The organism is Marinimicrobium koreense (genome assembly GCF_003762925.1).
Classification (GTDB): domain Bacteria; phylum Pseudomonadota; class Gammaproteobacteria; order Pseudomonadales; family Cellvibrionaceae; genus Marinimicrobium; species Marinimicrobium koreense.
The window spans coordinates 2,129,493-2,187,017 of record NZ_RJUK01000001.1; the positions used below are offsets into that span (position 1 = coordinate 2,129,493).

The 57,525-nt window shown below is 60.4% G+C and carries 53 protein-coding genes and 1 riboswitch (1 of these 54 cut by a window edge); of the genes, 26 read left to right on the plus strand and 27 right to left on the minus strand.

Translation table 11 applies throughout. The features are described 5' to 3' along the window. Positions 1-15: 15 nt before the first annotated feature. Both EDC38_RS09285 and ubiU read right to left on the minus strand, forming a co-directional pair. The gene (locus EDC38_RS09285; protein ID WP_123638261.1) at positions 16-891 is read right to left on the minus strand and encodes a U32 family peptidase; all 876 of its coding nucleotides are present in this window, start codon (positions 889-891) and stop codon (positions 16-18) included. Continuing rightward, positions 891-1,886, minus strand: a complete 996-nt coding sequence (gene ubiU, locus EDC38_RS09290; RefSeq protein ID WP_123638262.1) for a ubiquinone anaerobic biosynthesis protein UbiU — start codon at positions 1,884-1,886, stop codon at positions 891-893. Before ubiU ends, EDC38_RS09285 begins: the two co-directional genes overlap by 1 nt. Positions 1,887-1,980: 94 nt before the next feature. Here ubiU and ubiT point away from each other — a divergent pair, with 94 nt between their 5' ends. The 5 genes from ubiT to cysI all read left to right on the plus strand — a co-directional run bounded on the left by ubiT (position 1,981) and on the right by cysI (position 7,534). Beyond that, the gene (ubiT, locus tag EDC38_RS09295) at positions 1,981-2,463 is read left to right on the plus strand and encodes a ubiquinone anaerobic biosynthesis accessory factor UbiT (RefSeq protein ID WP_123638263.1); all 483 of its coding nucleotides are present in this window, start codon (positions 1,981-1,983) and stop codon (positions 2,461-2,463) included. A gap of 111 nt (positions 2,464-2,574) precedes the next feature. Continuing rightward, positions 2,575-2,994 (plus strand): ribonucleotide reductase subunit alpha, encoded by a 420-nt coding sequence (locus EDC38_RS09300; protein WP_123638264.1) that lies wholly within the window; start codon positions 2,575-2,577, stop codon positions 2,992-2,994. Between the two features lie 109 nt (positions 2,995-3,103). Beyond that, positions 3,104-3,877: a class II glutamine amidotransferase gene (locus tag EDC38_RS09305; protein WP_123638265.1), complete on the plus strand. Its 774-nt coding sequence runs from the start codon at positions 3,104-3,106 to the stop codon at positions 3,875-3,877. A gap of 163 nt (positions 3,878-4,040) precedes the next feature. Further along, entirely contained in the window at positions 4,041-5,825 is a 1,785-nt protein-coding gene (locus EDC38_RS09310) for an assimilatory sulfite reductase (NADPH) flavoprotein subunit (RefSeq protein ID WP_123638266.1), read from the plus strand. Then, positions 5,825-7,534, plus strand: a complete 1,710-nt coding sequence (cysI, locus tag EDC38_RS09315) for an assimilatory sulfite reductase (NADPH) hemoprotein subunit (protein WP_123638267.1) — start codon at positions 5,825-5,827, stop codon at positions 7,532-7,534. The genes EDC38_RS09310 and cysI overlap by 1 nt, the downstream gene beginning before the upstream one ends. Before the next feature lie 8 nt (positions 7,535-7,542). On the opposite strand, the gene EDC38_RS09320 is transcribed toward cysI, so the two are convergent. Beyond that, positions 7,543-7,767 (minus strand): DUF3565 domain-containing protein, encoded by a 225-nt coding sequence (locus EDC38_RS09320; RefSeq protein WP_123638268.1) that lies wholly within the window; start codon positions 7,765-7,767, stop codon positions 7,543-7,545. Positions 7,768-7,775: 8 nt separating this feature from the next. Next, positions 7,776-9,371, minus strand: coding sequence for a BCCT family transporter (locus tag EDC38_RS09325; RefSeq protein WP_123638269.1), 1,596 nt, complete (start codon positions 9,369-9,371; stop codon positions 7,776-7,778). 294 nt (positions 9,372-9,665) lie between these two features. Between EDC38_RS09325 and EDC38_RS09330 the strand changes: the two genes are divergently transcribed. Next, on the plus strand, positions 9,666-9,872 hold the full coding sequence (locus EDC38_RS09330) for a cold-shock protein (RefSeq protein ID WP_024461242.1): 207 nt from the start codon (positions 9,666-9,668) through the stop codon (positions 9,870-9,872). A 114-nt stretch (positions 9,873-9,986) separates the two neighbouring features. Here the strand turns inward: EDC38_RS09330 and EDC38_RS09335 are convergent, their stop codons facing one another. From EDC38_RS09335 to EDC38_RS09355, 5 genes are all read right to left on the minus strand, one after another. Then, the gene (locus EDC38_RS09335; protein ID WP_123638270.1) at positions 9,987-11,627 is read right to left on the minus strand and encodes an FG-GAP repeat domain-containing protein; all 1,641 of its coding nucleotides are present in this window, start codon (positions 11,625-11,627) and stop codon (positions 9,987-9,989) included. A gap of 128 nt (positions 11,628-11,755) precedes the next feature. Next, on the minus strand, positions 11,756-12,391 hold the full coding sequence (locus EDC38_RS09340; protein ID WP_170162882.1) for an SCO family protein: 636 nt from the start codon (positions 12,389-12,391) through the stop codon (positions 11,756-11,758). A gap of 20 nt (positions 12,392-12,411) precedes the next feature. Next, on the minus strand, positions 12,412-13,152 hold the full coding sequence (locus EDC38_RS09345) for an SUMF1/EgtB/PvdO family nonheme iron enzyme (RefSeq protein ID WP_123638272.1): 741 nt from the start codon (positions 13,150-13,152) through the stop codon (positions 12,412-12,414). Positions 13,153-13,164: 12 nt separating this feature from the next. Continuing rightward, a complete protein-coding gene (locus EDC38_RS09350) occupies positions 13,165-14,301 on the minus strand; it encodes a multicopper oxidase domain-containing protein (RefSeq protein WP_211331064.1) in 1,137 nt (378 codons plus the stop codon). A gap of 38 nt (positions 14,302-14,339) precedes the next feature. Continuing rightward, positions 14,340-14,756 (minus strand): c-type cytochrome, encoded by a 417-nt coding sequence (locus EDC38_RS09355; protein WP_123638273.1) that lies wholly within the window; start codon positions 14,754-14,756, stop codon positions 14,340-14,342. A gap of 255 nt (positions 14,757-15,011) precedes the next feature. Here EDC38_RS09355 and EDC38_RS09360 point away from each other — a divergent pair, with 255 nt between their 5' ends. Continuing rightward, positions 15,012-16,175, plus strand: coding sequence for a cytochrome P450 (locus tag EDC38_RS09360; RefSeq protein ID WP_123638274.1), 1,164 nt, complete (start codon positions 15,012-15,014; stop codon positions 16,173-16,175). A gap of 182 nt (positions 16,176-16,357) precedes the next feature. Continuing rightward, positions 16,358-17,017, plus strand: a complete 660-nt coding sequence (locus EDC38_RS09365) for a peroxiredoxin (RefSeq protein WP_123638275.1) — start codon at positions 16,358-16,360, stop codon at positions 17,015-17,017. Positions 17,018-17,062: 45 nt separating this feature from the next. Here EDC38_RS09365 and EDC38_RS09370 read toward each other — a convergent pair whose 3' ends face one another. Beyond that, the gene (locus EDC38_RS09370) at positions 17,063-18,421 is read right to left on the minus strand and encodes an OmpP1/FadL family transporter (protein WP_123638276.1); all 1,359 of its coding nucleotides are present in this window, start codon (positions 18,419-18,421) and stop codon (positions 17,063-17,065) included. A gap of 100 nt (positions 18,422-18,521) precedes the next feature. On the opposite strand from EDC38_RS09370, the gene yghU reads away from it, so the two are divergent. Continuing rightward, on the plus strand, positions 18,522-19,364 hold the full coding sequence (yghU, locus tag EDC38_RS09375; RefSeq protein ID WP_123638277.1) for a glutathione-dependent disulfide-bond oxidoreductase: 843 nt from the start codon (positions 18,522-18,524) through the stop codon (positions 19,362-19,364). 12 nt (positions 19,365-19,376) lie between these two features. On the opposite strand, the gene sufT is transcribed toward yghU, so the two are convergent. Then, entirely contained in the window at positions 19,377-19,895 is a 519-nt protein-coding gene (sufT, locus tag EDC38_RS16525; protein ID WP_281273534.1) for a putative Fe-S cluster assembly protein SufT, read from the minus strand. 751 nt (positions 19,896-20,646) lie between these two features. On the opposite strand from sufT, the gene rnk reads away from it, so the two are divergent. Continuing rightward, on the plus strand, positions 20,647-21,030 hold the full coding sequence (gene rnk / locus EDC38_RS09385) for a nucleoside diphosphate kinase regulator (protein ID WP_123638279.1): 384 nt from the start codon (positions 20,647-20,649) through the stop codon (positions 21,028-21,030). Between the two features lie 42 nt (positions 21,031-21,072). On the opposite strand, the gene gdhA is transcribed toward rnk, so the two are convergent. Together gdhA and EDC38_RS09395 are read right to left on the minus strand one after the other, a co-directional pair. Further along, positions 21,073-22,419, minus strand: coding sequence for an NADP-specific glutamate dehydrogenase (gene gdhA, locus EDC38_RS09390; RefSeq protein ID WP_123638280.1), 1,347 nt, complete (start codon positions 22,417-22,419; stop codon positions 21,073-21,075). A gap of 83 nt (positions 22,420-22,502) precedes the next feature. Next, positions 22,503-24,869: a nitric-oxide reductase large subunit gene (locus EDC38_RS09395; RefSeq protein WP_123638281.1), complete on the minus strand. Its 2,367-nt coding sequence runs from the start codon at positions 24,867-24,869 to the stop codon at positions 22,503-22,505. Between the two features lie 389 nt (positions 24,870-25,258). On the opposite strand from EDC38_RS09395, the gene EDC38_RS09400 reads away from it, so the two are divergent. The 9 genes from EDC38_RS09400 to EDC38_RS09440 all read left to right on the plus strand — a co-directional run bounded on the left by EDC38_RS09400 (position 25,259) and on the right by EDC38_RS09440 (position 32,579). After that, positions 25,259-25,642: a YbaN family protein gene (locus EDC38_RS09400; protein WP_123638282.1), complete on the plus strand. Its 384-nt coding sequence runs from the start codon at positions 25,259-25,261 to the stop codon at positions 25,640-25,642. A gap of 32 nt (positions 25,643-25,674) precedes the next feature. Beyond that, positions 25,675-26,853 (plus strand): NnrS family protein, encoded by a 1,179-nt coding sequence (locus EDC38_RS09405; RefSeq protein ID WP_123638283.1) that lies wholly within the window; start codon positions 25,675-25,677, stop codon positions 26,851-26,853. 11 nt (positions 26,854-26,864) lie between these two features. Beyond that, positions 26,865-27,302, plus strand: a complete 438-nt coding sequence (locus tag EDC38_RS09410) for an RrF2 family transcriptional regulator (protein ID WP_123638284.1) — start codon at positions 26,865-26,867, stop codon at positions 27,300-27,302. Beyond that, positions 27,299-27,757, plus strand: coding sequence for a DUF488 domain-containing protein (locus EDC38_RS09415; RefSeq protein WP_246004374.1), 459 nt, complete (start codon positions 27,299-27,301; stop codon positions 27,755-27,757). Before EDC38_RS09410 ends, EDC38_RS09415 begins: the two co-directional genes overlap by 4 nt. A 32-nt stretch (positions 27,758-27,789) precedes the next feature. Continuing rightward, positions 27,790-28,509 (plus strand): 3-deoxy-D-manno-octulosonic acid kinase, encoded by a 720-nt coding sequence (locus EDC38_RS09420; protein WP_123638285.1) that lies wholly within the window; start codon positions 27,790-27,792, stop codon positions 28,507-28,509. A 93-nt stretch (positions 28,510-28,602) separates the two neighbouring features. After that, positions 28,603-29,487 carry a glycosyltransferase family A protein gene (locus tag EDC38_RS09425; protein ID WP_123638286.1) on the plus strand — a complete coding sequence of 295 codons (885 nt, stop codon included), beginning with the start codon at positions 28,603-28,605 and terminating at the stop codon, positions 29,485-29,487. After that, entirely contained in the window at positions 29,484-30,443 is a 960-nt protein-coding gene (locus EDC38_RS09430) for a DUF6492 family protein (protein WP_123638287.1), read from the plus strand. The genes EDC38_RS09425 and EDC38_RS09430 overlap by 4 nt, the downstream gene beginning before the upstream one ends. Continuing rightward, positions 30,440-31,672, plus strand: coding sequence for an O-antigen ligase family protein (locus tag EDC38_RS09435; RefSeq protein WP_170162883.1), 1,233 nt, complete (start codon positions 30,440-30,442; stop codon positions 31,670-31,672). Before EDC38_RS09430 ends, EDC38_RS09435 begins: the two co-directional genes overlap by 4 nt. A 4-nt stretch (positions 31,673-31,676) precedes the next feature. Then, positions 31,677-32,579 (plus strand): glycosyltransferase family 2 protein, encoded by a 903-nt coding sequence (locus EDC38_RS09440; protein WP_123638289.1) that lies wholly within the window; start codon positions 31,677-31,679, stop codon positions 32,577-32,579. Positions 32,580-32,617: 38 nt separating this feature from the next. Here the strand turns inward: EDC38_RS09440 and EDC38_RS09445 are convergent, their stop codons facing one another. From EDC38_RS09445 to EDC38_RS09455, 3 genes are all read right to left on the minus strand, one after another. Further along, entirely contained in the window at positions 32,618-33,442 is an 825-nt protein-coding gene (locus EDC38_RS09445) for a glycosyltransferase family 2 protein (protein ID WP_123638290.1), read from the minus strand. A 78-nt stretch (positions 33,443-33,520) separates the two neighbouring features. Next, positions 33,521-35,629, minus strand: coding sequence for a diguanylate cyclase (locus tag EDC38_RS09450; RefSeq protein WP_123638291.1), 2,109 nt, complete (start codon positions 35,627-35,629; stop codon positions 33,521-33,523). Then, on the minus strand, positions 35,619-36,233 hold the full coding sequence (locus EDC38_RS09455; RefSeq protein WP_170162884.1) for a biliverdin-producing heme oxygenase: 615 nt from the start codon (positions 36,231-36,233) through the stop codon (positions 35,619-35,621). Before EDC38_RS09455 ends, EDC38_RS09450 begins: the two co-directional genes overlap by 11 nt. A gap of 127 nt (positions 36,234-36,360) precedes the next feature. Here EDC38_RS09455 and lpxL point away from each other — a divergent pair, with 127 nt between their 5' ends. Further along, positions 36,361-37,278: an LpxL/LpxP family Kdo(2)-lipid IV(A) lauroyl/palmitoleoyl acyltransferase gene (lpxL, locus tag EDC38_RS09460; protein WP_123638293.1), complete on the plus strand. Its 918-nt coding sequence runs from the start codon at positions 36,361-36,363 to the stop codon at positions 37,276-37,278. A gap of 94 nt (positions 37,279-37,372) precedes the next feature. Here lpxL and parE read toward each other — a convergent pair whose 3' ends face one another. From parE to thiD, 7 genes are all read right to left on the minus strand, one after another. After that, entirely contained in the window at positions 37,373-39,262 is a 1,890-nt protein-coding gene (parE, locus tag EDC38_RS09465; protein ID WP_024461272.1) for a DNA topoisomerase IV subunit B, read from the minus strand. A 171-nt stretch (positions 39,263-39,433) separates the two neighbouring features. After that, positions 39,434-40,012, minus strand: a complete 579-nt coding sequence (locus EDC38_RS09470; protein ID WP_123638294.1) for a YqiA/YcfP family alpha/beta fold hydrolase — start codon at positions 40,010-40,012, stop codon at positions 39,434-39,436. 16 nt (positions 40,013-40,028) lie between these two features. Then, on the minus strand, positions 40,029-40,811 hold the full coding sequence (gene cpdA / locus EDC38_RS09475; RefSeq protein ID WP_123638295.1) for a 3',5'-cyclic-AMP phosphodiesterase: 783 nt from the start codon (positions 40,809-40,811) through the stop codon (positions 40,029-40,031). A gap of 162 nt (positions 40,812-40,973) precedes the next feature. Then, positions 40,974-41,426, minus strand: coding sequence for a DUF1249 domain-containing protein (locus tag EDC38_RS09480; protein ID WP_123638296.1), 453 nt, complete (start codon positions 41,424-41,426; stop codon positions 40,974-40,976). A 204-nt stretch (positions 41,427-41,630) separates the two neighbouring features. Then, positions 41,631-42,248 carry an NUDIX domain-containing protein gene (locus EDC38_RS09485; protein WP_123638297.1) on the minus strand — a complete coding sequence of 206 codons (618 nt, stop codon included), beginning with the start codon at positions 42,246-42,248 and terminating at the stop codon, positions 41,631-41,633. A 343-nt stretch (positions 42,249-42,591) separates the two neighbouring features. After that, the gene (gene thiC, locus EDC38_RS09490; RefSeq protein ID WP_123638298.1) at positions 42,592-44,487 is read right to left on the minus strand and encodes a phosphomethylpyrimidine synthase ThiC; all 1,896 of its coding nucleotides are present in this window, start codon (positions 44,485-44,487) and stop codon (positions 42,592-42,594) included. Then, entirely contained in the window at positions 44,484-45,392 is a 909-nt protein-coding gene (gene thiD / locus EDC38_RS09495) for a bifunctional hydroxymethylpyrimidine kinase/phosphomethylpyrimidine kinase (protein WP_246004375.1), read from the minus strand. The genes thiC and thiD overlap by 4 nt, the downstream gene beginning before the upstream one ends. A gap of 84 nt (positions 45,393-45,476) precedes the next feature. After that, positions 45,477-45,576, minus strand: a riboswitch (TPP riboswitch). Between the two features lie 200 nt (positions 45,577-45,776). Between thiD and EDC38_RS09500 the strand changes: the two genes are divergently transcribed. Genes EDC38_RS09500 through EDC38_RS09510 form a run of 3 tightly spaced genes read left to right on the plus strand, consistent with a single transcriptional unit; the run spans position 45,777 to position 48,426 of the window. Then, on the plus strand, positions 45,777-47,162 hold the full coding sequence (locus EDC38_RS09500; RefSeq protein ID WP_123638299.1) for a TolC family outer membrane protein: 1,386 nt from the start codon (positions 45,777-45,779) through the stop codon (positions 47,160-47,162). 3 nt (positions 47,163-47,165) lie between these two features. Then, positions 47,166-48,086 (plus strand): hydroxymethylglutaryl-CoA lyase, encoded by a 921-nt coding sequence (locus tag EDC38_RS09505; protein WP_123638300.1) that lies wholly within the window; start codon positions 47,166-47,168, stop codon positions 48,084-48,086. A gap of 40 nt (positions 48,087-48,126) precedes the next feature. Next, complete coding sequence (locus tag EDC38_RS09510) at positions 48,127-48,426, plus strand: DUF2288 domain-containing protein (protein WP_123638301.1); 300 nt, start codon at positions 48,127-48,129, stop codon at positions 48,424-48,426. 130 nt (positions 48,427-48,556) lie between these two features. Here EDC38_RS09510 and smrA read toward each other — a convergent pair whose 3' ends face one another. Then, complete coding sequence (gene smrA / locus EDC38_RS09515; RefSeq protein ID WP_123638302.1) at positions 48,557-49,150, minus strand: DNA endonuclease SmrA; 594 nt, start codon at positions 49,148-49,150, stop codon at positions 48,557-48,559. Positions 49,151-49,248: 98 nt separating this feature from the next. Between smrA and EDC38_RS09520 the strand changes: the two genes are divergently transcribed. Continuing rightward, a complete protein-coding gene (locus tag EDC38_RS09520; RefSeq protein ID WP_123638303.1) occupies positions 49,249-50,157 on the plus strand; it encodes a GGDEF domain-containing protein in 909 nt (302 codons plus the stop codon). Between the two features lie 124 nt (positions 50,158-50,281). On the opposite strand, the gene ppc is transcribed toward EDC38_RS09520, so the two are convergent. Then, a complete protein-coding gene (ppc, locus tag EDC38_RS09525) occupies positions 50,282-52,897 on the minus strand; it encodes a phosphoenolpyruvate carboxylase (protein ID WP_123638304.1) in 2,616 nt (871 codons plus the stop codon). A 389-nt stretch (positions 52,898-53,286) separates the two neighbouring features. Here ppc and EDC38_RS09530 point away from each other — a divergent pair, with 389 nt between their 5' ends. Together EDC38_RS09530 and EDC38_RS09535 are read left to right on the plus strand one after the other, a co-directional pair. Then, the gene (locus EDC38_RS09530) at positions 53,287-55,335 is read left to right on the plus strand and encodes a diguanylate cyclase (RefSeq protein WP_246004433.1); all 2,049 of its coding nucleotides are present in this window, start codon (positions 53,287-53,289) and stop codon (positions 55,333-55,335) included. A gap of 102 nt (positions 55,336-55,437) precedes the next feature. Beyond that, positions 55,438-56,502: a CNNM domain-containing protein gene (locus tag EDC38_RS09535; RefSeq protein WP_123638306.1), complete on the plus strand. Its 1,065-nt coding sequence runs from the start codon at positions 55,438-55,440 to the stop codon at positions 56,500-56,502. A gap of 6 nt (positions 56,503-56,508) precedes the next feature. Here EDC38_RS09535 and EDC38_RS09540 read toward each other — a convergent pair whose 3' ends face one another. Continuing rightward, complete coding sequence (locus EDC38_RS09540; RefSeq protein WP_123638307.1) at positions 56,509-56,883, minus strand: PA4575 family protein; 375 nt, start codon at positions 56,881-56,883, stop codon at positions 56,509-56,511. A 179-nt stretch (positions 56,884-57,062) separates the two neighbouring features. After that, positions 57,063-57,525, minus strand: the 3' portion of a protein-coding gene (gene epmA, locus EDC38_RS09545) for an EF-P lysine aminoacylase EpmA (protein WP_123638308.1). The gene runs 485 nt beyond the window's last position; only the last 463 of its 948 coding nucleotides appear in the window; the start codon falls outside the window, past its right edge — the gene reads right to left on this strand; the stop codon is at positions 57,063-57,065.

Genomic DNA, 57,525 nt, shown 5'->3' on the forward strand with positions numbered 1-57,525 from the left:
TTTGGGGGGCCGCGCTCAGGCGACCTGCACGATACCGGCCATCTTGTGCCAATAGCCGTTGACGTCCTGCGCGGCGCGCGCCTGGGCTTCGCCCCGGCTGGCGGCCCGGAACCGGGCGAGCCACTCCAGGGTGCCCTCGGGCTCCGGGCTGAGGCGCACCGCGTCCACCAGCCCGGCCATTTGCGGCACCTCGGTCACCAGATTGTACCGATCTCCGGACTGGGTCTGAATACCATTGAGCACGAACAGCCGCTCGCCTTCCTGATTGTAAACGGGACGACCCGACGGGTATTTGATGCAGCACAAGTCACATTGATCTTTGGGCCGATTTTCCGAGCGGGCGGTAAAGCAGCGCGCCGACCAGGCCAGGGGCAAGTGCCCAAAGCCAAACACCTCGACCTCAAAGCTGCTGCGGATATCCTCAATATCCGGTTGACTCAGTATCTCCGACAACCACTCCCGGGACAGTTCCACCGGCATCAACCAGCGCTGCATGCCGAACTGCACCAGTTGGCGCAGGGTCTGGGGGTTGTAACAATTGATCGCGGCCCCGGCGACGAAGGGCAGCCCCGCCTCGCGCAGCAGACCCACCGCGCCGATGTCGTTGGCCTCCAGCGCGAATTCACCGTTGTCGCAGTAGCGGCGCAGCTCGCGCAGGTCGGCAGGAGACTCCAGCAAGGTCATGGTGGATAACACCACTTCTTTGCCGGCCTCACGCAGCTGGTGCGCCTGGGCCATATAGTCCTCCAACTTCAGCTCCCGCCGCTTGGGACACACGGTTTCGCCCAGGTAGACGGCATCGGCGTCCGATTCGGCCACCGACGTGTAAAAACGCTGCACCTGCTCCCTGGGCCAGTAATACAGAATGGGTCCAATCGTCAGTTTTAACATTAACGCCAACTCCTGTGATAGGCCCCGATGGTGGTCTGATGCCCTTCGGACAGTCCCGCCAGGGTCTGGTCCCAATCCTGGTGCACCTGATACTGGGCCGGGTCTTCCAGCAACCGGTCGATGGCCTTACGCCACACCCGGGTAACCTGGCCGACATAGGCGGGACTACGCTGACGCCCCTCGATCTTCACCGCCTTGATGCCATCGCGGTACAGCTCGGGCAACAGGCTCAGGGTGTTGAGGCTGGTCGGTTCCTCCAGGGCGTGGTAGCGCTCACCGTCCACCTCGAAGCGACCTTTGCACAGGGTGGGATAACCGGCGTTCTCACCGCCAGCAAAGCGGTCAATCAGGTAGCCATTCAGGCGGGATTCCAGCACGCCGCGTTTCTCTTCCCAGCGGACGAACTTGGCGGGCGAGCAGGCGCCGGAGTTGTTGGGGGACTCGCCGGTCATGTAGGAGCTGAGATAACAGCGCCCCTCAGCCATTATGCACAGGCTGCCGAAGGCAAACACCTCCAGCTCGGTACTCACGGTGTGCGCCAGTGCCGATACCTGTTTCATGGACAGCACCCGCGGCAACACCACGCGACTGACGCCATAGGCCTGTTGGTAAAAATCAATGGCCGCCGCATTGGTGGCCGAGGCCTGCACCGACAGGTGCCGCTCCACCTCGGGGTAGCGTTCCGCCGCGTAGGCCAACACCGCCATATCGGCGATGATCAACACGTCCGCTCCGGCCTTGACGGCCTCATCCACTGCCTGTTGCCAACTGTCCCATTGTGTCGGGTGGGCAAAGGTGTTGATCGCCACGTGCAACCGCCGCCCCTGCCGATGGGTTTCCCGGGCGGCATCGCGCAGCCCCAGGGTGTCGAGATTGAGGCCGGCAAAGTGCCGGGCATTGGTATCACCGCGCAAGCCCACATAGACGGCATCGGCCCCCTCTTTCAGGGCGGTTTTCAGCGCGGGCAGGCTTCCTGCGGGACAAAGTAATTCCATCGGCGTTTACCTCTGTTTAAAGACTGTACCTATTTTGGGCGAGTGGCGACGCCACCCGGGTTTGCTAGCATGCCCGCTCAGGAGGTGCCCCACTATGACTACCATGCAATCCCATTCAGCATCATTTCGCCCATCGCTCCCCCGGCTCACTCAATGCGCCAAAGTGGCCCAGCCACTCATCCCCGAGACAATTCGCCGACACACTTTAGGCGTCGGCCTGAACCACACTTTTTCAAAGGCGCTGCGCCGGGGCGAGCTGGATTTTCTGCACGGCCGCCAGGCGCGGATCACCGTGCCGGACATCAACCTGGACTTCGCGGTGACGCTACTCGGCCAACGGCTGCAGGTTTCGCTCAAGCCTGTGGCATCCGACGTGACCTTTCGGGCCGATACCCGATCACTGCTGCAGATCATGGCCGGCCAGGTTGATCCCGACACCCTGTTCTTTCGCCGCAAGCTGGCCATTGAAGGCGATACCGAGCTGGGGCTGGAACTGAAAAATTTCCTCGACAGTCAGGACCCCGAAGGACTGATCCCCCCGCCCGCTTACCGGCTGATCACTAGCCTACTGCTATGACCGACCCCGCGATATTCCCCCATGGGTCTACCCCTTTAGAGGAATCACAGTTCACCCCGAAAGTGTGCACAATGGGCAGAACTCTCGTTTTACAACAATGGCCACATTGCTATGAGCACCTTTGAGCTGAACCACTTCGATGACTTTCTCACTATTGCCCGCTCTCAACCGGAACCACAAAAGCTGATTCTGGTTCTGGCGCGCCGAGAATTACCCACCGGCTATACCGAGCAGCAGGCGCGGGATTTTGAGGAGGGACACGGGGGCCACCTGGCGCCGCTGGCCGGTATCGACAAGCGCCCCGACGAACTGGCAGACTTCTCCAGCCTGGTCGAAGAAGCCAAGCAGGCGAGCGATACGTGGGATGCGGTTTTTGTTGCCGCCCTGCCCGGCACGGACAACAAACTACCCACCCCGAAAGCGGTGGACGACGCCATCGAAAAAGTCATTCACGCCATTCGCAACGGGATGATCAATAACTTGCTGGCATTCGACCGTTCCGGCGTCCCGATGCAGATCACCCACGGATAGCGCTCAACGAGTCGCGCCCCAGAAATCGAAAGGCGCGCCCAAGACCTGCGAAAGACGCCTCGATGCGTATAATGGTGATAGACCTCCGAAACCCGAGAGCCTCATCACTATGTGCGAACTCCTGGCCATGAGCGCCAACACCCCCACCGACCTGTGTTTCAGCTTTACCGGCCTGACCCGCCGTGGCGGCGAGACCGGGCCTCACAAAGATGGCTGGGGCGTGGCGTTTTACGAAGGCAAAGGGGTGCGCAATTTCCACGACGCCGATGCCAGCGCCTCCTCCCGTATCGCCGAAGTGGTGCAGACCCACCCGATCAAAAGCGAAGTGGCCATCTGCCATATCCGTCAGGCCAATGTGGGGGACATTTGCCTCGCCAATACCCACCCGTTCACCCGCGAGCTATGGGGCCGGTACTGGGTGTTTGCCCACAACGGCCAAATATCGGATTTCGCGCCCGAACCCGGTTTCTACGAACCGGTGGGCACGACGGACAGCGAGGCGCTGTTCTGCGATATGCTCAACCACTTGCGCCGACATTGCGATCGGCACACGCCGACCGCCGAGGTGGTGCAGCGGCTGGTGAGTCTGTCTGAAGACTACGCCCGTCAGGGGGTATTCAACCTGCTGTTGAGCAACGGCGACTGGTTGTTCACCTACTGCTCCACCAAAATGGCGAGCATCACCCGCCGGGCGCCCTTCGGCCCGGCCCGCCTGAAAGACGCCGACATGATGGTGGATTTCGAATCCGAAACCACGCCCGATGACATCGTCAGTGTGATCGTCACCGAGCCGCTCACCAGCGATGAGACCTGGGATATCTACCAACCCGGAGAGTGGCGCTTGTGGCGCAAGGGCGAAATTGCAATGCAAAAAACCGAATAGAACGCTCGCCTAAGCGAAGTCTAACGACATCTGTTTATCGCCAGGGGCACTTTGCTTAGGACACATCCGTCTAAGCAAAACGGCGGCGATACCTTGAGTTTTTGTTAGCCTGAGTCACTATCAAAGTCACAGGATCACGGAACCCGTGGGAGCCCGACTTCGCATGAACGCACCCTTGCCACCCTCACCGTTGAACGACGCTCAGCGCCAGCAAATCGACGCCCTACTCCGGGAATTGAACGAGCAGCAACTGGACTGGGTCCAGGGCTATCTGGCCGGCTACCGGGCCGCGCTGCAAGCCGGCGGCGAACCGTCCAGCGCAAGTTGTTCCGCCGTCACACTGACCATACTGTACGGTTCTCAGACCGGCAACGCGGAAACCCTGGCCGAACAGTTGGCGGAGCAGGCCCGCGCCCAGGGCTTAGACGTCGAGAGCCTGGATATGGACGAATTCCCCGTCCGGCAACTGAAAAAGACCGAGCGGCTCGCCCTCATCACCTCCACCCACGGCGAAGGCGATCCTCCGGATAATGCCCTTGGGTTGCACGAGTACCTGCACGGGCGCAAGGCACCGAAACTCGGTCAGCTGCGTTACGCCGTACTGTCGCTGGGGGATTCCAGCTACGAATACTTTTGCCAGACCGGGGTGGATTTTGATCAACGCCTGGCGGCGTTGGGCGCCGAGCGGATGATCGATCGCGCGGACTGCGATGTGGACTATGAGGAGGCGGCCGATCAGTGGATGACGCAACTGCTGTCGACACTCAAATCCGAGACCAAGAGCACGGCTGCCGTCGCTCCGACACCCACAGCATCTCCCTCCGCCACTGCGGGCCATGATCGAAAACACCCGTTTTCCGCCCCTCTGTTGGACAGGGTAACGCTGAACGGCCGGGGCTCCAGCAAGGCGGTGCACCACCTGGAGCTTTCCCTGGAAGATTCCGGGCTGCGCTACCAACCCGGCGACTCCCTGGGCGTTTACGTGCAGAACGATCCAACGCTGGTGGCCCGGATTCTCGAGCAGACCCAATTGGACGGCGAGCAACCCGTGACGCTCAAGGACGATTCCCTGACACTTCATCAGGCGTTGCAGCATCACCTTGAGTTGACGCGATTGACACCACCGACGGTGCAACAGTGGGCCAAACTGAGTGAGGCCAGCGAGCTTCAACAATTGACCAACGATAAACGGGGGCTGATCGACTGGCTGCACGGGCGCGATCTGTTGGATCTGCTCCAGGAATATCCCATTGGCGGACTGAGTGCCCAGACGCTGGTCGACCACATCCGTCGCCTGCCGCCCCGTCTCTACTCCATCGCCTCCAGCCAGGCGGCCGTGGATGACGAAGTGCACCTGACCGTGGCAGCGGTGCGCTACCAACAACGCGAGCGCCTGCGTGAAGGGGTGGGCTCAACCTGGCTGGCGGATCGCCTGGCGCTGGATGACACGGCACCGGTGTTTATCGACACCAATAAGAACTTCCGCCTCCCGAATGACCCCAACGCGCCGATTGTGATGATCGGCCCCGGCACCGGGGTAGCGCCGTTTCGTGCCTTCATGCAGGAGCGCGAGGCCGAAGCGCACTCAGGCAAGAACTGGCTGTTTTTTGGCGACCGGAATTTTCGCACCGATTTTCTCTACCAGCGCGAATGGCTCCAGTGGCGCAAGCAGGGGCTGCTCAGCCGACTGGATGTGGCCTTTTCCCGGGACGGGCCGGACAAAGTGTATGTGCAACACCGAATTCGTGAGGCGGGGGCAGAGCTCTGGCGCTGGATCGAGGACGGCGCGCACCTGTACGTGTGCGGCGATGCCAATGCCATGGCGCCGGACGTGCACGAAGCCCTGATCGACGTGGTCAGCACCCACGGACACAAAAGCCGCGACAGCGCCGAGCAATACCTGCGCGAGCTGACCCGAAGCAAACGCTACCAGAGAGATGTGTACTGATGAGCCATGACGATTTGCCTTTAGCCGAACAGATCAAGCGCGAGAGCCGGTATCTGCGGGGTACCCTGCGCGACTCCCTGGCGGATCATGCCACTGGCGCGCTGCGCGATGAAGACACGCACCTGAGCAAGTTTCACGGCCTCTACCAGCAGGACGACCGGGAGCTGCGCGAAGAGCGCCGTCAGCAGAAACTTGAACCGCACTTCCAGTTTATGCTGCGCTTGCGGCTACCCGGCGGGGTACTGACCCCGGACCAGTGGCTGGGACTTGATGAAGTCGCCGACCGCTTTGCCGACGGCAGCCTGCGCCTGACCACCCGACAGACGTTTCAGTTTCATCGGGTGTTCAAGGAAAACCTGCAACCGCTGATTCAAGATCTGGATTCGCTGGGGCTGGACAGCCGGGGCGCCTGCGGGGATGTCAACCGCAACGTGGTGACGAACGTCAACCCGCACCTTTCTGCCAATCACGCACGGGTCTATGACCATGCAGTGCAGATCAGCGAACGACTGATGTGGCGATCGCGGGCCTATGAAGAAACCTGGCTGAACGAAGCACCAAAAACGCGCGAAGGCGAAGAGGAAGAACCCTTCTACACCTACCGCTACCTGCCCCGAAAATTCAAGGTCGCCATCGCCTTGCCACCCCACAATGATTGCGATGTATTGGCCAACGACATCGGCCTGATCGCCATCGAAGCACACGGCGACATCATCGGCTACAACATCGCCGTGGGCGGCGGCATGGGTATGACCTACGGGGAAACCGGTACCTACCCGCGCCTTGCCAGCCCGGTCGGCTTTGTGCCGGCCGATCAGGTGGTGGATGCCTGCGAGGCCATTGCCGCCATTCAGCGCGATCACGGTTGCCGCACCGACCGGGCTCACGCCCGATTCAAATACACGCTCGATGATTACGGGCTGGACTGGTTCAAGGATCGGTTTGCCGAGGTGCACGGCACGCCGCTGGAACCATTGCGGGACTACACCCTAAAGGACAGTGGCGATCAGTTCGGCTGGACCGAGGACGACCTGGGTCGGCACCACCTGACGCTGTTTATCCCCAGCGGCCGCATTCGCGATTTCGAGCAACTGAAGTTGCGTACCGCGTTGCGCAGCATCGCCCAAATTCATTCAGGCGAATTTCGCATCACCTGCAACCAGAACCTGATCATCGCTGGCGTCAGCGAACAGGAGAAGTCAGCCATCCAGAAGCTGGTGGAGCACTACGGCCTGGATGATGGCAGCAACAGCTCACCGCTGGCACGCAACGCCATTTCCTGCGTGGCCTTCCCCACCTGCGGACTGGCCATGGCCGAATCCGAACGCTACCTGCCGGAGTTAAGTCAGAAAGTTCACCAGTTGATGAGTGAGGCGGGCATCGGTGACGAGGTGATTCAATTGCGCGTATCCGGCTGCCCCAACGGCTGCGCCCGCCCCTACCTGGGGGAGATTGCACTCACCGGAAAGGCCCCCGGAAAATACAACCTGTACCTGGGCGCCGATACCGGTGGCAATCGGTTGAACCGCCTATACCGGGAGAATATCGACGAGGCACAGATACTCGCCGATCTGAAACCGCTGTTCGAGCGTTTTGCCCGGGAGCGCGATGCCGATGAAGGGTTTGGAGATTTTCTCTACCGCAGCGGCATTATCCGTCCCTACAGCGGCCCCGAAGACTTTCATCAGCCATTGATCGCCCGCGGGTGAGGCCATCACTATACCGATGGGGTTTGCTCTGCGTGGTCCGCCGGCTCGCGGCGATCGCACTTTACGCAATTGAGCAGGGTTCCGAGCATGGAGGCTCGTCCCATTGCGGTGGTAACCCAAGGGCGCTCAACCCAGGGTGGGTTGTGACGCACATGCTGATTGTGGCCGCAGGCCAGGCGCGCTACCCAGTGGTCTTCTTCATCTTTGTGGTAGCCGATGATCGGTTGCTCCATATTTGTGTTTACGACCTCTCATCTGCGGCGCCATCGTCCGCATCAACGAGGGAGGACTTACGTTCATTGTCATCGAGCAACCGCTGAATGCGCTCTCGCATCAATGCTTCGTGCAACTCCATCTGGCGCTGCTCGTTCCGCAACGATTTGAGCAATGACGCGGCCATAAACACCATCAGCACCATAAACGGGAAGGCCGCAACAATGGAAATGGTCTGCAGTGCGGTCAGGCCACCGCTCAGCAGTAGTACGCCGGCCACCAATACCTGAATGACGCCCCAGGTCAGTCGCATGGGCCGGCTTGGAGAGAGCACCCCCCGGCTGGTGAACATGCCCAGCACAAAGGTGGCCGAGTTGGCCGAGGTGATGACAAACAGCACAATCAGGACCAATACCAAGGCACTGATCCAACCCACCGCGGGGAGGAATTCAAGCATCTGAAACAGCGCCGAACTCATCTCCCGGGTCACCGCGTCGCCCAGCGCTGCACCTTCAAACAGTTCGAAGTACAGCGATGAGCCGCCAAAGGTGGCAAACCAGAGGGTGCTCAGTAGCACCGGCATACCAATGACGCCAACCACGAACTCCCGAATCGTCCGACCTCTGGAAATACGGGCGATAAAGCTTCCCACGAAGGGCGCCCAGGACAGGCCCCAGGCCCAGTAAAAAATCGTCCAACGGGCTACCCAGTCCTCACCCGTGTAGGGCGACATCACCAGGCTCATACCGATCATGTTGGAAAAGTAATCACCAATGGCATTGGTCATGGCGGCGGTGATGAAGTCAGTGGGCCCGGCAAAGAAAACAAACACCAGAACGGCCGCAGCCAGCAGCATGTTGGCATCGCTAACATAACGCACGCCACTTTCCAGAGGCGCCAGTGAGCAGAGTAAGAACACAATGGCCACCCCGGCCAATATGGCAAGCTGGGGCGTAGTGCCGAATGCCATACCAAACACCGAGCCCATTCCACTGTTGATCTGAATAACACCCAAGCCCAGGGTGGTGGCCACCCCGAACACCGTAGACACTACGGCCAACACATTGATCGCGTGCCCCCAGCCACCATCCACCCGGTCGCCCAGACTGGCCCGGAAGGTCTCGCTGATCAAGCCCGGCCGCTGCTGACGGAAGCGGACGTAGGCAATCGCGAGCCCCACGACAGCAAAGTTGGCCCACTGATGAAATCCCCAGTGAAACAGCGAGTACTGCATGGCCAACTCAGCGGACTCGGCACTGCGCCCCTCGGCCATACCCAGGGGCGGATTGACGTAGTGCGTCATGGGCTCGGCGACACCCCAGAACACCAGGCCAACCCCCATCCCGGCCGAAAAAATCATCCCCAACCAGGTGGGATAGGAAAATTCCGGCGCTTCACCGTCGGCCCCCAACCGGATGTTGCCACTACGACCGGCCCCCAGAGCAATGCAGAACACCAGAAAACCGGTGGTGACAAACAGGTACAGCCAGCCGAAGTGGCTGGTAGTGAAGGCCAGCGCCTGCTCTGAACCACCTGCCAACTGCTCTGGCCAGAAAATGCCGAGCACAACAAACGCACTCAAGAGTGCAACCGATACGTAAAAAACCCAACCGGGTCTGTTCATGAGACGCTCTGCTTCAATATTTTAATGGTGAGCCAAGTGCTTGATATGTAGCGAAAAAGCCTAACACGGACCGCACCAGCGACAAATACATTGATAAATACGTTGACAGTCACCCTAAAGCCTGTAGGATGGCTCGGGTTAGGAAGTTCTGATTTATATTGTAAAAACCTGTTCGATCCCTGCCCGTAGCTAGCAACTCTGTCGCACGTCATCGTCCTGTCTTTTTAAGTAATAGAACCTTTTTAGCACCACCGGTCCATCAGGGCCACCATCAAATGATTTATAGGTACGATTATGTCAGTAGTTACTGGAACAGTTAAGTGGTTCAACGAAGCGAAGGGTTTTGGTTTTCTGGAGCAGGAATCCGGTCCGGACGTTTTTGCACACTTCAGCGCCATCGTTGGTTCAGGCTTCAAAACCCTGGCCGAAGGCCAAGCGGTCAGCTTTAACGTGACCCAAGGTCAGAAAGGCCCGCAAGCCGAGAACATTCAGGCGATCTAAATCGTCTGCTGACACAGCCCGTCGCCGACAACCGAAGGCCGACGGATTGTGTTCTTTCAGGGGTTACTCCTGAATCAAAAACGGCGCCCTGTGAGGGGCGCCGTTTTTTTGTGTTCAATTTTCAATGGCGCGGTTACGAATCAATAACAATCGATCGCTGGGTGCACGCTGATCCGCTTTCATCTTGTCGGTATCCATGGAGGGAATACCGTCTTCCACCCGCAAGAAATCCTTGAGGATATCCATACGGAAAGCACCGGTGATGATATCCAGGCGACCATTGCCGGTGATATCCACCAACTCCAGTGGCACCACACCACGGTAGTCATCGCTGATGGGCCGAGGCTGGAATGTCAGGTCGCCGGTATTTTCATACCAGATCAGGGACTGCCGTTTTTCATCGTCCCAGTAATTGGTCCAGCTACTGACCACGATATCCGGATCGCCGTCGCCATCCATGTCCGCCACCGCCGCATTCGCAGCGCCATAGAAACGGCCGATGTCGTGGGCGGCAAACTGCATATTGCCTTTGTTTTCGAGCCACTGAACGCCGTGGTAAGGCTTGGGATCGGTTTGGGTATCGAAAGCATCACCATTGGTGAAGATAATATCCGGTTTCCCGTCACGGTTCAGATCCTCAACGGTCATACTGGTGGCACCAAACAACGGATGCCCGGCACTGACCAGATCCACCCGCTCAAACTCACCTTCACCCTGGTTTACAAAAGCGACCATGGTTTCGTATTCCTGAGCGAGCAATGTGACCAGATCCATTTTGCCATCGCCATTGAGATCCGCAGGCGTGATATTGAGCGCACCACTCAACCCCAACAGGGGTCTCTTCTGGTAATCGCCGCCGCCCTGATTCTCCAGCCAGAACACCTCGCCAATGCCAGCGCCACCAAACACCGACACGGCGATATCCAGATCGCCATCGTCGTCCAGATCCAGCGCCTGCACATCGGTCACACGCCCGAGCTGATGAATCAATAGCTGTTTTTCGTAGCCGCCCCCCGGCGTCTGCTGTAACAGAAAAATTTTGCCCGCCAATACTCCACTTGGGGCGAACTCGCCGAGATCGGCCACCAGAATGTCCTGCCGGCCATCGCCGTTAAAGTCGACGACTCGGGCCGTGATCGGCAACTCAATCTCGGCAATGGTGGACTCCCGCCACTGAGGTTTTTCACCTCCATCGGTTTGCAGCAGACGCAACTCGCCGCGCTCGCCGTCGCTGACCAGAAAGTTGAACCGGGCATCATTGTCCATTTCCACCTGCTGGATATTGAGAATTTGCGGAATACCTACCCCATCACCCACCCGCTCGGAGGTCCAGCTCATTGCCGGATGAGGATCATCAATATAGGGGAGGCTGGCCAACTGTTCGGGGCTGGACCCGTAATACAGTGCCTTGATGTGGGGTACGGCCTCCGCCGGAATCACGTCCTGACCGGTGCGGTTTTTGGCCAACTCCACCATGGAATCGATCACCCGCGGCCAACTGTGCCGGGGCAGCAGCGAGGGTGAGGGCACCTGATGGCAGCCGCCGCAATAGCGCTGCGTCAGCGCCACCACTTGTTCGCGGGATAGCCGCTCTGCGGGCTGGGACGGGTCGGCTTGGGACTGGGCCTGTGCCTGAGCCAGCACCGGCGTCGACATTGCCGCGCCAAGCACCAGTAGGCCGACCCGCAAGCGTCGGAAGGTTGCGCTCCATTCACCGGTAAAAACACGGGGGGTCCTGAGAAGGGTTCGATGCATAACCGTAGTGCCGCTGTGTTTGTTGGGTCCCACAATGATAAGCGGCTCCGAAGGCCTCTCCGGCACCGTTTATCATTGTGGGACCCAGTGTACACCAGGCCGGGGCATGACTGAACGCGCCCAGACGCTCAATGCAGACTGTTTACGGCCTCAGTGACCGGTTGGTTCAGCCCCTCCCGGCGGTGGATGACCTCCCCGTCGGCGTTGAGCAGCGCAATCACGTTGCTGTGGTCGTAACCGCCACTGGGATTTTTCCGGTAGCGGATACCCAGCAGCGCCGCCAGGGTGCGCACATCCGCCACCGAGCCGGTGGCAAAGTGCCAGGGCGTCTCCGTGGCCCGGAAATTGTGGGCGTACTCATTGAGCACCTCGACGGTGTCATTTTCCGTATCGAAACTCACCAACAGTAAGGTCACGTTTTCGCGCTGCTCGGCGGACAACCCCTGATGGATGCGACGCACATCTTCCACCAGCACCGGACAGGCCGTCGTGCAACTGGCGTACATCATGGTCACAATCACCGACTGTCCCGCCAGATCACTCAGGCGCAGTGTCTCGCCCCGGTGGGTCTGCCACGTGGCATCGAACTGATGCAGCGAGCCCTCCGGGATGTCACTGGCCATTCCCAGAGGGGTATGGTGATCGTGGTGGCCGTGATGGTCGTGACCGCCGTGGTTCGCGTGGTCGCCGGCAAACGCCAGTCCAGCCAGCGCCCAGAGGCCCAGAGCTGCCAACCAATGCCAAGCCTTTGTGAAGCGGTTCATGTTCATTCAGGTATCCTCAATCAGGGGTAAACGCAACGGAAGCCGAGGTTGCTGGCGGTGGTTTCCGGAGCGTGGTTGCTGCGCATCTGGTAGCGCAGCAGGGTGGCGTAGTGAGCGCTGTCGTAGCGCAGTATGAGACGGCCGGTATCACCGCAGGAACCACCGCCAAAATCCACCCGATCGCCGTTGGCGAGCAGCAGCTGGTAGTCCTCCAACCACTCATTCACGGGCCCGATAAAGCCCGAGAGCCCCAACGCCCGATCCTCGAAGGCTGCCGGACGCTGCTCACCGTACCAGGCGAACACAGCATTGGCGTAGTCTTCATCCGACAGGCCATTCAAGCGCCGCCGAAGGTCCACCAGATACTCCCACTGCACCAGACTGGGCAGGGTGCCGCCCTGGGCCTCACAGTAGGCCCGGGCCGCGTACCAGGACACCTGAACCACCGGCGCCTCTGGCGCTCCATCCGGGGTGACATCCGAGGACCAGCCGCGCAGGTAGCCGCCATCGTGAAACAGCCCCGCGACCGCCGAGCGACGCCAGTGGGGATGAGCCTCCACAAACGCCGCATAGTCCTCGCGGTTGACCGGGCGGGCATCCACCCGGAAGCTTGCCACCCACTCGGTGCGGCGCTCCCGGTCGAGCAGCACCGGGTGTTCAAAATTGCCCTCCGGTACCACCACCGGCTCGGCCGCCAGGGCGGTGACGGTGCCGGCCAACAGGAGCCCGCCCCACAACCATTGTTTACACCACCCTGACATCTCGCTCTCCTCCTACTGTGCCGGTGCGGCAATCAAGGCGCCGGCGGCGCCGCGCTCGGCGTCGTGGAACTCGTGATCCACCAGTTTGTACAGCCCGTCTTCCGGAACGATGAACTCCATCACCGCACCGTTACTGGCCCCCAGAAGTACGGTCTGCATACCGCGCCACTCGTTCTCCAGATTGCCCTCGTACCAGACCCGATCAAAGATGGCACCGATCACGTGGAAGCTGGAGGTGCCGTTGGGTCCGGCGTTCAGCACGTAGAGGCGCACCCGGTCACCTTTTTTGGCGCGCAAGGGCTGATCCATCAGGGCGGACACATGACCGTTAAAGGTCACGTGGCTGGGGTTGTTGGCCATGGCAGCCTGGTGATCATAGATATAGGACTCGCCCACCTGCTGCAGATAGAACTCGGACTGGGTAATCACGTATTCGTGATCGGCTTCCGTGGGGTAGCCCTCTTTGGGGGAAACCACCACCGCGCCGTACTGCCCCATGGCGGTGTGCATCAACACACTGGATGTACCGCAGTGGTACATGTAGACACCGGGATAGTTGGCCACCCATTCGAACTGGACGGTTTCCCCCGGCGAGATGCTGCGCCACTTATCATCGGCCGCCACGGTGCCGCTGTGAAAGTCCATGGAGTGAGGCATGGGGGAAATGGCCGCCTCCGGCTTCTGGTAGGGGTTGTCCGACATCTGCCGGTAGAAAGGCGCGGCGCCCTTGCCGGGCTCGGACACCAGCACGGCCTCGTCGGAGCGGTTTTTCATGGTAAACACCACCCGGTCGCCCTCGCGCACGTGCAACACCGGACCAGGCACGCTGCCGCCAAAGGTCCAGGCGGTGTAACTCACGCCCGGGGCCACCTCCACTTTCTGGGACAGGGTGTCCAGCCGGACCTGATGGGTTTTGTTGCCGGCGTAGTCGAGCTTGGCCAAATGGGGGGACGCGGTCATGGTATCGCCCACCACCGCATCGCCCCGGTAATCCTCGCGGAACACTTCGGCCTTGGGCATGCCGTAGACCTTGCCCTCGATTTCAAACTCACCGGCGGTTGCCATGGGCCCGGCCTGAGAACAGCCTACTAACGCCGCCAAGGCACTCACGCTCGCTCCCAGGGCCATCATTTTCATCATCTGTTTCATTGTTAAGTTCTCTCTATCAATTAATAAAATGGGTACCGTTAACGCAATGCACTGATATTGGCTTCGGATAGGGTCAAGTCACTACTGCCGTTGAGATCCGAAAGGATGTAGGCCACCAAGTCGGCAATATCCGAATCACTGATGTGAGCCATGGACGGCATCACACTGTTGTAGGATTTTCCGTTCACTGTCAGCGGACCGGAAACGCCCTTGACGATGGCCTGCGCGATATAGTCGGGGTTGCCGGCCAGATTGGCGTTATCGGCCAGGGGAGGAAAGGCGCCGGGAATACCGGCACCGGCGGGCTGATGGCAGGCCTGACAATTCATCTGATAAACGGTTTTGCCGTTGGCCGGGTCGGCGGCGTGAAGGTTGAGGCTGAGGCTCGCCAGCGCCCCCAACAAACAGCGACCAAAGAAACCACGGCGGGACAAGGAAAAGGCGGGACACTTCATGTAAACACCTCGATCTGCTACCGGGGAAATCGTACCTGTTACGATTTCCCACACAGCTTCATCAGACCAGAAATTCAGGTGCCACACTATTGCGCCGATGGGTTATTCGGCGCCCCTCTGAAATGCCCTATTGGGGGTAGACGATGGGGATTGGGGAGTATTCCCGTAGGCTCAAGCGGGCAAGCGCCGTAACATGAAAGTAACAACCCATGAGAGCAGCAATCCTGAACAAACAATTCCCCCGGGAGGAGTTTCATGACTGATCACCGCCCGACCTACGACTGGAACCCTCGCAGCGACACGGTTCTGGACAACCCCGTCGCCAGTTTCGATGACATGCGCCAACGCTGCCCGGTGGCCCGCAGCAAGTACATGGGGTGGTCCGTGTTTCGCCACGAGGATGTGCTGGCGGTGGTGACCGATCATGAAACCTTCAGCAATCAAGTTTCAAAGCACCGATCCGTTCCCAATGGAATGGATCAGCCCGAACACACCCCGTATCGCACACTGATAGAGCCTTTTTTTACCGATCAGCGCATGGCGCTGTTTGAACCGGAGTGCCGCGACATTGCCGCCGAGCTGGCTCGAGCTATCGCCGGACGGAAGCAGGTAGATATTGTCGCCGAGCTGGCGGAGCCCTTCGCCTTGCAGATCCAGTGCGCCTTCCTCGGTTGGCCCGACAGTCTGCAGGAGCCGCTGCGCGAATGGGCCCACGAAAACCACGAGGCCACGCTGGCCGGCGATCGGGAGGCCATGGCGGAAATTGCCCAACGCTTCAGTCGTTATATTCACGAACTGCTCGAAACCCGACGTGAGCAAGGCAATTGGGTGCCGGAAGATCCCACCACGGAAATCATGCGCAGTACCATCGATGGTCAACCCATTCCCGAGAAAGATATCGTCAGCATTCTGCGCAACTGGACCGTGGGCGAAATCGGCACCATTGCCGCCTCGGTCGGCCTGTTGCTGAAATTTCTGGCCGACCATCCGTCGTTGCAGGCAACGCTGCGTGAGGATGTCGACCTAATTCCGGAAGCCGTGGACGAAATTCTGCGCATTCACGGCCCGCTGGTCACCAATCGGCGCAAAGCCACCGGCCCTGCCACGCTGCAAAGCCGCCAAATCGAAACCGGAGACCGGGTAACGGTCAACTGGATATCGGCCAACCGGGATGAAGGCGTGTTTCCACAGCCCGATCAGTTCCGCTGGGGCCGCGACCAGAGCCAGAACCTGCTCTACGGTGCGGGCCTGCACGTCTGCCCCGGCGCACCGCTGGCGCGGTTGGAGCTTCGGGTACTGATGGAGGCGTTATTACAGATCAGCGGCGCCTTTGCGCCGACGCCCGACAAGGCGCCGGTCAATGCGTACTATCCGGCCAGCGGTTACCAGCACCTGTGGTTGGATTTCGACGAAAGCTGACGCTGCGTGCTTCGTTATAACCGAACGCTATGGATTAGACGGAAAGGTCATTTTACGACCGCCGGTGCGACCTTTATCATCCCCTCTACTGACCGGTCGGTCAGGGCTTGTATTTGCCCGGTCCGGCCCCACTAACAATGATTCCATTCCATCATTTGTGTTCGATCCCGAAAGGAGGTCTCATGGCCCTGCGTATTGGTAGCACAGCACCCGACTTTACCGCCCAAACCACCGAAGGCGAAATCAACTTCCACGAGTGGATTGGCGACTCCTGGGCGATCCTGTTCTCTCACCCGAAAGACTTTACCCCGGTGTGCACCACCGAGCTGGGTTACATGGCCAAACTCAAGCCGGAATTCGACAAGCGCAACACCAAGATCATCGGTCTGTCGGTCGATCCGGTGGACAACCACGCCAAGTGGGCCAAGGACATTGAAGAAACCCAGGGCACCGCACCCAACTACCCGATGATTGGCGACACGGATCTGAACGTGGCCAAGCTGTACGACATGCTGCCGGAAGATGAAGGCGCTTCCTCAGACGGTCGCACCGCCGCCGACAACGCCACCGTGCGCGCGGTGTTCATCATCGGTCCGGACAAAAAGATCAAAGCCCAGTTGATCTACCCGATGACCAGCGGTCGCAACTTTGACGAGATTCTGCGTCTGTTGGAGTCCGTGCAGCTGACCAGCAAGCACACCGTCGCCACACCGGTGAACTGGAAAAATGGTGAAGACATCATCATTCCGCCGTCGGTCAGTGACGAAGACGCCAAAAAGAAATTCCCCGAAGGCTTCAAAACCCTCAAGCCCTACCTGAGAACGGCCAAGCAGCCGCAGTAAAAACGGTTACACCGGCCGAGGCTGACCGCCCCGGCCGGTGATCGGTCAGAACTGCCAGTTGATCTGGGCCGCCAGGATGTTGACCGAGCTGTCGAAGCTGCCGTCCAGAGTGTAGCTTCCGCCCAGAGGGGTGGGCTCAGTACGCTCCAGTTGAGCATCATCCACCAGCAGGTGAGCGTAACTCACATCCATGGTGACCGAATCGAATACCTGGAAGTTGGCGCCGACGGCCAGCCAGGTACGATCCTCATCCGGAATTCTCGGACTGACAAACTCCGGATCGGTTTGCGGCGCCTCGTCCTGCGCCACACCAAAACGCAAGGTGAAGGTATCCGTCAACGCCGCGCTGGCGCCCAACGCCAGGCGAAGCGTGTCATCGTAACGCAGGTCCAGTGTGGCCACGTTCTCACCGTTATCAACATTATCAACCGCAATGGTCTGAATGCTGCTCCAGCGGGTTTGCGCAATGTCCGCGTGCAGGGTCCACACATCATTCAACTGTTGCGAACCACTCAGGGTAATGGTATCCGGCAGCTCCGCCCCAGCATTGACCGGACCTTCCAGCCCGGTCAGCCCACTGGCACACAAGTCACCGGTCGTCGGATTGCCCTCTAGCGGAGTAGGCACACCCGCACCGGGAACGCAGGCTGCGTTAAAGTCGAAGGCCGCAGAGCCATCCAGCGTAAAGTCGCCCCCCTGACGCCAAGTCAAACCCAACTGTGTTCCCGGGGCCGGTGTCCACAACACGCTGGCATCGAATACGATATCGTCATCATCCCCTTCAATGCTCGCACTACTGTCGGTGGCGGGATCCGGGCTGGCACCCAAGGTGGAATCAAACTGGCTTTGCAGGGTGACATCGATCATCTGATAGTTGATCCCCAAACCAAAGGCGATCTGATCGTTGGGTGCCCAGGCGCTGGTGAGGTTCAGGTTGGTGACTTCCAGTTCACTGAAGGTGGCGTCGTAGCGCCCCGGCCACTCGGTACCAAAGTCACTGGAAAGGCCAAAGGGACCGCCCGCGCCCAGGCCCAGGGTGAACTGCTCGGATACCGGAACGACCCAATAGGCATTGGGAATAAATCCGGTTTCGTCGGTGGTCCCGCTGCCTTGCACACGCACGGTATTACCCTGAATGACGTAATTGCTGCCGTCGTTGACGAAGTCCGCTTCGGTGAGCACGACGTTTCCACCCAGGGTCAGGTTCTGACCGTCCAGACGTGCCATGCCCGCCGGATTGAAGTAGACCGTAGAGGCATCGGTAATATCCGACGCCGTACCGGCAAATGCCTTGCCCATGTGGGCCGGACTTTGCTCAAGCAGCTGGAATGAAGACGCCAGGGTTACCGACGGCAAACTCAGCAAGGACAGCGCAAAACAGGCGCGGAGCGCTTTTTGATCCATGGTATTCTCCTCCTGCGTACAGTGGTTATGTGTGTCAACGTCATCGAACTGTAGTGTAGCAGTTTCAAAACGCAAGCAACCGATCGTGAATGGAGGAATAATGAGCGAGCACTCGTACACCCCACCCAAAGTCTGGACGCCAGACACATCGGCCGGCGGTAAATTCAGTGGCATCAACCGCCCCACAGCGGGGGCCCGTTTCGAGCGAGCGCTACCGGTTGGTAAGCACCCTCTGCAGCTCTATTCACTCGCAACACCCAACGGCGTAAAAGCGACCATCATGCTCGAAGAGCTTCTCGCTCGCGGAATTTCGGGAGCGGAGTACGACGCACACTACATCGACATCATGGAGCAAGATCAGTTCTCCAGTGGTTTTGTGGCGGTTAATCCCAATTCAAAGATACCGGCCATGGTCGACCACAGTACCGATCCGGTCACACGGGTATTTGAGTCCGGTTCGATTCTGCTTTACCTGGCTGACAAGTTTCGCGCATTTATTCCCGACAGCATCGCGGGTCGCACCGAGTGTCTCAACTGGCTATTTTGGCAGATGGGCAGCGCACCCTTGTTGGGCGGCGGGTTTGGTCATTTTTACGCCTACGCGCCGGAGCCTTACGAGTACCCCATCAATCGTTTTACCATGGAAGTTAAACGTCAGCTGGATGTGCTCGATCGCGAACTGGCGGACAAAACCTATTTGGCGGGAGAGCAGTACAGCATTGCGGACATGGCCATCTGGCCGTGGTATGGCGAACTGGTGTTGGGGCGCCTGTACGATGCCGGCGAGTTTTTATCGGTGGATGAGTATCGACACCTGAAGCGGTGGGCGCAGGCCATCGATCAGAGGCCAGCCGTGCAGCGCGGGCGCAAAGTCAATCGCACCTGGGGCGAACCTCACGAGCAATTGCGCGAGCGCCACGACGCCGCGGATCTTGATGTGTAGGGATAACCGACCCTAGAAAAACATCCCCGTTTCCAACTGAGCTTCTTCACTCATCATCTCGCGCGTCCAGGGTGGATCAAACACCAACTGGACGTCGCTGGATTGGACGTGGGGCACTTCCGCCAGGCGTCGCTTGATATCATCCACCAGCACATCGCCCATTCCGCAGCCCGGTGCCGTCAGGGTCATCTCCACAAACACATGGCCGCGTGACTGATCCACATCCATTTTATACACCAGGCCCAGGCTGACGATATTCACCGGAATTTCCGGATCGTAAACCATGGATAGCGCCTTCCAGACCTGATCTTCATCGATGCGGCCGTCTTCACGCGCTTCGAACTCAAGCGCATTGGAGGTCAGGCCGATGGCGTCGGCATCTTTACCGTCGATACGAATCAGGTTGCCGTGGTACAGCAGCGTGTAGCTGGCCCCTAACGCCTGGGTAATGGCCGCCTCGGCCCCCTTGGGAATCATCAGATCATCACCGGAGGGCACCAGCTTGGCCGGACACTCGCGCTCAAACTCCACCTCACGCCCCTGGGCGCTCTGGGGCTTCTTGGCGTTGGGCGCGCGGATGGTGATCTGCTTTTGCTCGCCTTTGTCCTGCAGGCCGATTTCCAGCCCCTTCAGGTAGGGCAGGCTGCGCTTGTCGAGGTATAGCTTAAGGTCACCCTCGTACACTTCCAGATCGGTTTCCGACTCTTCGCCGGGCCGGCAGTACGCCAGGCAGGTTTCGGCCCGGGGGGTGCCGGCTTCCACCACAAAAATCCTGGCCGCATCCACACCCTGGCTACTCAGCAGCTCAATCAGGTAATCGCGGGCCGGCTCGGAGATATGAAAACTGGGTTGCATAAGATGCTCTCTGGATACACATTACCAATAGTGCCTATGCTACCACCAAAGTCGACAAAGCTAAATACCCGAGCATTTAACTCAACTATTATACACTAAACCAGTCGCGCACCGCCGGTCAGCCGGCGGGCGGCGCCGTTGACATTTATTTTCTTTGGGGTAACCTCAGGTCAACGTCATTTGAAAAGCACAGGATTTTCGTGAACAACGTACTGGCGCAATTTCTGATGTGGAGGCTCGCCCCCATCTTCCCCTCTTGACCGGGTGCTAATCCTCAGCACTCGGGCACACCTTATTCCGCTTTACCTTCATTCCGTATTCGCACCGTAGGTCATAAACCTGGGGTGTTTATTGCTGCACGCGAAAACCACTGGTTTCTCCGGAAGCGTGCGCCGTTGAACGTTCCGCTAATTTTCAGGGTCATTTTATGGCATCAAAACCCAAAATCACGTTAACCAAAGATGTGTATGAACGCTTGTGGAAACTGCTGGAATTGGTTCCCGAGGACACCATCACCAATCAGTTGGAAGAAGAGCTGGAGCGGGCAAAAATTGTGACGCCGGCCAAGCTTCCGGACGATGTGGTGACCATGCACTCGCAGGTGACTTTTACGGTTCAGTCGACCGGCAAGACGTTCACCTATACGTTGGTGTATCCCACCGAGCTGGATAACACGGAGAACAAACTGTCCATTTTGAGCCCCATTGGCAGCGCCATTATTGGCCTGAAACAAGGGCAGGAAATTGACTGGCCGATCAGTAAAACCCAGCGCACCACCGTGAAAGTGGACGCGGTCAGCCGAGCAGACTGACGACCGGTGCCGAGCACCGATCGTCAGCTCGTTTGGCAGACCTCAGATAACACCAAAGGCCAACATGGCATCCGCCACTCGCCGGAAGCTGGCTATGTTGGCGCCCGCCACATAGTTGCCATCCAGATCAAACTCCCGGGCGGTGTCGTAGCAGTCTCTATGGATGTTGGCCATGATCTGGCGCAGACGTTTTTCCGTGTGCTCAAACGTCCAGGAGTCACGACTGGCATTCTGCTGCATTTCCAGGGCCGATGTCGCCACGCCACCGGCGTTGGCCGCTTTGCCGGGGCCGTAGGCGACATTGTTTTCCATAAAGCAATCCACTGCCTCCGGCGTGCAGGGCATGTTGGCACCCTCGGCAACGGCCAGACAACCATTTTCGACCAGCGTCTGCGCGGCCTTCTCATCCAATTCATTCTGGGTGGCACAGGGGAACGCCAGGTCACAGGGAATATCCCAGATATTCCCTTTGTCCCGATAGTCAGCCTCGCCATGTTGAGCGACGTACGCTTTGATCCGGTCGCGCTGCACCTCCTTGATTTCCTTGACCGTCTCCAGATCGATGCCCCGCTCGTCGTAAATCACCCCGCCGGAATCAGAGCAAGCCACGACCTTGGCCCCCAACTGCTGCAACTTTTCAATTGCGTAAATCGCCACGTTGCCGGAGCCGGACACCACACAGACTTTTCCTTTCAGTGATTCGTTGCGCGCCTTGAGCATTTCCTCGGCAAAGTAAACCAGGCCGTAGCCGGTCGCCTCTTTACGAACCAGTGCGCCACCCCAGCTCGGGCTCTTGCCGGTCAGCACTCCGGACTCATAACAATTGGTAATGCGCTTGTACTGACCGAAGAGGAAGCCGATTTCACGGGCACCCACACCAATATCCCCGGCCGGCACGTCGGTCATCTCGCCGATATGCCGGTACAGCTCGGTCATGAAGCTCTGACAGAAGCGCATGATTTCGTTGTCGGATTTCCCCTTGGGATCAAAATCGGAGCCACCCTTACCACTGCCAATCGGCAGGCCGGTCAGGGCGTTTTTAAAGGTTTGCTCAAAGGCAAGGAACTTGATGGTCCCCAGCAGGACGCTGGGATGAAACCGCAGCCCACCTTTGTAGGGCCCCAGCGCGCTGTTGAAACCAACCCGGAAGCCGCGATTGATGTGGACTTCCCCGTCGTCATCCTGCCAGGGCACACGAAAAATGATCTGTCGTTCCGGTTCGCAGATACGCTCAATGATTTTCTGTTTGGCGTAATAGGGGCACTTTTCCAGCACGGGCGTCAACGTTTCAATGACTTCCCAGACCGCCTGATGAAATTCAGTTTCCCCGGGGTTTCGGTTCTTGACCACGTCATAGATAGTATCTATACGCTCTTTGGCATTGACCATTCACTTCTCCCAAACCGTTAAGACAAAAAGGGCGGGCTGAGCCCGCCCTCTGGACGTGAAACACCAGCGCGTCAAACCTGCGGCTATTTATCGCCGCCGCAATGTCCGCAGCACACGCTGTCCCCCCGATGCGCTTCAGCCATGGCCATATCGGACTCAGCATAGGCGGGGGCCCAGGCTTTTTCCAGTCGGCCGTCGACGACCTGATCGGGTGCGTCAGGGAAGAGTACGCCCTTGACCACCTGCCAGGTCACTGCCAGGGCGCCGACAATGAAAATCACATCGCCAATGGTGCGGACCCAACGCAGGGTTTCCAACAGCGGCGTCTGCATGAACGCTTCGCTGCGGGCATACCACAGGCCCTCAGAGGCACTGGCAACAAACTGGATGACGCCCACCGGCAACAGGCTGGTAAACAACATCAACACCAGACCACCGTTCATCCACCAGAAGGCGGTTTTCATCACGCGCTCGTTGAACGCCATGTTCGGGCGAATGTAGCGGAGAATCAGCAGGCAGAAGCCCAGCGCCAGGAAGCCGTACACCCCAAACAAGGCGGCGTGTGCGTGAGTGGGCGTGGTATTGAGCCCCTGAACGTAGTAGAGCGAGATGGGCGGGTTGATCATAAAGCCCAGCACTCCGGCGCCCAGCATGTTCCAGAACGCCACGGCGACAAAGAACAGCAGCGGCCACTTGATGTTCTGCATCCAGGGGGCGCGGAACTTGAGACGCCAGTTTTCCCAGGCTTCATATCCGAGCACTACCAGAGGAACGACTTCCAGCGCACTGAACGAGGCCCCTACCGCCATGACCGGTGTGGTGGTACCGGAGAAGTACAGGTGGTGGAAGGTTCCGGGCACGCCGCCGAGCATGAACAGTGACGCCGATGCCAGGGAGGCGGCGGTTGCCATGGGACGGGATACCAGCCCCATGCTGCAGAAAATGAAGGCAAGTGCGGCGGTGGCGAACACTTCAAAGAAGCCCTCTACCCACAGGTGCACAACCCACCAGCGCCAGTACTCCATGATGGAAATGTGGGTGCGCTCGCCGTAGGCCAGACCGGCACCGTAGAACAGACCGATGGCCACCACGGAGGCGGTCAACAACACCAACAGGTTCTTGTCGCCACCCTGCTTGAGGGCCGGCACGATGCCGCGCATCATCAGGAACAACCAGAAGGCGATACCGGCGACTTTGAGAATCTGCCAGAAACGGCCCAGGTCGACGTATTCATAACCCTGGTGGCCCAGCATAAAGCTCCACTCGGCGGGCATCAGTTGGTTGATCGCCAGGAAGTTACCGGCAAAGGAGCCCACCACCACGGCAATCAGCGCCCAGAACAGAATGTCCACGCCGAGCTTCTGATACTTCGGATCTTTGCCGCCGTTGATGACCGGCGCCAGGAACAGGCCCGCCGCCAGGAAGCCGGTGGCAATCCAGAACATGGCCGACTGAATGTGCCAGGTGCGCATCAGGGAGTAAGGAAGCCAGTCCGAGGTCTGGATACCGTAGAAGCCCTGCCCCTCAATGGTGTAGTGAGCCACGAACCCGCCCAGGAACACCTGCAGAGTGAACAGTCCCACCACCGCCAACAGGTATTTACCCAGGGCTTTCTGGGAAGGCATCAGCGCAAAAGTGGTGATCGGGTCCTGCTTGGGCGCCTGTGGCTCCTCTTCGTCCTCTTTGCGCAGGAACGCCCAACCCCAGACCAGGCCACCGACACCGGCGATCAAAAGCACCACACTGGCGATGGACCAGACGATGTTCTCGGCGGTGGGCTTATTGTCGATCAGCGGCTCGTGGGGCCAGTTGTTGGTGTAGGTCGCTTCACCGGGGTAGCGCTCGGTGGCGGCGGCCCAGGCGGTCCAGAAGAAGAAATTGGTCATCTGATCCCGGCGCTCTTCGCTCGGCAGCGTGACCTCTTTCATGGCGTAGCTTTCCCGAGTGGGCTGCAACTCCGGGGCACCGCCGAACAGACGGCTGTAGTAATCCGCTGTCTGCGCCATCGCCTGAGCGCGTCGATCGGACACCACCAGGGTGTCGGTCTCCGCATCCCAGGTGTTGGTACGATAGGCTTCCTTCAGCTCGTACTGAAGGGCATTCTGATCGCGCCCATCGAGCTCGTCATAACTGACACCGAAGTTGTCCTGAGCGGCCAACTCCAGCCAGGCCAGCAGCTCCCGGTGCAGCCAGTCGGCGGTCCAGTCCGGTGCCTGATAGGCGCCGTGCCCCCATATGGAGCCGAGCTGCATACCACCCACGGATTGCCAGGCAGTCTGACCGTCGAGAATGCTGGTTTCGGTCATCAATGTCTGACCACTTTCGGTGACCACCTGATCCGGAATCGGCGGCGCCTTGCGGTACACCTCGACCCCAAAGTACCCCAACAAACCGAAGGTAACCGCCAATGTGCCAATCAGCGTCCACCATAATCTTTTGTACTTACCCATGTGCCGCGGCCCCCTTTTCATCAACATTTGTAAACATAGTGTCGAACACTACCCCGGTGGCCCCGGGTAATTCCCGGGCAATATCTCCCACCGATTGTGTCAGCCAGTTCATAGGCAGCTCCCCTTGTGCGATAACCAGACAGGAATGAACCGGTTAAAAGGTTCATTTAAATTGCTTCTTTAACAAAGAATAACGACCCGAGATAAAGATGTAAAATAAATTCATCTTTTTGGGCACCATCTACCCCCTCAGGGATAGTCGGCCTCCCCTGAATGGCAGAGCGCACACCATTCACTCCTACTCAGGGGTGGGAGGGTTGATTGAATACCTCCGCAAAAAGATATATTGTTAATACATGTTTTATTGGCGTGAGTATCCGAGGGTTTCAATGAGTCCCACCTCGATTTGGCGACACCCGCAGCGACTACCCTGGCTGTCGGTAACCTGGAGCGGCGTTGCACTGGGCGCGCTGGGCGCCCTATTACCCCTGCTACCCACCACACCGTTTCTGATTCTGGCGGCCTGGGCCGCCCCCAAGGGCTCACCCCGGCTGCACCGCTGGCTTTGCCACCACCCGCACTTCGGGCCGGCGCTGGAGGCCTGGCGCACCCGGAGAGCCATTCCCCGCCGGGGAAAGTGGTTGGCCTGCACGATGCTGACCGCCAGCCTGGTCTGGCTAATCATTTCCGGCGCAGCACCGACCGTGCTACTGGCGTTGACAGTACTGTTCTGCGCCATTGCCACCTTTTTATGGAGCCGGCCCGACGCCTGATCCGTCGGCTCAGCGAACGAGGAAATCTGATCATGTCGCAACCATCGGCCCTCTTTTCTTATGCGTTCCGGCCATTTTTCATTTTGGCGGGGGTGTACGCCATCGCCATCATCCTGGCGTGGATTGGTTTTCTCTTTGGCGGCTGGCCCCTGCCTCTGGGCTGGTCCCCGCTGCAATGGCACAGCCACGAGATGATCTACGGGTTCGTCAGCGCCCCCATTGCCGGGTTTCTGCTCACCGCCATGTGCAACTGGACCGGTGCCCCACCCCTGCGCGGCGCTGGTCTGGTAGCGCTGGTGTTACTCTGGCTCTCCGGGCGGGCGGTGTTCTGGTTCGCGGGCTGGTTGCCGGGCTGGCTGGTCGCGGTGGTCGATCTCGCCTTTTTGCCCGTGGTGGCGCTCTATGCCGGGCGAGTCCTGCTGCGCTACGGCAACAAGCGCAACCTGATTCTGGTCGCCGTGTTGGCGGCGCTGACGGCGGGCAACCTGCTGATGCACCTGGGCTTTATGAACGGTGGGGTGGGCCTACTCAAACTGGGCCAAGGTCTGGGCCTGGATGTGATTACTCTGATGATTGTGGTTATCGCCGGACGCATCACCCCGGCCTTCACCGCCAATTGGCTGAAGATGCATGGCGGGCGCCCGGAGCGGGTCACGCAGTCGGCGCGTGTCACTCAGTGGGCGCTGGCAAGTGTGTTGGCACTCACTCTGGTAGCCCTGCTGCCACTACCGCTCTGGGTAGAAGGCGCCGTGGCCCTGCTGGCCGCTACCGCCAACGGTGCGCGCCTTTACCAGTGGTCCGGCTGGCAGACCCGAAGCGAACCCCTGCTGTGGATTCTGCACCTGGCTTATGGCTGGATTGTGGTTGCCCTGGTGCTGCGCGGCCTGGGCGCCTTCCTGCCTGCGCTGTCGGACTCCCTGTGGCAACACGCCCTCGCCGTGGGCGGCATTGCCACCCTGATTCTCGGGGTAATGAGCCGGGTCGCCATGGGCCACACCGGGCGGCCTCTCACCCTGCGTCCCTTCGGCCGGCTGATGTACGCCGCGATCATAGCCTCCACGGTGTTTCGGCTGCTGGCCGCCAACCAGTGGCTGGACTACCGGATCGGGGTCACTCTGTCCGCTCTGGCCTGGATTCTGGCGTTTGCCTTGTTTGTGGTACTTTATGCGCCGATACTGTGGCAGCCCCGGGCCGACGGCCGCCCCGGCTAACGAGGTCAACCATGCATATTACCCGCTATACCGATTACTCCCTGCGCGTACTGATGTACGTTGCGCTGAAGGGCGACGAGCTGTCGACCATCCGGGAAATTGCCGAGAGTTACGACATTTCCAAGAACCACCTGATGAAGGTGGTGCAGGAGCTGAACAGCAAAGGCTACCTGCACGCCATTCGCGGTAAAAACGGCGGCCTTCGCCTGCGGGGCGATCCCAAAGACATCAATCTGGGTGAGCTGGTCCGCAGTACCGAGCAGGACCTGTCGCTGGTGGAGTGCTTCAGCGCCGGAAACCACTGCGTACTGACCCCGGCCTGTCGCCTGAAGGGCATCTTCGCCGAATCCCTGAATGCCTTTTTCAGCGTACTCGATGGCTATACCCTGGCCGATCTGGTCGATCCGGCCCAGATGCCGACCATGAAGCAGGTGTTACAGATCGCGTGACCCCCAAGGGTCCGGTGGGAAGTGCTAAACTGCGCTTCATGAGCTACGACATCGTCTTCAAACGCGTTTACGAACCCGTCGAGCGCACCGATGGTGCCCGCGTGCTGGTGGATCGCCTCTGGCCGCGAGGCAAACGCCGGGACGACCTGCAACTGACCGAGTGGTACCGCAACGCCTCCCCCTCTCCCGCCCTGCGGCGCGCCTGGCATCAGGGCGATATCGACCAGCAGCGCTTTGCCAAAGACTACCAGAGCGAGCTGGACGATGACCCGGACGCACTCACGCCACTGATGCTCCACGCCCGTCGGGGCCGCCTGAGCCTGTTGACCGCCACCCGCAATCCTGAGCAGTCTCACCTGCCCATTCTGCGCAAGGCCCTGCTGGACCAGTTGGCGCGGGAAGACGAACAGGCCGATGGCCGCGAGCCCAGCTCACCCACTTGCTATGAACGCTAGCAAGCACTTACCCACAAAGGCTGAATGATTTGATGACCGACGCCCCCGGCCGCGCCTACCACGACGGTTCACAACACGCTCTGGTCCAGCCCGCCCTGGCCGACGCCTTTCAGTTCCGGTGGTTTGATCCCGCCGCCTGGGGCGCTTCGGCCGAGCCGGTCGGCAGCGGTGGCCGGGGCGCCGCCTGGTTTCTCGACGGTGACCGGGGCCGGTGGGTCCTGCGGCATTATCGCCGCGGCGGTCTTCCCGGCAAACTGCTGGATGACCGCTACTGCTACCTCGGCTCGTCCCGGGTCCGCGCCCTCAGGGAGTTTTCCCTGCTCCAGTCACTCAGCGCCCAGGGGCTGCCCGTTCCCACCCCCATCGCCGCCTGGTACGAACGTAAAGGACTCACCTACCGGGCAGCCTTGATCATCGAGCGGCTGGAGAATACCCAATCGCTGCTTAGTCTCGACCAAACCGGGCACCTTCCTCTCTGGGAGGCGGCGGGACGCTGCATTCGGCGCTTTCATGACGCCGGGGTTTATCACGCCGACCTCAATGCCACCAATGTTCTGGTCCGCCCGAGCTCGGGCGAGGTCTTTCTGATCGATTTCGACCGGGGGGTTCAACACGCCAGCCATACCGCTAACGCGCCCTGGAAGGCCGCCAACCTGGCCCGCCTCGAGCGCGGCGTCCACAAGCATTGGAGTGCCGGGACCGACAACACGCCGGAACCCTTTCTCAAAGCGCTGAAGCAGGGCTATGCCTGACGGGGAGCGGTCATCTACACCATGATTCTGGCGGGCAGAGCCGCCTGTGCCGTGATAGAATGCCGCGGTTTTTTGATCCGAATGGCGCACCTTATGTTTGACGCACTCCGCCTCGCTTTTTATCGTCTGGCCGCCAAAGGCTGGGTCCCGGCCCGCTGGTTCGAGCCGGACCTGCCACCGGTGGCCGCGCGGACGGCGAAGACCGGGCCGCTGGACCTGGAGATTGTGAGCCACTGCTGGAATTACTCGCATTTTCTGGCCTATCAATTGAGCTCTCTGGTGCTGTTCCCGCCCACCAGACTGAACGTCACCATGACCGTGTTCTACGCCCCCGAGGACACCCGGACCGCGCAACTGCTTGAGTTCTTTTCCACTCAGTCGGTACCCGGTGTCATCTGGAACTGGCGGGCACTGCCACGGCAGGAACTGTTCCGCCGGGGCATAGGCCGCAACCGGGCGGCACTGGAAACCCGGGCCGACTGGGTGTGGTTCACCGACTGCGATCTGATGTTCCGCGACGACTGCCTGGATACCCTGGCCGAATTGCTTCAGGGGCGCCAAGACGCGCTGATCTTCCCCGAAGAGGAGCGCACCACGGATCTGCTGGCCGAAGATAACCCCATGCTCACCGCCGCCCATGAGCCCGCGGTGCTGGACATCGACACCGGCTCATTTACGGTCAAGCGCCCCTCCAAGGCGACCGGACCGCTGCAGATCGCCCACGGGGATGTCTGCCGGGCGGTCGGTTACTGTCGCCACATTGCCCTGTATCAGCAGCCCACCGAGCAGTTCGCCAAGTGCCACGAGGACCGCGCCTTTCGCTGGCTGGTGCAGAGTCAGGGCGAGCCGCTGCCCATTCCCGGCGTGTATCGTATTCGGCACATCAGCAAAGGGCGCTACACGGGCAGCAAGACCAACACCGGGGTACGCACCGCGCTGCGTCGCCTTCAGTCGCGCCTGAGGGACCACAACGGATGACGGCCGCCATCCCGTCCAACCCCATTCTGTTGACCCCGACCTGGGCCGGAGATCTGGAACACTTCCGTCTGCTCCGGGCCTCTCTGGCACGCTCCCCCCTGGCCGGGCTGAAGCACCACGTCGTGGTACAGACCGAAGATCGGTATCTCTTCGATGCCTACGCCGAGGAGCCCAATGTGGTGCTGCGAACCACCGCCGAGGTACTGCCGGCGGACGTAGAGCGCGAGCGCATCAAGGCGCGCCACATCAGTGCCCGCACCGGCCGCCACCTGACCCGCATCAGCGGCAGCCTGCGCCGGACCCTGGGCTGGCCGCGCTGGCCCGCCTATACCGGCTGGCACACGCAGCAGCTGTGCAAACTCGCGGTGGCCAGTGAAGCGGGCCACGACACCACCATCGTTCTGGATTCCGATGTAGTGGTCACTCCCTCGGCCCAGGTGGATGACTTTCAGACCACCGAAGCGGTGGTGTGCTTCGCCCAGTGGCAGCCACTGGGCGAGCTGAGCGGGAAAGTGCGCAAGTGGGTGGACAACGCCGCCAAACTGACCGGGCCTGGAAAACTGACCGAAGATCAGCCGGTCAATACCTATTTCGACACCCCTTTCGTATTCGACGGGACGGCCGTGAACGGCATGCTCCAACATCTGGAGCAACAGAGCGGCCGCCCCTGGTGGCAACACCTGCTGAACCAACCGCCCAGACGCTGGTCGGAATTCGGGTTATACAAACAGTATCTCGCTCGGCACGAGACGCGCCCCGTGCAGTGGCGGGCACCGGATTTGATGCACTATATCTTTGACACCCGCGATGCCACGGCAGTAGTGCAGCAAGTCAAGGCGCTGTTCGAGCGCCCTGACATTCACTATATTACCCTTCACTCCCAGAGCAGCGGCAAGCACGACTGGAATGCCCGCGACTTCACGGACCTGTTGCTAGAATGGATCACCACGCAATGACACCCAGTGCTCACGAGCAAACGACTTCCGGCTATCAGCGCCGCCTGCCGACCCTGTTTCTGATCTGGATTGCCCTGTCGGCCATCTCCCCTCACCCGGACCTTTTCAAGGCCTGGTTCCACTTGGCGCTCGGCTTACCGGTACTGTTTTTTTTCAGCATGGGGCGGCTCCGCATTGATACCGGTGATCAACTGTTGCGCCTGTGTGCCGGTTTTCTGCTCTACGTGACCGCCAGCTCATTGATTGTGAGTCAGGCCGACGGAGGGCAGCATCTCCATGCGGTGCGCTGGAGTTTTGAAACCTCCCTGCTGATCATGGTGCTCTTTGCCGCGTTACCGGCTCTATTGCCAAGGCCTTTGTTTCTCGGCCGCTTTATTCTGGGCAGCGTCGCACTTGGCGGACTGTCCGCACTGCTCATCTTTGGTGTATTCAACGGTTTCTCGGGACGGCTCTACGGGATTGGCGCCCTCTACCAACCCATTGAAGGCGTGTCGGTACTGATCATGTATCTGTGCATCGGAGCCTTTCTGTTCTGGCATCAGCGCCTCACCCTGACAGGGAAGGATATCGCGCTGCTGTTATTGGCACTGTTGATCACCTGCGCCTGCACGCTTCTGTCCGGCAGCCGGGGCCCCACCCTGGCGCTGGCGTTAGCGGTTGCCTACTGCTTTGTAGTCAGTGCCATCGCCTACCGACACTGGAAAATCCTGTCGCTGGCGATTGCCTGTTTGGTACTCGCGCTCGCCGGTGTGCTCTGGCTCTATGGTATTGAGGAGTTCATCCAGTTTATGGCCGAGCGCGGTACCTCATACCGCCTGTTACTCTGGACGGCTCACCTGGAGCATCCTCCCGAGTCGCTCCTGTTCGGCCACGGTGCCGCCACGGATCTGGAGCAAACCGCCGCAGGGCTGAAAATCTACTCCGAATCCGGCCTGGGCACCGCCCAACCGCACAACCTGTTTCTGGGCACTTTTGTCCAAACGGGGCTGATTGGCCTGGGCACTCTGATGGCCTTGTTGGGGCTGGTACTGAGCGGCATTTATCAGGCCAACACCAGCCGGATCGCCAAACTGTATCTGCTGGGGATTTTCGGCACTGTGATCATGCTGGTCACCACCAACACCTACACCCTGATCATCTCGGTCAAAACCATGTGGCTCTATACCTGGCTGCCGCTGATACTGGTGTGGTTGTGGTGCCGGCAAACCCACCCACGGGACGAGTCGTGAGCTCATGATTTTCTGTATCTTTTCCTTCAACCGGGGACCGTTTCTGCGCAACTGCGTGCGCTCCATTGAGCAGTGCCGGCCCGACGCCCGGATTCTGGTGTTTGACGACGATAGCTCAGATGCGGAAACCCTGGCTGTGTTGAAGGAGATAGAGAAAGCGCACCGGGTGGTCACACCCGACAAGGCCGGCTCGACCAAACACGGCGGCCTGTACGACAACATGCAGAGCGCCATTGAGATCTTGCGAGATGAACCGCTGGTGTGCTTTTTACAGGACGACACCCAGGTGGTGCGCCCCATTCTGGACCGGGAAATCGATTCACTACGACGGCTGTTTGCCGAAACTCCCACGCTGGGTTTCGTCCAGCCCTGCTTTCTGCGCGCCTCGGCAAAGAATCGTCGACCCTTCAAATCTACCGACGATCAATCGACCGAGCTGCTATATCGGGAGAATCGGGGGCAAAGCGCGGGCGTACATTACTCGGACCTGCTCATCACTTCGCCGGCACGCCTGCTCAAGTCGGGCTGGCAGTTCCAGTCCTCCGAGCCGGACAACGACCGACAGGCCAACAGCCTGTTCGGGCCCATGCCCTACCTGTACTCGCCCTTCGCGATGTGGCTACCCAATGTGCCCGCTTATCGAGGCAAACGAAAGACTTGGGCCCTCAAACGCGCCGAGGCGAAAATTCAGTGTGGGTTTTATCCGTATCGGATCTGGTCCGAGCAACAAAGCGAAGCGTTCCTGAACCGACCGGCGGGCGAACTGCCCATTGCGGAGGATTATCTGGCGTGTGACGCAGAGGCACCGCCCACTCCCTGGCGGTATACCCCTCTATCAGGGCAGCGGTGGTTGAAACACCTCAACAGCATCGAGCTGTTCTTCTTCCGGCACTTCGGGAAAAAGTAGACGGATCAGCGATCACACCTCGTCAGCGACAAGCGGCTTCAATCGGTTTGAGACAACTGCTCAATGCCGTGCTCGGTGCGCGTCAGCCTCTCTTTTTCACTGCGGACTCGCAACGCCTTGTTGGCTGCCACTTTGTCCGGGTCCTTGTAACCGCGAGGGTGGTCCAGGTGGATCACAATCGCGTTGTAGCGAACGTGTTTGGGACGAATCCCGGAGTTGATCAGGCGCACCCCGAACTCACGATCCAGCCCGCCCCAGGGCATACGCTCATCAAATCCGTTGACGGCCAGCGCATCGCGCTTCCAGACCGAGCCATTGGAGCCTTTGAAATTACAGGCGGTGGGGGTAATCCGGTTGAGCAGTTTCGCCTGCCCGGGAGTCGCGGTCAGCTTCAGGTTCTTGTGACTGCGTTTTAGCCCGTGTGCTTTTAACCACGCCAGATCAAAGCAGCGCCCGCTGATGATGTCGTCTTTGGTGATCTGCTCGCTGGTGGCCATGGGGAGCTTGTGATAGCCCCCCGACAGGTAGGTTCCGGGGCGGGCTTCCGCCAAATGTACGGCCAGAAAGTCGCGCCGGGGGATGCAATCCCCATCGGTGAATACCAGATAGTCTGAGTCCGCCTCGAGAATACATTTATTCAGGATCCGGCATTTGCGAAAGCCCTTGTCTTCCTGCCAGATGTGTCGAATCGCCAGCCCGGTCTGGGCTTTTACCCGCTCGATCACCTCGCGGGTTTCATCCGTTGAACCGTCGTCGCCAATCACGATCTCGAAATCCTTATGGGTCTGTACGCTGTACCCCCACAGGACCTTTTCCAACCACACCGGCGAGTTGTAGGTGGTCATGATGACAGAGACTTTCAAACGCTGTTCTCCAAACCTGGCAAATGAGGAGGCCATATTATCATTTCGGGCCATTCCGGGGGAGGCAAGGCCGGGACACTATTGATCGATGCGCCCGAGACAGACCCGGTTGCGCCCGGAATGCTTGGCTTCGTACATGGCCCGGTCCGCGCGCACCAGCAGGGTTTTCATGGTATCGCCCTTGCCCCACTCGGCCACGCCGATACTGATGGTGACCGGCTCGTCGAGACCAAATTCGGTGGCCAACACCAGGCGGCGCAGTCGTTCGGCAAAAATGGCGGCGTCATCAATGACGGTATTGGCGGCGAGCACCAGAAATTCCTCTCCGCCCCAACGCCCCAACTGGTCGCCCTCACGCAGCCCGTCGGTCAGCGAGTTGACCAGGGTTTTCAGGATCCGGTCACCGACATTGTGGCCGTAGGTATCATTGATCTGCTTGAAATGATCGAGATCAAACAGCAACAGGGAGAACGGCTGGCCGTAGCGTTCGGCGTTGGCCATGCTCATCTGTACCAGATGCTCAATCCGGTAGCGGTTCAGGGTGCCGGTCAGGGAGTCGGTGTTGGCCACTTTTTCCAGGTGCTGATTCGCCTCCGCGAGCGCCTTGCGTTCGCGCCGCAGGTATTCATTCAGCCGGGTAATTTCATGGGCGGCGGCAATGACCGCCAGATCATCGCCCAGATCCCGGGCGGCGTTGATTTCGGCCGGGTGCCAGGACGAGCTTTTGCCACTGACCTCTTCAACCCAGGATGCAAAGGACGTTCTCGGCGACAGAACCGTGCGTCCGTCGCGCACCTCGGCGACCTTCTCGGGTTTGCCCGCCCAGGGAATCATTTCAAACTGTTCTGGACGAAACAGCAGTAACCAGCCCCGGGCATCCATATCAATCAGCAGGGGCATGGCCAGCAGTCCGCAGCACCAGCTCTGTATCGCCTCCGCACTGGGGTAGCCCGAGGCGCTGAGCGAGGTGGTGGCCCAGGGCTCCGGCTCTTTGAGCTCAGCGTCCAGCCAGTTGGTCAGCTCGCGCACCTGATCCTCGTCGGGTGTCTTGCCGGAGCGGGTGATTTCGCCCAGATACACCAGCGCAATCCCCTCCACCCGGAACAGTTGCCGCCAGTGCTCGGCGTGCTGTTGCACCAAATCTCGCGGCGCGTGACGTTCCTGAACCCCGTGGGCGAGTTGAACCCGATTATCGTGGATCTGCTGCCGGTAGTGGGCGTCGGCCTCGGCTTTGAGCAGGAACAGGCGTTGGCTGGCCACTTCAACCAGAGTGGCAACGCTGTCCCGGGCAGACGGCGACAGGGACAGGGGCATCTGGCTGTGACAGCTGACCAACCCCCAGAGCCGGGAATCGGAATAGATGGCAACCGACAGAGACGATCGGACCCCCATGTTCTGCATATAGTCGCAGTGAATCGGTGATACCGCCCGCAAATAGCCCTGACTCAGATCCAGCGGGCTGCCGTTGGCCGGATTCATCGCCGGTACGAGCGGGGCGGCCTCAGCCTGAGCATCGGCAATGACTCGAATACGATTGTTGCCGTACATTGCACGAACCTGGGACGGAATATCCGAGGCGGGGAAATGCTGATTCATCAGTGCTGGCAACACCTCATCGCGGCTCTCGGCAAGCACCTTGCCATTCCAGTCGGCATCAAACGCATAAATCAGCGAGCGGTTGTAGCCGGTAATGGAGCGGACGGCATCGCACAGGCGATTGAGGACGTCATCCTCGGTGCGGGTTTCCACCAGCTTGGCAATCCAGTCGTTGACCAGGGACAACCAGCGATAGCGCGCCGAACTGTCCAGCGGTTCAAGCTCGACGATCACCGCATCGCCACTGCGGTAGGCGACCACGTGCAGCTTGCGACTGATGCCAGCCAGCTTGCGGGTAACGGTCATCGCCCCCGGCATACGATCGGTATTGGCCAGCCCTCGCCGGATCCTGCCCAGTAGGCTGCTGCCCAGAATGTCCGCAGCACTGGCCCCGAGGCACTCATTCACCGTCAACCCCAGGTGCTGGCGAACATTGGCGCTGACCTGCCAGACCCGCCGAATTGACGAATCAAAGCTCAACAGGACCCCGAAGCTCTGTACGGCGCCGGGTATATGGATGGGCTCGCGCGCGCACTCTTCTTGCGCTGCCTGAAGCTCGTCCGCAAAACACTTCGGGGTTTCAGCGGTCACTCAGTTGCCTCTGCCAATGATCGAAATGGGCCTTCAGCCCGGTAAAGGTTGCCTTGGCGCCGGTCAGGGCGCAATGCCAGGTGCCGTCCATAGGAATGGTTTCCAGCCAGGGACAAAGGCGAGCCCAACCATCCTGCGTGACATGGCGGTGGAAAAAGTCAGCGCCACTACCCTGCGTCAACCCCAGGGATCGATTGAGAGCCCTGGCGATAACACGCCCCCCTTGGCTGGCGCCCTCCAGCACATACAGCACACCAAGCGCTTCCTCTGGCGAGTGTAGCGGCTGTCGCTGACTCAGGCTCGCCTCGATATCGTGGTCATCCGGTAACTGCAACACTTGGCAATCTTGCTCCAGTGACGGTATGCGAGAGTGGTAGCGATAATCTGCGTCCGGGAAACGGACCCGCCGTTGACACTCAAGGGGCCAGAGCGCGGGCTCCAGGTCACGGTAGTATGCCCGCTGAGCACGCAGGATCTGACCATATTCGATGAGGGTGAGTTCCGGGGAGAGCAGTCGCTGCATGAGCGGTTGGGCCTCGAGTGCCTTATGCTCCGCACGAGTGGCCACGCGCAGCGCCTCTCGCAATGACTGATGATGGGACAAAGGCCGTCCTCTCGCTCCCGGTAAAGCATCAAATGTGGCGCTTATATTAACATAGTTCACAGGCACCCCCCGCGCCATCATACACGGTAGAATACCGCCTTTTGTGTGCTTCTGAGGATTTACCGAAATGCCGCGCGTCTCCCGCCAACTGTTTCACCCTCGCTACTGGCTGACCTGGGTCGGCTTTGGCCTGTGGTGGCTCATGGCCCTACTGCCCTACCGGGTACAGATGGCCATGGGGCGGGGGTTGGGGCGGCTTGCCTGGCGTCTGGCCAAAAGCCGCCGCCGCACGGCGCTGCGCAATCTGGCACTGTGCTTCCCGGAGAAGAGCGACGCCGAGCGCCTGGCTCTGGCACGGCGCAATTTCGAGTCGACCGCCCAGGCGTTTTTCGAAACGGGGATCTCCTGGTTTTGGCCCCGCTGGCGGATGTGCCGGCTGTATTCCGTGGAAGGATTGGAGTATTTGCAGGCGGCCCAACAGGCCGGCCAGGGCGTGGTCCTGTTGGGCATGCATTTCACCAACCTGGACTTGGGGGGCAAGTTGCTGTGTCAGAGCCACCCGGTAGGCGGACTGTACCGGCCGCACAACAATCCGGTGTATGACTATATGCAGCTGAAAGGGCGCGAGCATCTGGCCGAACCCGGCAGCATCATTTCCCGGGACGACATGCGCCAGATGGTGCGCCGACTGCGCCAGGGCGGGGTGGTCTGGTACGCACCGGACCAGGATTACGGCCCGCGCCGACCTCATGTGTTTGCGCCCTTCTTCGGCATTCCGGCGGCCACCATTACGGCCACCAGTCAGCTGATGCGTATGGGCCGGGCGCAACTGATTCCCTTCACCCATCACCGCCGGGCGGATGGTTCGGGGTATGACGTGAAGGTGTACCCGCCGCTGACGGAGTTACCCTCAGGCGATGAAACGGCGGATGCCCGCCGGATCAATCAGTTTATCGAAGAGAGAGTACGTGCCTGCCCGGAACAATACATGTGGGTACACCGGCGCTTTAAAACCCGCCCGGAAGGGGAACCGTCTCTTTACTAGGCACTATGTCGGATTACGCTTCGCTAATCCGACCTACGAATGGTTGGGGTGGGTAGGTCGGATTAGCGAAGCGTAATCCGACACCCTGGCCACCTCAAACCGCGATATCGGCCAGGTTGCCTTTGCTTTCCAGCCAGACGCGGCGATCCGAGGCGCGTTTTTTGCCGAGCAGCATGTCCATGATCTGCATCGTGCCTTCGATATCGTCGATACCCAACTGAACCAGCCGCCGGGTATCGCGGGCCATCGTGGTTTCGCGTAGTTGCAGGGGGTTCATTTCACCGAGCCCCTTGAAGCGCTGCACATTCACCTTGCCCTTTTTCTTTTCCGCCTCAATGCGGTCGAGGACGCCGTTCTTTTCACTCTCATCCAGCGCGTAGTACACCTCCTTGCCCACATCGATACGGTACAGCGGCGGCATGGCGACAAACACATGGCCGTTTTCCACCAGCGGGCGGAAATGCTGGACAAACAGCGCACACAGCAGCGTCGCAATATGCAGGCCGTCGGAGTCGGCGTCGGCGAGAATGCAGATTTTGTGGTAGCGCAGCTGGCTCAGATCCGCCGCGCCGGGGTCGACCCCCAGAGCCACGGAAATATCGTGTACTTCCTGGTTGGAGAAAATATCCCCGGCATCGACTTCCCAGGTGTTCAGAATTTTCCCGCGCAGCGGCATGATCGCCTGAAATTCCCGATCCCGTGCCTGCTTAGCCGAGCCGCCAGCGGAGTCACCCTCCACCAGAAACAGCTCGCTGCGAGAGGGATCCGAGCTGGAGCAGTCCGCCAGTTTCCCCGGTAGTGCTGGCCCCTGGGTCACTTTTTTGCGGGCGACTTTCTTGCTTGAGCGCACCCGACGCTGGGCATTGTTGACGCACAGCTCCGCCAGTTTATCGCCGTCTTCAGTGTGCTGATTGAGCCACAGGGCGAAGGCGTCTTTGGCAATACCGGAAACAAACGCCGCCGCCTCGCGGGACGACAGGCGCTCTTTGGTCTGGCCGGAAAACTGCGGGTCGGCCAATTTGGAGGAGAGCACATAGCTGCAGTTGGCCCAGACATCCTCCGGGGCCAGTTTGACGCCGCGGGGCAGCAGGTTGCGAAACTCGCAGTAATCGCGCAACGCATCGAGTAGACCGGTGCGCAGACCGTTCACATGGGTGCCGCCCTGGGCGGTGGGAATCAGGTTCACGTAACTTTCCTGAACCAGTTCGCCCCCTTCCGGCAGCCACTGGACCGCCCAGCTGACGCCCTCGGTTTTACCGGAGAACTCGCCGACAAAGGGCTGTTCGGGCAGGGTTTCCCAGCCCTGGGTTGCGCCCTGCAGGTAGTCCCGCAGACCGTCCTCGTAAAACCACTCATCGGTTTCGCCGGACTGCTCGTCTTTGAAGGTGACCGTCAGCCCCGGGCAGAGTACGGCCTTGGCGCGCAGATTATGGCGCAGGCGGCTGACCGAAAATTTGTGCGAGTCGAAATACTTCGGGTTGGGCAGAAAGCGGATGCTGGTACCGGTGTTGCGCTTACCGCAGGTATCGATCACTTCTAGATCGGTGGCTTTGTCGCCATCCTTGAAGCCCATGCGATGCACCTGACCATCGCGCTTGATGGTGATTTCCAGCATCTGGGAAAGCGCGTTCACCACCGACACCCCCACCCCGTGCAGGCCGCCGGAGAACTGGTAGTTCTTGTTGGAGAATTTGCCCCCGGCGTGAAGGGTGCTCAAAATCACTTCCACCCCGGGTTTACCCTGCTCGGGGTGCATATCCACCGGCATGCCCCGACCGTCGTCCGAGATGGAAATCGAATGATCTTTATGCAGCACCACCTGAATGCTTTTCGCGTGGCCGGCGAGGGCTTCGTCGACGCTATTGTCGATCACTTCCTGGGCCAGGTGGTTGGGCCGGGTGGTGTCGGTGTACATGCCCGGGCGCTTTTTGACGGGGTCTAGCCCGGTGAGTACTTCAATATCTTCCGAGGAGTAGTTCGCCATATCGGATTATTAACTCTGTAATCGGTCTTGTTGTTGGATTCGGGTTGTACCGCCTTGGGTCGCGGTTTTGAAAACGTCGCGTGCGGTAACGGCGGATGCGCTGCGCTTATCCGCCCTACGGGTAGTGCGGAGGTTGCGTAGGGCGGATAAGGGCGAAGCCCGCATCCGCCGTTACCGCCCTTCCAGAAACGCCATCGCTTCGGGGATATACCGTTCAAAGCCCTGAAAACCGTGGTCGCCGCCGGGCTCGATCGTCTGCCTCGCGCCCTGGTATTTGGCCACCGCCTGTCGATAATCCAGGGTTTCATCCCCAGTCTGAACCAACAGCCACAGATTCTCGGGGTGGTTCAGCGGCTCGACCTCATAGGCCCGGATTTCATCCACATGATGGGCGCTCAGGCGGTAGGTATCATCGGTGTGATAGCCCTTGAGGTCAACCTCCAGATAATCCGGCATGAATTGCCAGGGGCTGACCGCCGGGTTGATAAGTACCGCACGGGCAGCGTATCGCTCGGCCAGCCAGGTGGCCCAGAAGCCGCCCAGGGAACTGCCCATCAGGTACAGGGGGCCATCGGTATCGGCCAGGTTCGCCAGTTGCTCGGCCGCCAGGCGGGGGTAAGGAGGAAGGTGCGGACAACGGTAGTCGATGTCGGGGCGATGCTCGGCCAGCCAGGCCTGCATCTGCCGCGCCTTGAAGGAGGCCGGCGAGCTGAGAAAACCGTGGATATAAATCAGACGAGGCGCGGACAAGCCCAAACCGCCACCATCAATAGCCGGACGACTGATAGTCGATCTGGTACTTCTGGTCCTCTACCCGGGATACCCCAGTGTCCAGGCGGCCATCGTCGTGCAGGTCAAACCAGCGGTAACCGGGCATGGCCCGATCCACAGCAAACGACTCACTGCCCGGCTTGAACTGGATACAGGTGGCCGGCGTGGCAAACAGCTGCACCCCGTTGCGCTCGCCGTGATAGAACTGGTGCACATGCCCCCAGGAGACACCCTTCACCTGCGGGTGGGCATCAATGATGGCGAAGAAATCATCGGCATTTTTGAGGATGTATTCATCAATCCAGCGACTGCCTACCGGCACGGGCTGGTGGTGCAGCATGACGAGGGTTGGGCGGGGGCTGTTACTGGCGAGAGTCTGGGACAGGAAATCGAGCTCGCAGTCCGCCAGGTGGCCGTATACCTGTCCCGGCACGGCGGAATCGAGCAGAACCACCAACCACTCCCCGACACTCATGACCCGGGACTCGGGCACAAAGTCGCTTTCCAACTGGGCCATGATGGCCGCTGAATCGTGGTTGCCGGGCAACCATCCAAGGGGAACAGAAAAGTGATTGCGAACCGTGGTCACAAAGCGCCCGTAGCATTCTTCGTGGGCATCACTGGCAATATCGCCGGTACACACCATAGCATCCACGGACGTCTGCTCCCGGGCTACCAGGCGCAACACATCGTCCAGGCTCTGGTCGGTGTTCAACCCCAATAGCGAGGGGTCAGACAGCGGGCCCAAATGGCAGTCGGTAATTTGAATCAGGCGCACGAACGTCTCGATAATCCGGTTGATTCTGCTTCTGGCCACTAGACGGGAGTAGATTCAAGCGCCGCCGAATGGCTGAAGTTTTTTCGAGAATAACCACAAGTGGGAGGCGGTGCAAGACGCATGCGACCGGTGTCGGAACATTTATCAGAAAAATGTGATCTTCTACCAGACCGTTTCCAGAGAGTGGCCCTTCTCCAGGCATAAGCCCAGCCATTCCCCCAGAAACCGGTTCAACTGGGCTTTTTCGTCCTGGTGATACATGGCCTGGTTGGGGTACTCGTAGCGCGGCTGCAAACGGCGATGCCGCTCCCAGGCCAGAACCTCCGCCAGCTCGGCATCCTGGTAGAGGCGGACCGTCAATTGCGGCGCGCGCAACCACTCCGCTCCCGGCTCATCCGCCTGGACCTGATTCAACTGGACGGTCGTGGTGTAGCGGGAGCACTCAATGACCGTCACGCGTGTCTGCCAGTGCCGCTCGCCGCTGACCACCGCGAACTGCCACTGCGCACCCGGCGTGAGCGAGTCCTCGGGCAACAGCTTGCGCAGACGCCAGTAGTTGGCCTCGCACTCCGCCAGCTGGCGCGACAGGTTCACTTTGTAACGGCTTTTGACCATGCCCGGTCGGTCTCCGAGTGAGTTTGAGTTTTCTGCTACCTTGACGGTCCTCTACTACCTTGACGGCTCTGCCGACACCCACAATAAAAGCCCCTGAAGCGCATCGCTGAGAGGCGATGCACCCTGACACAATCATGGGTGGGGCGGCGGATCGACAAGCCCGCCGCAAAGGATCTAAAGCCCAGTCTACCAGAGTTTATCGATTCAGCCTTGCTTCAGCCGGGCGTGGTTGAGCTGCAACCACTGCAGACACAGCAATACCGCGGCGCTGTTAAAGCGTCCATCATACAGGTGGGCGAACACCTCCGAAGCGGCCAGAACGTGGACCTTGATGTCTTCGTGCTCTTCGTCCAGCCCGTGAATACCACCAGCCTGACTGAGATCCGCCAGGCCGCAGAGGATGTGCATTTTTTCATCGCTGCCACCGGGGCTGGGCAGGTAGTTGGCGATATATTCCATATGGTAGGGCTCAACACCGGCTTCCTCGATGGATTCCCGACGGGCAACATCTTCGCAGGTTTCGCCGTCTTCGATCATGCCGGCAACGATTTCCATGCACCAGGGTCCACCGGGTTCGGCCAGGGCGCCCGCCCGGAACTGTTCGATGAGGCCGACGGTGTCATGCTTGGGGTCGTAGAGCAGTACCCCGACGGCGGGGCCACGCAGGAACAGTTCCCGGGAGAGCTCTCCCGTCCAGCCGCCCTGAAAAAGTCGGTGTTTGAGGGTGACTTTGTCGACCCGGAAGAAGTCTTTGTAGAGCGTTTCCCGCTGGGTGATCTGGACGTCGTCACGGGTGAAAGGGGGTTTTTGCCAGTGGGTCATGAATGGCTCTCGTCTGAGTCTTGGTGCTTCGTAGACGGACCGGGTTCGCTATCCGGTGTGTGGTTTCGCAAACGCGATGAATCCATCCATGGAGCTCCCTCGCTTCATCCCTGAAGCGAGGGTTGCGAAACCACACACCGGACACCGAACCCTCCGAGGTATGATCATGCCTTCTATACTACGTAGCTCAAAACCATTCGACCACCTTTTGATGGGGCGGGGAGGTTAGGAACGGCGGATGCGCCTTCGGCTTATCCGCCCTACACGACCTGCCAAGCTACCGGCATCCGCCGCCCCATAACGTGACGCTACCCCGGAGGGGGCGATGCCGGGCACCCTGTTCTCAAACCTTCTGATACAACTCCGCGCCCTGCTCGCGAAACTCCCGGGCTTTGGCCTGCATCTCGGCCTCCACATCCACCATGCGGACAGCCTCCTCGACCACCTCATTGCCCTGAGCCGCGGCGTAATCCCGCACCTCCTGGGAGATTTTCATGGAACAGAACTTGGGCCCGCACATGGAACAGAAGTGGGCCACCTTGGCCGACTCCTTGGGGAGGGTTTCGTCGTGGAAAGCGCGGGCGGTGTCCGGGTCCAGGCCCAGGTTGAACTGGTCTTCCCATCGGAATTCGAAGCGCGCCTTGGACAGGGCGTTGTCGCGCAGTTGCGCTCCCGGATGGCCCTTGGCCAAGTCGGCAGCATGGGCGGCGATTTTGTAGGTGATGATGCCGGTTTTGACGTCGTCCTTGTTGGGCAGCCCGAGGTGCTCTTTCGGGGTGACGTAACAGAGCATGGCGCAGCCGTACCAGCCGATCATGGCGGCGCCGATGCCCGAAGTGATGTGGTCGTAGCCCGGCGCGATGTCGGTGGTCAGGGGGCCAAGGGTATAGAACGGGGCTTCGCCGCAGACCTCGATCTGCTTGTCCATGTTTTCCTTGATCATCTGCATGGGCACATGGCCGGGGCCCTCCACCATCACCTGCACGTCGTGCTCCCAGGCGCGGTGGGTCAACTCGCCCAGGGTTTCGAGCTCGCCGAACTGGGCTTCGTCGTTGGCGTCGGCCACCGAGCCGGGGCGCAGGCCATCGCCCAGGGAGAAGGCGACGTCGTAGGCCTTCATGATTTCGCAGATGTCGTCGAAGTGGGTGTACAGGAAGTTTTCCTGATGGTGGGCCAGGCACCACTTGGCCATGATTGAGCCGCCCCGGGATACGATGCCGGTCACCCGCTTGGCGGTCAGCGGCACATAGCGCAGGAGCACACCGGCGTGAATGGTGAAGTAATCCACACCCTGCTCCGCCTGCTCGATCAGGGTGTCCCGGAACACCTCCCAGGTCAGATCCTCGGCCACCCCATCGACTTTTTCCAGCGCCTGATAGATCGGCACCGTGCCAATAGGCACCGGGGCGTTGCGCAAGATCCACTCGCGGGTTTCGTGAATGTGTTTACCCGTGGACAGGTCCATCACGGTGTCTGCCCCCCAGCGAGTGCCCCAGGTGAGCTTGGCCACCTCCTCCTCAATGGAGGAACCCAGTGCGGAGTTGCCGATGTTGCCGTTGATCTTCACCAGAAAATTGCGCCCGATGATCATCGGCTCGGACTCGGGGTGGTTGATATTACAGGGGATGATGGCCCGTCCCCGGGCCACTTCCGAGCGCACAAACTCCGGGGTGATTTCATCGGGAATGGCCGCACCAAAGGCTTCCCCGGGATGCTGTACCTCGCCCCGCTCCCGCGCCTGGGCCAGTGCCATATTCTCCCGGATGGCGATGTACTCCATCTCCGGGGTGATGATGCCGCGGCGGGCGTAGTGCATCTGGGTGACATTGGCACCGGCCTTGGCCCGACGGGGCGGCCGGTGCAGATCAAAGCGCAGCGCTTCCAGCTCGGAATCATTCAGGCGCGCCTGGGTGTAGCGGGCACTGGCCCGCTCGAGCACCTCGGTATCGCCCCGCTCCTCGATCCACAGGCTGCGCAGCCCCGGCAGACCACGGCGCAGATCAATCTGTGCCTGGGGGTCCGAGTAGGGGCCGGAGGTATCGTAGACCCGTACGCTCGGATTGGCTTCCCCACCAAACTCCGTGGCGGTCTGGCTCAGCGCAATTTCCCGCATGGGTACCCGCAAATCCGGGCGGGAGCCCTGCACGTACACTTTGCTGGAGCCGGGGAGAGGCGCGACAGAATGGGGGTCCACCTGGGCCGAGCGGCTCAGCGGTGAAGGATTGGCGGTATGGCTCATAGCAGAGATTCTCCGTGAAGGTGACTGAAAGATACAGGGCGCGCCCCAGGGCCAGACGGGGCGCTGCGGGGGTCGGCCAAGGGCGCTACGCCATGATTCAACGGGCCCGAACCCCGGCCAAGCCGCCAGTGGGCGGCGCTGACCAGCGCCCGGTGCACGTAATCTTTGGCGGCCCGAACCGAATCGGTCAGGCTGAGCCCCGAAGCCAGGTAGGCGGTGATGGCCGCCGACAGGGTGCAGCCCGAGCCGTGGGAATTGCGCGTGTCGATCCGGGGGCGGCTGAACACTTCCGAAAAGTCCGGGCCCAGCAACAGATCCTGCGCCAGCGGCCCGCTGCCGTGCCCACCCTTGAGCAGCACCGCTTTGGTGCCCAGCGCCAATAGCCGCTCGGCCTGGCGCCAGAGGCCGGCAGGGTCCGAGGCCAGAGGCTCGTTCAGCAGAGCGGCCGCTTCCATCAGGTTGGGGGTCAACAGGTCAGTGCGAGGCAGCAACTCCTCACGCAGGGTGGCTTCGGCGTCCCGGTCCAGCAGGCGGTCACCACTGGTGGCCACCATTACCGGATCGACTATCAGCGGCGTGTCGGCGCAACGCGCCAACGCCGTCACCACGGCTCGAAGCGTGGCGGAGTCGGCCAGCATGCCGGTTTTGATGGCTCGCACCGAAAAATCGCACAGCACTGAATCCAATTGCGCGGTGACGAACGTCGAAGGAACTGAGTGCACCGATTGCACGCCGAGGGTGTTCTGCGCGGTCAGCGCGGTCAGCGCACTGCAACCGTACACACCGAGCGCGGCGAAGGTTTTCAGGTCGGCCTGAATACCCGCGCCACCGCCGCTGTCGCTACCGGCAATGGTCAGTGCCACCGCGGGTGCGGCGGGTCTGGATGGGTCCAAAAAATCGTTCACGCGTTCCACTCCCGAAGACAGTGGCGCGGGAAACGTCAGCTATAAGCCATGAGGAGATAGAACAATGGTGGCAGGCACCAGAGAGGCTGTTGCGCTTTCGTTCCCTACGCCGGTATTAACCGGATCAGGTTCTACGGGTAAGATCTCAGCCAGCCTTTCAAGGCGGGCACCCCGACGAATGCGCCACAGTCTAGGCGAGTCATCCAGCGCTGTAAAGCGAGCGTATCCTCGGCGCCCGATGACAAACCCGGTTTACACGTTTTACCCTTTTTTACAACTTCATTCATGCACAGGCTCGACCTGCCGCAGCCGAGTGAGTAAACTCGCAGACTGCCTACCATTCGACGGTGCCCCAACTCTGGATTGCAACGGACAGGAACTCACATGAAAACAACCCGATCCCTCTGGTTTCTCGGTCTGATGGCCCTGGTGCCCTTTACGGCCAGCGCCAACTCGCTGTTGGACATTTATGAACTGGCGCTGGAAAACGACGCGCAGTTGAAAGCCGACGAAGCGGCCTACGAGGCGGGACTGGAAAACCGAACGCTCGGCCGCTCCGGACTGTTGCCGCAGATTGATGCCCGGGTGTACTACTCCGACAGCAGTCAGGACACCACCGACAACATGGAAAACGTGACCCAGGAGACGGAGCGGGAAAACTCCGGCTGGGAAATTTCCCTGAGTCAGCCGCTGTTCAACATGGCAGCGTGGTACAACTACCAGCGCGGCGGCACCCTGAGCGAACTGGCGGAGGTACAGTTTGGCGCCGACCAGCAGGCGCTGATCGTTCGTGTTGCCGAAGCCTACTTCAACGTTCTACGCGCGGCGGACAATCTGGAAACCGCTCGGGCCGAAGAGAAAGCCCTGGAGCAACAGCTCGAACAGACCCGTCAGCGCTACGAAGTGGGGCTGACCGCCATTACCGAAGTCCATGAAGCCCAATCCGTGTACGACAGTGCCGCCGCCGCGGCTCTGCAGGCGCAGGGTAACCTGGGCATTGCCTATGAAGCGCTGGAAGTACTGACCGGCCAACCGCACGATGCGATTGCTCCCCTGTCAGACGACTTCCCGGTGGTGCGCCCGACGCCGTCCGACCGGCACGAGTGGGTCGAATTTGCCCTGAAAAACAACTACGACCTCAAGGCCGCCCAGCTCAACACCCGGGCCTCCGAGCAGACCGCCAAGGCCGCCAAGTCACAGCACCTGCCCACTCTGGGCGCCTCGGCGTCCTACAGCGATACCGCCACCGAGGGCTCCCAGTACTTTGGTGGCCAGATCGGCAGCATCCAGAGCGACACCGAAGCGGAAGGCAGCAGCATCACGATCAGCCTGAACGTACCGCTGTATTCCGGCGGCCGCACCTCCGCCGAGCGTCGCCAGGCCAGTTCCCAGTACCTGCAGGCTCGCGCCGAGCAGAACCGCGCCGAACGCACCGTGATCCAGTCGGCCCGCGCCCTGCACCTGTCGGTAGAAACCGGCGTGGCCCAGGTCAAGGCACGCCAGCAGGCCATTGTCTCCGCCCAGAGCGCCCTGGAAGCCACCCAGTCCGGCTACGAAGTGGGTACCCGGAACCTGGTGGAAGTACTGCTCGCCCAGCGCGCGGTGTACCAGGCCGAGCGGGATTACCAGAACGCACTGTACGACTACATCATCAACAGCTTTGAGCTGCGTCAGGTCGCTGGTATGTTGACCCCCGCCGATGTGCAGCAGATCGACCGTTCACTGAGCCACGCGGAAATGCTGCGGCGCAGCGATTTCGACATCAACTGATCCGTGGTCGAGCAACACACCCAACGCCCCACGCGGGTCCGGCTGATCGAAGTCGGCCCGCGTGACGGACTGCAGAACGAGCCCCACCCCGTACCACTCAGCGCCAAACACCAACTCCTCGAGGATCTGGCGGACGCCGGACTCGACTATCTGGAAGCCGGCAGCTTCGTCCACCCCCAGCGGGTACCGCAGATGGCAGACAGCGATGCGCTGTTCCAGGCCATGAACCGCCGTTGCGGCGTCACCTACGCCGCCCTCACCCCCAACATGAAAGGGCTGGAGCGGGCACTGGCCGTCGGCGCCGATGAAGTGGCTTTATTTGCCGCCTCCTCGGAAACCTTCAGCCAGAAGAACATCAACTGTTCCATCGCCGAGAGCCTTGAGCGGTTCGCGCCGGTGATTGCCGCCGCCACCAACGCGGGCCTCCCGGTGCGCGGCTACATTTCCTGTGTGCTGGGCTGCCCCTATGAGGGCGCCGTTACCCCCGGTGCCGTACTGACACTGACGCGAGAGCTACTGGCCATGGGCTGTCGGGAAGTCTCCCTGGGCGACACCATCGGTGTCGGCACCGCGGGCGATACCGAGCGGCTTCTGGCGCACCTGCTTCCGGAAGTCGGGCCGGAACGACTGGCCGTGCACTTTCACGACACCTACGGTCAAGCGCTGGCCAATATTCTGGTGGCGCTGAATGCCGGTATTGCCACCATCGACAGCGCCGTGGCCGGCCTGGGCGGCTGCCCATTCGCACCGGGGGCCGCCGGGAATGTGGCCACCGAGGATGTGGTCTACCTGCTCAACGGCCTGGGTATCGAGCACGGCGTGGACCTGGACAAGCTCATCCTGGCCGGAGAGCGCATCTGTTCCGTGCTGGAACGGGACAACGCCTCCCGCGCGGCCCGCGCCTATCTCAACCGTCGCACCTGACGGTTTTGTCTGAACCGACTGATCAAGACCCCCTTACATTATGACTGACGATTCTTTACCTCTGGAAGCGACCCTGAATCTGGAAACGGCCACCATTCCCTGGCGAGAGCTACAGCGTTTTTTCGCCGCCGGTCGGGCCATTGCGGTGGCCCCGGAGCTGGATCTGGTAAAAGTGGGCGCGGAGCTGTCCCGGGATAATGCCGATCAGTTCAAAGCCTGGATGGAGGAGGGCAAGGTGGATGCGGTGAGCGACACCCAAGCGCAGGCGTGGTTTGAGGCCGATGCCGAGGTTTGGGCTCTGGTGATCAAGCCTTATGTTTTGGTGCAGGGACACCAGTAGTCACGCCCGGCAATTTGGGTAATGGCGGATGCGGGCTCCGCCCTTATCCGCCCTACGGGTGGCTCCGAGGTCTGCGTAGGGCGGATAAGCGAAGCGCATCCGCCGTTACCCCGGCCAACCAGGCACCCAACTAACCCCGACGTTTGTGTTGGCGCTCCCAATTTTCTTGGCGTTTTCGTTCGCTCTTGCGCAGGAGAATATACGTTGCCCCACTGCCGCCGTGTTGGGGCTGGGCCGAGTGCATCGCCAATACCTCGTGCATCTGGGGCAACCAGTGCGCCACGCAGCTTTTCAGCAACGCCGGGGTTTCCCGTCCCACGCCCTTGCCGTGGGTGATCAGCCCGCAGCGAATATCCTGGGCCATGCAATCCTGCACAAACTGAAACACCGCCCGCCGCGACTCCTCCACCGTCATCCGGTGTAGGTCCAGACGGGCATCCACCGTGTATTTACCCAAGCGCAAATTCCGATACACCCCGTTCTGCACACCGTCACGCTTGAACGCCAGGTGATCGTGCGGGTCGACCGGAGGCACGTAATCCCCGGACAGGAAGTTACTCTCCGCCCCCACCACTTCGCGCACCGCCATCTCCCGGCGTTGCGCCAGGGTTTCGGCCGGTGCGTCCGACTTGTTCAGAGGGACTTTGGGCTCACTCTTGATCGGGCGCACATCGCGCATTTCCCGCTCAAACAGTGCCCACTCGTCACGTTCATCACTGCTCATAACCATTTCTCACTCTAATACACCGCGAGCTGATCACCAGCGCCGCACTGTGGCGCCTGCTACACTGTCTATAAACGACCTCGGACCCTGACAAGATCATGCTCAGTCGCTTCTCGCTGGCGCTACTCACCTTGTTGTTGACCGCACTGCTGGCGTTTGCCTGGGCACTGTTGCTGTTCTACACCAGCCCCTCGCTTCGCCCGGAGAATGTGGACTGGCCCCGCACCCTGCGGGACCTCAGCCTGTGCCTGGCCGCTTTTCTTCTGTTTGCCACGGCGGCGTACCTTCCAGTGCGTCGCACCATCGTCAGTAAACTCACCATCGGCTTCGGGCTTAACTTTGTCGGTGTCTGGCAGGCCCTGATCAACGACCTGGTGGAGCCGCACTGGTGGCCGGCCGAAGCCATCAGCTTCCTGTGTATTCCGGTCGGTCTGCTGATAGCGGCCCTCGGGTTGTATCAGCTCGGACGCGCCTATCGTATGAACCGGCTGATTCTCGGAAGCTACCAACAGATTGAGCGGGACTTGGCGACCGTCGACCAACTCACTCAACTCTACAACCGTCGCTATTTCTTTACCACCTGCGGACCGCTGTTTGAGCAGTCTCAGGACGATGGTCTGCAACCCGTGGTGATCGGCCTGCGGGTACTTAACCTGACCGAACTCAACCAGAGGCTCGGGCTGGAGGCCGGGGATGACATTCTGCAGCGCGTTGGTAAAGCCATACGCCGCTACCTGCGCCACGGACAGATCGCCGCCCGCATGGGCGGCCGACGGTTTGCCGTGTTTCTACCGGACAGCACGGAGCATGACGCCGATCACCTGGCCCGGCAGATTGTCGCGCGGCTGGAGCATGTGCTGATGACCGACGCCCGGGGCGAGGACCTGCTGGTGCAGGTTCAGATCAACTACCACGTCGGCGTGGCCCGGGAAGAGGACACGCTGGAGACGCTCGTCCGGCGCGTCGGTACGGACGATACCGACACCGTAAAAAACCCGGTGCTGTGAAGCCTCAGCGGAAGCACATCCCCAAACGACGTATTGTGGTAGACGACAATGGTAGATGACGGCCTTTGGCCTTATGCCACCCTACCGACCAACGTCGAGGGTGACATAAAGCCAGGTTTCGGGATCAGCCGGTGTTGCGCATGCCCGCGGCGATACCCGCCATGGTCACCTTGAGCGCCTTTTCCAGCTCTGGACTGATTTCCTTGCCGCTGCGATAGCGCTTGAGCAATTCAACCTGCAGATAGCTCAGCGGGTCCATGTAGGGTTTGCGTACCCGCAGGGCGCGCTGCAACATGGGCTCCTCGCTCAACAGCTCGTCCTGATGCTTGATCCGGTTGATCAGCACTTCCAGCGCACTCAGGTCCGCCCGCAGTTGCTGCCCCAGGCCGTGCAACTCGGAGGGCACCAGCTCTTTTTCGTAATAGCTGCAGATCGGCAGATCGGCCTTGCCCACCACCATTTCCAGCAGGTCCAGGAAACTGGAGAAGAACGACCAGTTTTCCAGCATATCCACCAGAGTGGATGGCGCATTCTCCAATGCGTATTCCAGCGCCTGGCGGGTACCGAGCCAGGAGGGCAGGTTCAGGCGCACCTGCATCCAGGCAAACACCCAGGGGATGGCCCGCAGGCTGTCCACCCCACCGGTGGCCTTGCGCTTGGCCGGGCGACTGCCCAGGGCCAGCAGGTTCAACTCCTGCTCCGGCGTCAGGCTGCGGAAATAGGGCACGAACTTCGGGTGGCCGCGCACCACATTGCGGTAGGCCTCCAGGCTGCTTTGAGCCATGCGCTCGATCAGGTCCCGCCACTCCTGGGACGGCCCCTTGTGCGGCATCAGGGTTGCCCGAAGAGTGGCCGACACATAGGTGGAGAAACTGCTGAACGCCACGCGGGACTGGCCGAACTTGTAGCGGATCATTTCGCCCTGTTCGGTCACCCGGATCTGCCCTTTCACCGAGCCCGGTGGCTGGGAGGCCATGGCCTTCTCCACCGGGCCGCCACCGCGACCGACGGTGCCGCCGCGGCCGTGGAACAGAACCAGCTTGACGTTCTGTTGCTCGGCAATGTTTACCAGCTTTTCCTGCGCCTTGTACTGGGCCCAGGTCGCGGCGAACTTGCCGGCGTCCTTGGCGGAGTCGGAGTAGCCGATCATCACAGTCTGGCGGGCGCCGGTGTATTCCTGGTACCAGGGAATCTGCCACAGCCGACCCATCACCTCCGGCGCCCGATCCAGGTCGTCCAGGGTTTCAAACAGGGGCACGATGGGCATATTCCAGGTCATGCCGCATTCGCGCAGCAGCAACGCCACCACCATCACGTCCGACGGTTGCTGGGCCATGGAAATCACGTAGTGGGACAGGGTCTCCCGGGGTTCCTGAGCGATCACCTTGCAGGTGGCCAGCACCTCTTCGGTTTCCTCGCTCATGGGCCAGTGCGCCGGCAACAGTGGGCGCTTGTTGTTGAGCTGCTCGAGCAGAAATTCCTGCCGCTGCTCTTCGCTCCACTCCAGGTAGCTGCCCAGCTCCAGATACTGGGTCAGCTCGTCCATCGCCTTCACGTGGCGCTCGCCATCCTGCCGGATATCCAGCGGCACCAGGTTGATACCAAAGCTCTGCACCCGGCGGATGTTGTCCAGTACCGGGCCGTTGGCGATGTGCGGGAAGCCCACCTCGCGCAGCGACTCGAAGCACATCAGCAGGGGCTCGAGCAGGTCTTTGCGCTCGGTGATCACCGCATCGTTCCACTCGGGAGAGCGGCCCTCCAGACGCGCCTCGGTCCACTCCAGAGTGGCCTGCAGACGCTGGCGCAACTCACCGAGCAGATCCCGATACGGCGTGACACTGCCCGGGAAGCGGGCACTCAGTTCGGCACCGGCCTCGTGCATGCTCAAATCGTTGCTCAGGCTCTGAATATCCTTCAGGTACAGGTCCGCGGCCATCCAGCGGCCGAGCAAAAGGACTTCGCGGGTCACGCGGTGGGTCACATTGGGGTTGCCGTCCCGGTCGCCGCCCATCCAGGAGTAAAAGCTGAACGGCTGCAGGTCGACCGGCAGGCAGTGGTCGAGATGACGGCAGCAGAGCCGGTCCAGGTGACGAATGAAGTCCGGCACCGCCTGCCACAGGCTGTTCTCGATAACCGCAAAGCCCCACTTGGCCTCATCCACCGCTGTGGGCCGCTCAGAGCGGATTTCATCGGTGCTCCAGATCTCTTCCACCAGCCGGTGCAGCCGGCCGCGGTGCTTGTCCTGCTCGTAGGTCAGCAGGTTGCCGCGCTGGCGGTCGCTCAGGGTGTGAACAATCTGGTCGTATTTGCGGATCAGGGTGCGCCGGGTCACTTCCGTGGGGTGCGCGGTGAGCACCAACTGGATATTCAGATCGCCGATGACTTCACTCAGGCGCTCCTGCCCGTAGGTGTCTTTCAGCTCGAGCAGCAGACTCTTCAGGCCGTCGTCGGGCTCCGCTTCGGCACTGGCGGAATACTCCTGATCGGCGATGTTGGCCAGATTCAGAAACTGATTGAAGGCGCGCACAATCGGCAGAATATCCCGATCGTTCAGCTCGCCCAGCCGCTCCACCAGAGGCGTGGAGTCCTCCTCTTCGGATTGTTGGATGGCTTTGCCCAGTTGGCGGATGTCTTCGATTTTCTGGAACAGGTCGTCGCCTTCGTGGTCGCGAACTGTATCTCCCAGTAATTCGCCCAACAGCCGAACATTTTCCCGTAAAGTCTCGGGCAGGGTTTCCATAAAGCTACCTCCAAATGGTCAGTTAGCGGGCCATTCTAACGTAATCTTGCGAAGTGAGCAGCGCCACACAAGATATCCACAGGCCAGGCGCTATCCACAGAATCTGTGCAAAAGGGTGTGAATGAATGCTGGGTAACTGACGCAGACCACGACCACTGAGGGGTTCAGCGATGGCGTTCAGTTTCTGCACAGGGCTCATAACCCTTGCTATTTTGCCCCAAGACATGAAAAATGCGCCATCCAGGCGAGCAGCTCACAGGCGCTCTCCTATGGGCCCGGATGCCTAATCCATTTGCCAGGGCGCCAATTCTGGCCAATGCTTGTTACAGTGGTCCCGACCTCCACCCATCCGAGCCACCGATTATCACGAGGACGTCTGCTTGCTGAGAGTGTCATTTGTTGTCGGGCTTTGTCTCAGCCTGCTCATGCTATGGACGCCACTGGCCGCCGCCGAGCCCCGCAGTCCTCTGCAACAGACCGGCCGCTGGATCGATTTACCCCCCGACAGTGACGTCTCACGAGCCGCACCACTCCGCCATCAACTGAACACGGTTTCCGTCCAACCCGCCGGCGGCGGTGTCCTCTGGTACGAACTGGAAGTGACTCTGGATGAGCCAGCAGAGCTGGTACTGGATTTCGCGAGCTCATCCACCCTCAATGAGTTTGTGCACCGCATCTACGACGGCGACAACCGCCTGCTCCTGACGCTCAGCGGTGGCCTGCAACAGGACCAGGATTACCAGTACTTCCTGCGCCACGGCCGATCGCTGAATCTGCCCGCAGGAGAGTACCGGATTCTCACCCGGATGGAGAGCCCGTTCTACCTGGCCCTGCCAGAGCCCCACCTGTTTGACCGTCAAGACTACGAGCGCCGCATTCCTCTGACCCAAAGCCTGACCCTGGTCGGCCTGGGTATTTTTTTCGCCCTGATGTTCTATTACGCCGTCATGGCGGTGTGGCGACAATCCCGCACAGACCTGCTGTACGCCCTGTTCATCCTCGGCAACCTGCTTTACAACGGCGCCGCCCTGTTGGTGTACAGCCAGTTGTTCGGCTGGACCTGGTTCTACCTGATCAGCACCCCCATTCTGTTTTCAAACGTCGTCTATATCGGGTTTGTCATGCGCCTGTTGCGCATTAGCCGAGACACCCACCCGGCGCTGTTCTGGCTGGGCATGACGGCGATCGGGGTGCTGGTCAGCTTCTGGCCCCTGGCGTTGTTCGCGCCCAACTGGTCGCTTGAATTCTGTCGGGTCGGCGTTGCGATTTTTGCGCTGTACGGGCTGACCTGCGGCGTGGCTCGCAGCCTTCAGGGGAGCAAGGTGGCCCGACTGTACCTGTTTGCCAACGCCGCCTTTGCGGTGCCGGCGCTACTGGCCATCTCCATGAAGAGCACCAGCAACCCGATCTTTCTGGTCGAGCACCTGGGCATGGTGGCGGTGTTGATCGAGGTACTGCTGCTCGCCCAGGTGGTCAGCTATCAGATCGGCCAGGTGTATAAGGCCCGGGCCGAGGGTGAGGCGACGTTGGAGCGGATTCAGCTGCTGGACAACCTGACAGCCCAAGCTCCGGGAGTCATATACCAGTTCGAAATGGCCCCGGACGGTCGCTTTCGTATGCCCTTTTCCAGTCGGCGTATTGAAGAGTACCTTGAAGTCACACCCACAGAGGCCAGCGAGGATATCCAATCTGTCTTCGATCGGGTACACCCGGAAGATTACAACGACCTGTTTGCCTCGATTATCCAATCCGCTCGCCACCTTACCACCTGGCATACCGAGTTCCGTGTGATACTGCCCGTTCAGGGAATGCACTGGCTTGAAGGGAATGCCCAGCCGGAACGGCTGGAGGACGGCACCACCCGGTGGTATGGGTTTATCAGCGATGTGACCGAGCGCAAACAGATTGAAGATCACATGCGCCACATGGCGCAGCACGACCCTCTCACCAACCTGCCCAATCGGGCCCTGTTCGCCGACCGGCTGGAACAGGCGCTGCGCAGCGCCCAACGCCACCGCACGCAACTGGCCCTGATGTTCATCGATCTGGATGATTTCAAAGTGGTGAACGATCACTATGGTCATGAGCTGGGTGACGAGTTGCTCAAGCAAGTGTCCCAGGCCATGACCGTCAATTTGCGTGCAGCGGACACCGTCGCCCGCATGGGCGGCGACGAGTTTGTGGTCCTGCTGGACGACATAACCGGCCCCGAGGAAGCCCACACGGTGGCAGAGAAAATCCGTCACGCCTGTGCCCAGGCGTTTCAGATCCGGCAGATCCCAATGCACATCGCCACCAGTATTGGCCTTGCGCTATACCCGCACGACGCCCTCACCGACGCCGACCTGATTCGCGCCGCTGACCAGGCGATGTACCGGGCCAAGGAAGCCGGCGGCAATCAGATCCGCGCGGCCTCCGAGAAATATCCCCTGGCATAAGCCTCAACCTGCGCCGCGCTCCGTATAGACGTCCTATGGGCAGGCCATCGAGTGCCTGTTATCATCCGGCACAACACGCCATTATCCGACCTGAGCCAAACCATGACACTGCTGATAGTCTACGTTCTGATCGCCCTGGGTATCTCGTTTCTATGCTCGGTGGCCGAAGCGGTACTGCTCAGCGTAACCACGGCCTACACCAGCCTGAAGCAGCAGGAGGGTAAGCGCTCCGGCCTGCTGTTGGCGGAGCTGAAAGCCACCATCGACCGCCCTCTGGCCGCCATTCTGACCCTTAACACCATCGCTCACACCGCTGGCGCCGCTGGGGCCGGTGCCCAGGCGACGGTCGTATTTGGTAGCGCCTATCTGGGCCTGTTCTCGGCGGTACTGACTCTGCTGATTCTGGTGTTGTCGGAAATCGTCCCCAAAACACTGGGCGCCTATTACTGGCGTTCACTCGCCCCCATGACGGCCTACGGCCTGCACTACCTGATCATTGTCCTCTACCCGTTTATCAAGATGTCCGAGTTCATTACCCGCCTGATCACCCGCGGTGGCAGTCAGTCATCCGGGCTCGATCGGCACGAGCTGACGGTCATGGCCGATCTCAGCTCAGAGGAGGGCCATTTGGACGAGCGCGAGTCGGGTATCCTCAAAAATCTGCTCCTGCTGCGCCACACGCCCATCAAGGATGCCATGACGCCGCGCACCGTTCTGTTCTCGGCGGACGAGGAGCAGAGCATTCACGACTTTCTGACCAGTCACCACTCGGTGCCCTTTTCCCGTATTCCGGTGTATGCCGGTGATCCGGACAATATCAACGGGATCGTGCTGCTGGATGACCTGCTATTGGCAGAGGCCCGGGGCGAAGGCGATCAGCTCTTGCGGCGTCACCGTCGTGCCATTCCCGCGCTACTCGACAGCATGCCGCTGACCCAGGCCCTTGAGGAGTTTCTGCGCGAGCAGACGCACATCATTCTGGTAGTGACGGAATACGGTTCGGTGGTGGGCATCATCACCCTTGAAGACGTGCTGGAAGCGCTACTCGGACTGGAAATCGTAGACGAGAAAGACAAAACCCGGGATATGCAGGAACTGGCCCGACGTCGCTGGCGCCGTCAGGCAGCCCGCCTGGGCGTGTCTACCACGCCAGACGACAATGAGTAATAGGCCTCACCAATCCAGGTAGACGTCCTTGGGATCAAATTTGTAGCTGACCGGAAACTGCTCGTGTGCGTCCCGCAGGGCATTGATACACCGCTGAGCCTCCAGGCACCACACGGGATGAACATCGTCACTCACCCGGTAACCCTGAGTTCGCAAAGCTGCGGCTATCGCCCGCCGGGCGCCATTGGCCTGATCCAGACAGTGATAGGGGCCCTGCTGCTGGGTTCTGGCTGGCCGGCGATGGTCCCCGGCAAAGGCAAACAGCGTGTAATGTCTCTGCTCATCCTGGCGTAGATGCATTTCCACCCGTTCGTGATCGCCTCGGGTCATGACCAGGGGCTGGTCGTTGGCGGTAATCGACTCGTCGTAAATAATCTGCATGACGGCCTACCTCACTGAATTGTCGTTGTGAGGGTGTCGTCCCGTCTGCACGCGCTTTTGTTTGTCTCAACGTGCAGCCCACAGGGAACTACCGGCACCTACTATTAAGCGTATCAGGTGCCGGCCGGTTCACAAGCTAATGTCGTCATAGTATGACGCTATGATGACAGCCCCCTGCGTTACAGACGATCGACGTCGAAGGCCAGGACGTCGGCAATATGGGACGCGCCGCTCAAGCACATCAGCAACCGATCCACCCCCAGAGCCACACCGGCGCTGTCCGGCAGGCCGGCAGCCATGGCGGCGAGCAGTTTGTCGTCCGAGGGGTAGACCGGTAAATCCAGGGCACGGCGCTTTTGCTGGTCGGCGAGGAAGCGACCGCGCAACTCGTCGGCATCGGTCAGCTCCCAATACCCATTGGCCAACTCCATCCCGCCGATAAACGCTTCAAAACGCCGGGCCACGGTCTGCCCTTGCTCGTCGGTCGCCAGGCGGGCCAGGGCGGCCTGACTGGCGGGATAGTCGTACACAAAGGTCAGGCCGTCACCGAGGGAGGCCTCCAGCTCATGGGTCACCAGCAGGTCGAGCCAGAAGTCCCGATCCTCGTCCTCCGCCTCGATATTGATCCGCGCTTTTGCCAGC

What these genes read in the sequence shown, in the direction of transcription:
- EDC38_RS09325 (WP_123638269.1), bottom strand. Translation starts at nt 9,371, where the DNA reads ATGAACAGACCCGGTTGGGTTTTTTACGTATCGGTTGCACTCTTGAGT.
- ubiT (WP_123638263.1), top strand. Translation starts at nt 1,981, where the DNA reads ATGACTACCATGCAATCCCATTCAGCATCATTTCGCCCATCGCTCCCC.
- EDC38_RS09345 (WP_123638272.1), bottom strand. Translation starts at nt 13,152, where the DNA reads ATGTCAGGGTGGTGTAAACAATGGTTGTGGGGCGGGCTCCTGTTGGCC.
- EDC38_RS09335 (WP_123638270.1), bottom strand. Translation starts at nt 11,627, where the DNA reads ATGCATCGAACCCTTCTCAGGACCCCCCGTGTTTTTACCGGTGAATGG.
- EDC38_RS09485 (WP_123638297.1), bottom strand. Translation starts at nt 42,248, where the DNA reads ATGACCCACTGGCAAAAACCCCCTTTCACCCGTGACGACGTCCAGATC.
- lpxL (WP_123638293.1), top strand. Translation starts at nt 36,361, where the DNA reads ATGCCGCGCGTCTCCCGCCAACTGTTTCACCCTCGCTACTGGCTGACC.
- EDC38_RS09480 (WP_123638296.1), bottom strand. Translation starts at nt 41,426, where the DNA reads ATGGTCAAAAGCCGTTACAAAGTGAACCTGTCGCGCCAGCTGGCGGAG.
- EDC38_RS09410 (WP_123638284.1), top strand. Translation starts at nt 26,865, where the DNA reads ATGCATATTACCCGCTATACCGATTACTCCCTGCGCGTACTGATGTAC.
- parE (WP_024461272.1), bottom strand. Translation starts at nt 39,262, where the DNA reads ATGGCGAACTACTCCTCGGAAGATATTGAAGTACTCACCGGGCTAGAC.
- cysI (WP_123638267.1), top strand. Translation starts at nt 5,825, where the DNA reads ATGAGCCATGACGATTTGCCTTTAGCCGAACAGATCAAGCGCGAGAGC.
- EDC38_RS09300 (WP_123638264.1), top strand. Translation starts at nt 2,575, where the DNA reads ATGAGCACCTTTGAGCTGAACCACTTCGATGACTTTCTCACTATTGCC.
- EDC38_RS09405 (WP_123638283.1), top strand. Translation starts at nt 25,675, where the DNA reads ATGTCGCAACCATCGGCCCTCTTTTCTTATGCGTTCCGGCCATTTTTC.
- yghU (WP_123638277.1), top strand. Translation starts at nt 18,522, where the DNA reads ATGAGCGAGCACTCGTACACCCCACCCAAAGTCTGGACGCCAGACACA.
- EDC38_RS09540 (WP_123638307.1), bottom strand. Translation starts at nt 56,883, where the DNA reads ATGCAGATTATTTACGACGAGTCGATTACCGCCAACGACCAGCCCCTG.
- EDC38_RS09395 (WP_123638281.1), bottom strand. Translation starts at nt 24,869, where the DNA reads ATGGGTAAGTACAAAAGATTATGGTGGACGCTGATTGGCACATTGGCG.
- EDC38_RS09360 (WP_123638274.1), top strand. Translation starts at nt 15,012, where the DNA reads ATGACTGATCACCGCCCGACCTACGACTGGAACCCTCGCAGCGACACG.
- EDC38_RS09285 (WP_123638261.1), bottom strand. Translation starts at nt 891, where the DNA reads ATGTTAAAACTGACGATTGGACCCATTCTGTATTACTGGCCCAGGGAG.
- EDC38_RS09435 (WP_170162883.1), top strand. Translation starts at nt 30,440, where the DNA reads ATGACACCCAGTGCTCACGAGCAAACGACTTCCGGCTATCAGCGCCGC.
- EDC38_RS09510 (WP_123638301.1), top strand. Translation starts at nt 48,127, where the DNA reads ATGACTGACGATTCTTTACCTCTGGAAGCGACCCTGAATCTGGAAACG.
- EDC38_RS09520 (WP_123638303.1), top strand. Translation starts at nt 49,249, where the DNA reads ATGCTCAGTCGCTTCTCGCTGGCGCTACTCACCTTGTTGTTGACCGCA.
- EDC38_RS09340 (WP_170162882.1), bottom strand. Translation starts at nt 12,391, where the DNA reads ATGAACCGCTTCACAAAGGCTTGGCATTGGTTGGCAGCTCTGGGCCTC.
- EDC38_RS09535 (WP_123638306.1), top strand. Translation starts at nt 55,438, where the DNA reads ATGACACTGCTGATAGTCTACGTTCTGATCGCCCTGGGTATCTCGTTT.
- gdhA (WP_123638280.1), bottom strand. Translation starts at nt 22,419, where the DNA reads ATGGTCAATGCCAAAGAGCGTATAGATACTATCTATGACGTGGTCAAG.
- smrA (WP_123638302.1), bottom strand. Translation starts at nt 49,150, where the DNA reads ATGAGCAGTGATGAACGTGACGAGTGGGCACTGTTTGAGCGGGAAATG.
- thiC (WP_123638298.1), bottom strand. Translation starts at nt 44,487, where the DNA reads ATGAGCCATACCGCCAATCCTTCACCGCTGAGCCGCTCGGCCCAGGTG.
- EDC38_RS09305 (WP_123638265.1), top strand. Translation starts at nt 3,104, where the DNA reads ATGTGCGAACTCCTGGCCATGAGCGCCAACACCCCCACCGACCTGTGT.
- EDC38_RS09355 (WP_123638273.1), bottom strand. Translation starts at nt 14,756, where the DNA reads ATGAAGTGTCCCGCCTTTTCCTTGTCCCGCCGTGGTTTCTTTGGTCGC.
- EDC38_RS09440 (WP_123638289.1), top strand. Translation starts at nt 31,677, where the DNA reads ATGATTTTCTGTATCTTTTCCTTCAACCGGGGACCGTTTCTGCGCAAC.
- EDC38_RS09330 (WP_024461242.1), top strand. Translation starts at nt 9,666, where the DNA reads ATGTCAGTAGTTACTGGAACAGTTAAGTGGTTCAACGAAGCGAAGGGT.
- ubiU (WP_123638262.1), bottom strand. Translation starts at nt 1,886, where the DNA reads ATGGAATTACTTTGTCCCGCAGGAAGCCTGCCCGCGCTGAAAACCGCC.
- ppc (WP_123638304.1), bottom strand. Translation starts at nt 52,897, where the DNA reads ATGGAAACCCTGCCCGAGACTTTACGGGAAAATGTTCGGCTGTTGGGC.
- rnk (WP_123638279.1), top strand. Translation starts at nt 20,647, where the DNA reads ATGGCATCAAAACCCAAAATCACGTTAACCAAAGATGTGTATGAACGC.
- EDC38_RS09400 (WP_123638282.1), top strand. Translation starts at nt 25,259, where the DNA reads ATGAGTCCCACCTCGATTTGGCGACACCCGCAGCGACTACCCTGGCTG.
- EDC38_RS09500 (WP_123638299.1), top strand. Translation starts at nt 45,777, where the DNA reads ATGAAAACAACCCGATCCCTCTGGTTTCTCGGTCTGATGGCCCTGGTG.
- EDC38_RS09350 (WP_211331064.1), bottom strand. Translation starts at nt 14,301, where the DNA reads ATGAAACAGATGATGAAAATGATGGCCCTGGGAGCGAGCGTGAGTGCC.
- EDC38_RS09420 (WP_123638285.1), top strand. Translation starts at nt 27,790, where the DNA reads ATGACCGACGCCCCCGGCCGCGCCTACCACGACGGTTCACAACACGCT.
- EDC38_RS09310 (WP_123638266.1), top strand. Translation starts at nt 4,041, where the DNA reads ATGAACGCACCCTTGCCACCCTCACCGTTGAACGACGCTCAGCGCCAG.
- EDC38_RS09320 (WP_123638268.1), bottom strand. Translation starts at nt 7,767, where the DNA reads ATGGAGCAACCGATCATCGGCTACCACAAAGATGAAGAAGACCACTGG.
- EDC38_RS09370 (WP_123638276.1), bottom strand. Translation starts at nt 18,421, where the DNA reads ATGGATCAAAAAGCGCTCCGCGCCTGTTTTGCGCTGTCCTTGCTGAGT.
- EDC38_RS09425 (WP_123638286.1), top strand. Translation starts at nt 28,603, where the DNA reads ATGTTTGACGCACTCCGCCTCGCTTTTTATCGTCTGGCCGCCAAAGGC.
- EDC38_RS09365 (WP_123638275.1), top strand. Translation starts at nt 16,358, where the DNA reads ATGGCCCTGCGTATTGGTAGCACAGCACCCGACTTTACCGCCCAAACC.
- EDC38_RS09430 (WP_123638287.1), top strand. Translation starts at nt 29,484, where the DNA reads ATGACGGCCGCCATCCCGTCCAACCCCATTCTGTTGACCCCGACCTGG.